Origin of the sequence: Brevibacterium sanguinis (genome assembly GCF_039528855.1) — a bacterium.
Taxonomy (GTDB): domain Bacteria; phylum Actinomycetota; class Actinomycetes; order Actinomycetales; family Brevibacteriaceae; genus Brevibacterium; species Brevibacterium sanguinis.
This window is the reverse complement of record NZ_BAAAMB010000014.1, coordinates 115344-173014: the sequence shown is the minus strand read 5'-3', so window position 1 is coordinate 173014 and position 57671 is coordinate 115344. Positions and strand designations below refer to the sequence as shown.

The 57671-nt window shown below is 68.0% G+C and carries 43 protein-coding genes and 2 tRNA genes (2 of these 45 cut by a window edge); 26 read left to right on the top strand and 19 right to left on the bottom strand.

Annotated elements, in window-relative coordinates; translation table 11 throughout:
• Positions 1-885: the 5' portion of an ATP-binding cassette domain-containing protein gene (locus ABD154_RS15535; RefSeq protein ID WP_344251612.1), read on the bottom strand. 36 nt of this gene lie to the left of the window's left edge; only the first 885 of its 921 coding nucleotides appear in the window; the start codon lies at positions 883-885; the stop codon falls past the left edge of the window.
• A gap of 562 nt (positions 886-1447) precedes the next feature.
• Here ABD154_RS15535 and dnaK point away from each other — a divergent pair.
• The 12 genes from dnaK to ABD154_RS15475 all read left to right on the top strand — a co-directional run bounded on the left by dnaK (position 1448) and on the right by ABD154_RS15475 (position 13962).
• Entirely contained in the window at positions 1448-3328 is a 1881-nt protein-coding gene (gene dnaK / locus ABD154_RS15530; RefSeq protein ID WP_344251611.1) for a molecular chaperone DnaK, read from the top strand.
• A complete protein-coding gene (locus ABD154_RS15525) occupies positions 3328-3990 on the top strand; it encodes a nucleotide exchange factor GrpE (protein ID WP_137824516.1) in 663 nt (220 codons plus the stop codon). The genes dnaK and ABD154_RS15525 overlap by 1 nt, the downstream gene beginning before the upstream one ends.
• Before the next feature lie 212 nt (positions 3991-4202).
• Positions 4203-5261 carry a DnaJ C-terminal domain-containing protein gene (locus ABD154_RS15520; protein WP_344251610.1) on the top strand — a complete coding sequence of 353 codons (1059 nt, stop codon included), beginning with the start codon at positions 4203-4205 and terminating at the stop codon, positions 5259-5261.
• Positions 5262-5275: 14 nt separating this feature from the next.
• Positions 5276-5743 (top strand): heat shock protein transcriptional repressor HspR, encoded by a 468-nt coding sequence (locus ABD154_RS15515; protein ID WP_137824518.1) that lies wholly within the window; start codon positions 5276-5278, stop codon positions 5741-5743.
• A 615-nt stretch (positions 5744-6358) separates the two neighbouring features.
• Positions 6359-8032, top strand: a complete 1674-nt coding sequence (locus ABD154_RS15510) for a purine-cytosine permease family protein (RefSeq protein ID WP_344251614.1) — start codon at positions 6359-6361, stop codon at positions 8030-8032.
• Positions 8032-8334, top strand: a complete 303-nt coding sequence (locus ABD154_RS15505) for an urease subunit gamma (RefSeq protein WP_137824520.1) — start codon at positions 8032-8034, stop codon at positions 8332-8334. Before ABD154_RS15510 ends, ABD154_RS15505 begins: the two co-directional genes overlap by 1 nt.
• A gap of 12 nt (positions 8335-8346) precedes the next feature.
• The gene (gene ureB / locus ABD154_RS15500) at positions 8347-8682 is read left to right on the top strand and encodes an urease subunit beta (RefSeq protein WP_211978697.1); all 336 of its coding nucleotides are present in this window, start codon (positions 8347-8349) and stop codon (positions 8680-8682) included.
• Positions 8675-10378, top strand: a complete 1704-nt coding sequence (locus ABD154_RS15495; RefSeq protein ID WP_198499764.1) for an urease subunit alpha — start codon at positions 8675-8677, stop codon at positions 10376-10378. The genes ureB and ABD154_RS15495 overlap by 8 nt, the downstream gene beginning before the upstream one ends.
• Positions 10378-11118: an urease accessory UreF family protein gene (locus ABD154_RS15490; protein WP_198499763.1), complete on the top strand. Its 741-nt coding sequence runs from the start codon at positions 10378-10380 to the stop codon at positions 11116-11118. The genes ABD154_RS15495 and ABD154_RS15490 overlap by 1 nt, the downstream gene beginning before the upstream one ends.
• Positions 11111-11965 carry an urease accessory protein UreG gene (ureG, locus tag ABD154_RS15485; protein WP_232623724.1) on the top strand — a complete coding sequence of 285 codons (855 nt, stop codon included), beginning with the start codon at positions 11111-11113 and terminating at the stop codon, positions 11963-11965. The genes ABD154_RS15490 and ureG overlap by 8 nt, the downstream gene beginning before the upstream one ends.
• Positions 11962-12699 (top strand): urease accessory protein UreD, encoded by a 738-nt coding sequence (locus ABD154_RS15480; RefSeq protein ID WP_198499762.1) that lies wholly within the window; start codon positions 11962-11964, stop codon positions 12697-12699. Before ureG ends, ABD154_RS15480 begins: the two co-directional genes overlap by 4 nt.
• 144 nt (positions 12700-12843) lie before the next feature.
• Positions 12844-13962, top strand: a complete 1119-nt coding sequence (locus tag ABD154_RS15475; RefSeq protein ID WP_198499761.1) for a HoxN/HupN/NixA family nickel/cobalt transporter — start codon at positions 12844-12846, stop codon at positions 13960-13962.
• A gap of 520 nt (positions 13963-14482) precedes the next feature.
• Here the strand turns inward: ABD154_RS15475 and ABD154_RS15470 are convergent.
• Positions 14483-15301 (bottom strand): NAD(P)H-dependent oxidoreductase, encoded by an 819-nt coding sequence (locus ABD154_RS15470; protein WP_198499760.1) that lies wholly within the window; start codon positions 15299-15301, stop codon positions 14483-14485.
• A gap of 146 nt (positions 15302-15447) precedes the next feature.
• Between ABD154_RS15470 and ABD154_RS15465 the strand changes: the two genes are divergently transcribed.
• Complete coding sequence (locus ABD154_RS15465; RefSeq protein WP_232623723.1) at positions 15448-15792, top strand: winged helix-turn-helix transcriptional regulator; 345 nt, start codon at positions 15448-15450, stop codon at positions 15790-15792.
• Positions 15793-16029: 237 nt separating this feature from the next.
• Here the strand turns inward: ABD154_RS15465 and ABD154_RS15460 are convergent, their stop codons facing one another.
• Positions 16030-17343, bottom strand: a complete 1314-nt coding sequence (locus ABD154_RS15460; RefSeq protein WP_198499759.1) for an LPXTG cell wall anchor domain-containing protein — start codon at positions 17341-17343, stop codon at positions 16030-16032.
• A gap of 329 nt (positions 17344-17672) precedes the next feature.
• On the opposite strand from ABD154_RS15460, the gene ABD154_RS15455 reads away from it, so the two are divergent.
• Both ABD154_RS15455 and ABD154_RS15450 read left to right on the top strand, forming a co-directional pair.
• Positions 17673-18545, top strand: coding sequence for a DUF1206 domain-containing protein (locus tag ABD154_RS15455; protein WP_198499758.1), 873 nt, complete (start codon positions 17673-17675; stop codon positions 18543-18545).
• 141 nt (positions 18546-18686) lie between these two features.
• Complete coding sequence (locus ABD154_RS15450; RefSeq protein ID WP_198499757.1) at positions 18687-19619, top strand: diacylglycerol/lipid kinase family protein; 933 nt, start codon at positions 18687-18689, stop codon at positions 19617-19619.
• A gap of 94 nt (positions 19620-19713) precedes the next feature.
• Here the strand turns inward: ABD154_RS15450 and ABD154_RS15445 are convergent, their stop codons facing one another.
• The 3 genes from ABD154_RS15445 to ABD154_RS15435 all read right to left on the bottom strand — a co-directional run bounded on the left by ABD154_RS15445 (position 19714) and on the right by ABD154_RS15435 (position 24895).
• A complete protein-coding gene (locus tag ABD154_RS15445; protein WP_198499756.1) occupies positions 19714-21126 on the bottom strand; it encodes an MYST family histone acetyltransferase in 1413 nt (470 codons plus the stop codon).
• A 252-nt stretch (positions 21127-21378) separates the two neighbouring features.
• Complete coding sequence (locus ABD154_RS15440; protein ID WP_344251609.1) at positions 21379-23541, bottom strand: hypothetical protein; 2163 nt, start codon at positions 23539-23541, stop codon at positions 21379-21381.
• A gap of 232 nt (positions 23542-23773) precedes the next feature.
• Entirely contained in the window at positions 23774-24895 is a 1122-nt protein-coding gene (locus tag ABD154_RS15435) for a diacylglycerol/lipid kinase family protein (protein ID WP_344251608.1), read from the bottom strand.
• Between the two features lie 83 nt (positions 24896-24978).
• On the opposite strand from ABD154_RS15435, the gene serS reads away from it, so the two are divergent.
• Both serS and ABD154_RS15425 read left to right on the top strand, forming a co-directional pair.
• Positions 24979-26259, top strand: coding sequence for a serine--tRNA ligase (serS, locus tag ABD154_RS15430; RefSeq protein ID WP_198499754.1), 1281 nt, complete (start codon positions 24979-24981; stop codon positions 26257-26259).
• A gap of 29 nt (positions 26260-26288) precedes the next feature.
• Positions 26289-27137 (top strand): HAD family hydrolase, encoded by an 849-nt coding sequence (locus ABD154_RS15425; RefSeq protein ID WP_344251607.1) that lies wholly within the window; start codon positions 26289-26291, stop codon positions 27135-27137.
• Positions 27138-27222: 85 nt separating this feature from the next.
• Here ABD154_RS15425 and ABD154_RS15420 read toward each other — a convergent pair whose 3' ends face one another.
• From ABD154_RS15420 to ABD154_RS15400, 5 genes are all read right to left on the bottom strand, one after another.
• Positions 27223-28056, bottom strand: coding sequence for a Cof-type HAD-IIB family hydrolase (locus ABD154_RS15420; RefSeq protein ID WP_344251606.1), 834 nt, complete (start codon positions 28054-28056; stop codon positions 27223-27225).
• Positions 28053-28628 (bottom strand): hypothetical protein, encoded by a 576-nt coding sequence (locus ABD154_RS15415; RefSeq protein ID WP_344251605.1) that lies wholly within the window; start codon positions 28626-28628, stop codon positions 28053-28055. The genes ABD154_RS15420 and ABD154_RS15415 overlap by 4 nt, the downstream gene beginning before the upstream one ends.
• Entirely contained in the window at positions 28625-29383 is a 759-nt protein-coding gene (locus ABD154_RS15410) for a proteasome activator (RefSeq protein WP_344251604.1), read from the bottom strand. Before ABD154_RS15410 ends, ABD154_RS15415 begins: the two co-directional genes overlap by 4 nt.
• A complete protein-coding gene (locus tag ABD154_RS15405; RefSeq protein ID WP_344251603.1) occupies positions 29380-30423 on the bottom strand; it encodes an NAD(P)H-quinone oxidoreductase in 1044 nt (347 codons plus the stop codon). Before ABD154_RS15405 ends, ABD154_RS15410 begins: the two co-directional genes overlap by 4 nt.
• A gap of 75 nt (positions 30424-30498) precedes the next feature.
• Complete coding sequence (locus ABD154_RS15400; protein ID WP_344251602.1) at positions 30499-31056, bottom strand: CGNR zinc finger domain-containing protein; 558 nt, start codon at positions 31054-31056, stop codon at positions 30499-30501.
• 184 nt (positions 31057-31240) lie between these two features.
• On the opposite strand from ABD154_RS15400, the gene ABD154_RS15395 reads away from it, so the two are divergent.
• The gene (locus ABD154_RS15395) at positions 31241-32416 is read left to right on the top strand and encodes an epoxide hydrolase family protein (RefSeq protein ID WP_344251601.1); all 1176 of its coding nucleotides are present in this window, start codon (positions 31241-31243) and stop codon (positions 32414-32416) included.
• Between the two features lie 71 nt (positions 32417-32487).
• Here ABD154_RS15395 and ilvA read toward each other — a convergent pair whose 3' ends face one another.
• The gene (gene ilvA, locus ABD154_RS15390) at positions 32488-33774 is read right to left on the bottom strand and encodes a threonine ammonia-lyase IlvA (protein ID WP_232623721.1); all 1287 of its coding nucleotides are present in this window, start codon (positions 33772-33774) and stop codon (positions 32488-32490) included.
• Between the two features lie 193 nt (positions 33775-33967).
• On the opposite strand from ilvA, the gene ABD154_RS15385 reads away from it, so the two are divergent.
• Together ABD154_RS15385 and ABD154_RS15380 are read left to right on the top strand one after the other, a co-directional pair.
• Positions 33968-37354 carry a maltokinase N-terminal cap-like domain-containing protein gene (locus ABD154_RS15385; protein WP_211978710.1) on the top strand — a complete coding sequence of 1129 codons (3387 nt, stop codon included), beginning with the start codon at positions 33968-33970 and terminating at the stop codon, positions 37352-37354.
• A 137-nt stretch (positions 37355-37491) separates the two neighbouring features.
• A tRNA-Ser gene (locus ABD154_RS15380) sits at positions 37492-37579 on the top strand.
• 99 nt (positions 37580-37678) lie between these two features.
• On the opposite strand, the gene ABD154_RS15375 is transcribed toward ABD154_RS15380, so the two are convergent.
• Entirely contained in the window at positions 37679-38845 is a 1167-nt protein-coding gene (locus ABD154_RS15375) for an IS1249 family transposase (protein WP_344251600.1), read from the bottom strand.
• Between the two features lie 420 nt (positions 38846-39265).
• Positions 39266-40711, bottom strand: a complete 1446-nt coding sequence (locus tag ABD154_RS15370; RefSeq protein WP_249120996.1) for an APC family permease — start codon at positions 40709-40711, stop codon at positions 39266-39268.
• A 317-nt stretch (positions 40712-41028) separates the two neighbouring features.
• Here ABD154_RS15370 and ABD154_RS15365 point away from each other — a divergent pair, with 317 nt between their 5' ends.
• Together ABD154_RS15365 and ABD154_RS15360 are read left to right on the top strand one after the other, a co-directional pair.
• Entirely contained in the window at positions 41029-42114 is a 1086-nt protein-coding gene (locus ABD154_RS15365) for an MBL fold metallo-hydrolase (RefSeq protein WP_211978712.1), read from the top strand.
• Positions 42115-42283: 169 nt separating this feature from the next.
• The gene (locus ABD154_RS15360) at positions 42284-43528 is read left to right on the top strand and encodes a C45 family autoproteolytic acyltransferase/hydrolase (RefSeq protein ID WP_344251599.1); all 1245 of its coding nucleotides are present in this window, start codon (positions 42284-42286) and stop codon (positions 43526-43528) included.
• Between the two features lie 153 nt (positions 43529-43681).
• On the opposite strand, the gene ABD154_RS15355 is transcribed toward ABD154_RS15360, so the two are convergent.
• Positions 43682-44653: a hypothetical protein gene (locus tag ABD154_RS15355; protein WP_198499743.1), complete on the bottom strand. Its 972-nt coding sequence runs from the start codon at positions 44651-44653 to the stop codon at positions 43682-43684.
• 24 nt (positions 44654-44677) lie between these two features.
• Positions 44678-45337 carry a TetR/AcrR family transcriptional regulator gene (locus ABD154_RS15350; RefSeq protein WP_344251598.1) on the bottom strand — a complete coding sequence of 220 codons (660 nt, stop codon included), beginning with the start codon at positions 45335-45337 and terminating at the stop codon, positions 44678-44680.
• Positions 45338-45518: 181 nt separating this feature from the next.
• Between ABD154_RS15350 and ABD154_RS15345 the strand changes: the two genes are divergently transcribed.
• Both ABD154_RS15345 and ABD154_RS15340 read left to right on the top strand, forming a co-directional pair.
• Positions 45519-48386, top strand: coding sequence for an MMPL family transporter (locus ABD154_RS15345; RefSeq protein WP_198499741.1), 2868 nt, complete (start codon positions 45519-45521; stop codon positions 48384-48386).
• A complete protein-coding gene (locus ABD154_RS15340) occupies positions 48383-50869 on the top strand; it encodes a YhgE/Pip family protein (RefSeq protein WP_344251597.1) in 2487 nt (828 codons plus the stop codon). The genes ABD154_RS15345 and ABD154_RS15340 overlap by 4 nt, the downstream gene beginning before the upstream one ends.
• Positions 50870-51109: 240 nt before the next feature.
• Here ABD154_RS15340 and ABD154_RS15335 read toward each other — a convergent pair whose 3' ends face one another.
• Positions 51110-53275: an FAD/NAD(P)-binding protein gene (locus tag ABD154_RS15335; RefSeq protein ID WP_344251596.1), complete on the bottom strand. Its 2166-nt coding sequence runs from the start codon at positions 53273-53275 to the stop codon at positions 51110-51112.
• Complete coding sequence (locus ABD154_RS15330) at positions 53272-55251, bottom strand: LCP family glycopolymer transferase (RefSeq protein ID WP_344251595.1); 1980 nt, start codon at positions 55249-55251, stop codon at positions 53272-53274. Before ABD154_RS15330 ends, ABD154_RS15335 begins: the two co-directional genes overlap by 4 nt.
• A gap of 790 nt (positions 55252-56041) precedes the next feature.
• On the opposite strand from ABD154_RS15330, the gene ABD154_RS15325 reads away from it, so the two are divergent.
• Together ABD154_RS15325 and ABD154_RS15320 are read left to right on the top strand one after the other, a co-directional pair.
• Positions 56042-56130, top strand: a tRNA-Ser gene (locus ABD154_RS15325).
• 319 nt (positions 56131-56449) lie between these two features.
• The gene (locus ABD154_RS15320) at positions 56450-57043 is read left to right on the top strand and encodes a short chain dehydrogenase (protein WP_344251594.1); all 594 of its coding nucleotides are present in this window, start codon (positions 56450-56452) and stop codon (positions 57041-57043) included.
• Between the two features lie 37 nt (positions 57044-57080).
• Here ABD154_RS15320 and ABD154_RS15315 read toward each other — a convergent pair whose 3' ends face one another.
• Positions 57081-57671, bottom strand: the 3' end of a protein-coding gene (locus tag ABD154_RS15315) for a PucR family transcriptional regulator (protein ID WP_344251593.1). It continues 1137 nt past the right edge of the window; 591 of the gene's 1728 nt are visible here — the last part of the coding sequence; the start codon falls outside the window, past its right edge — the gene reads right to left on this strand; the stop codon is at positions 57081-57083.

The following is a 57671-nucleotide window of genomic DNA, read 5'->3' as shown; positions in this document are numbered from 1 at the left end:
AGGGGCGCCTTGCGTGATCTGCATGAAGGCTTCCTCCAACGAAGCCCGATGTGTCTCGAGCCCGTACAAAACTATACGTGCCCCCGCGGCGATGCTGCCGATCTCGCGCGCAGCGAGACCTCGCACATCGAGAGATTCGGAATCGGTCGATGACACACTCACGCCCGGCCCCTGCAGAGCTCTGGCCAACGCCCCGGCTTCGGGCGTGATCACGCGGACAGTCTCCGGCGAAACCGAAGAAACGACCGCTTCAACCGATCCGACGGCCAGCAACTCTCCACCGCCGATGACTACGAGGTCTTCGGCGATCAGGGCGAGTTCGCTCATGAGATGCGAGGACAAGAACACCGTCCGCCCCTCCGTCGCTATCCGGCTGAGCAGCGTGCGCAACCACAAGATGCCGTCCGGATCGAGACCATTCGTCGGCTCGTCGAGCACCAGAATCTCCGGGTCTCCGAGCAGCGCAGTCGCGATCCCGAGACGCTGCCCCATCCCTAAGGAAAAACCACCAGCTCGCCGGAAGACAACCGACCGGAGACCGACCATTTCCACGACATGCTCGACGCGCCGCCTCGGTATCCCGTTGGAATACGCCACGGCCAACAAGTGGTCGTAACCGCTGCGGCCCGGGTGCACACCCCGAGCATCGAGCATCGCACCCAAGTGCCGAAGCGGATCGTTGAACTCACGGTAGTCCTTCCCATCGATGCTGATTCGTCCCGCCGTCGGCCGATCAAGCCCAACAAGCATCCTCATCGTCGTAGATTTCCCGGCACCGTTCCTCCCAAGGAACCCAGTGACAGCCCCAGGACGAACAGTGAAAGAGAGATCATTGACGGCTGTCGTCGCGCCATATCTCTTGGTCAAGTTCTCAGCTGTAATCATGACTTCCACGATATGAACACCAGAACGCAACGAAATCCGCCCGAGGTACACACTTCAGCGCTCCCGGCAGTACCGCAGGCCTGCGCCCAGCGTACTACTCGAACAAACCAGACCCTTGCCGGCGACCCTGACCCATTCAGCTCTTGCCGGTTAGAGCCCTAACCGACTTTCATGCGGTACGTGGCCGCCCGTGGTCGCAGACCAGACCTGGGTAATGACGCTGACGTGCACAGGATCTGGGTGATCGGTCTGGTAGACCCTTCGAGGGTCGGGGCTTGCCCGCAACCCTCCGCGGACCCAGCCGCCTGCCCAGTGCTGGCGCGCCCGAATGCGCCTCAGCCACCTCGGCGAAGAAATTCTGCGAAAAATTCTCCACATGTGGAATAACTCGGCGCTCCACAAAGTTGAGTCTAGTGTACGCAACTTTGATGAGGCGGGGATTGACGATCTCAGCCGGGAAGAGAATACTTGAGTCCATCAGACTCAATGTGCGCGATCGGGCCCTCCGGTTCGGCCGCTCGCATTCAGCCCGAGACGACTCTGAGAGTTAAGGAGAAACGATATGGCACGTGCAGTTGGAATCGACCTCGGAACCACGAACTCCGTCGTCGCCGTCCTCGAGGGCGGTGACCCCAAGGTCATCGCGAACATGGAGGGCGGTCGCACGACCCCGTCCGTCGTCGCAGTCAACAAGAACGGGGACTCCCTGGTCGGCGAGATCGCCAAGCGCCAGGCCGTCACCAACGTGAAGAACACCGTGGCGTCCGTCAAGCGCCACATGGGCACCGACTGGGACACCGAGATCGGCGGCAAGAAGCTCACCGCTCCCGAGGTCTCCGCCCGCATCCTGCAGAAGCTCAAGCACGACGCTGAGGAATACCTGCAGGAGAAGGTCACCGACGCGGTCATCACCGTTCCGGCCTACTTCAACGATGCTGAGCGTCAGGCCACGAAGGACGCCGGTGAGATCGCCGGCCTCAACGTCCTGCGCATCATCAACGAGCCCACCGCTGCCGCTCTGGCCTACGGCCTCGAGCGCGGCAAGGAAGACGAGCTCATCCTCGTCTTCGACCTCGGTGGCGGTACGTTCGACGTCTCGCTGCTCGAAGTCGGCAAGGACGACGACGACTTCTCGACCATTCAGGTCCGTGCGACCTCCGGCGACAACCGCCTCGGCGGTGACGACTGGGATCAGCGGATCGTCGATTGGCTGGTCGAGCAGGTCAAGAACAACTACGGCGTCGACCTGACCAAGGACTCGACGGCCATGCAGCGTCTCAAGGAGGCCGCTGAGCAGGCGAAGAAGGAGCTCTCGTCCGCGACGAGCACCAACATCTCCCTGCAGTACCTCTCGATGAGCGAGAACGGTCCGATCCACCTCGACGAGACCCTCACCCGGGCGAAGTTCGAGGACCTGACCAAGGACCTCCTCGAGCGCACGAAGGCCCCGTTCCACGCGGTGATGAAGGATGCCGGCGTGTCCGTCAAGGACATCGACCACGTCGTCCTCGTCGGCGGTTCGACCCGTATGCCCGGCGTCACCCAGGTCGTCACCGAGCTCACCGGAGGCAAGGAGCCCAACAAGGGCGTCAACCCCGATGAGGTCGTCGCGATCGGCGCTGCCGTCCAGGCCGGTGTGCTCATGGGCGAACGCAAGGACGTCCTGCTCATCGACGTCACCCCGCTCTCGCTCGGACTCGAGACCAAGGGCGGCGTGATGACGAAGCTCATCGAGCGCAACACCCCGATCCCGACGAAGCGCTCGGAGACGTTCACCACGGCTGAGGACAACCAGCCGTCGGTGTCGATCCAGGTCTTCCAGGGTGAGCGCGAGTTCACGCGCGACAACAAGAACCTCGGCACCTTCGAGCTGACCGGCATCGCGCCGGCTCCGCGCGGCGTGCCGCAGATCGAGGTCGCGTTCGACATCGACGCCAACGGCATCGTCCATGTCTCGGCCACCGACAAGGGAACCGGCAAGGAGCAGTCGATGACGATCACCGGCGGCTCGGCCCTCCCCAAGGAGGACATCGAGCGCATGGTGCGTGAGGCCGAGGAGCACGCGGAAGAGGACAAGAAGCGCCGTGAGGCCGCTGACGTCCGCAACAACGCGGAGAACCTCGCCTACCAGACGCAGAAGCTGCTCGACGACAACGCCGACAAGCTGCCCGAGGACATCAAGACCGAGCTCCAGGGCGACGTCGATGCTGTCAAGGAAGCTCTCAACGGCGAAGACGACGACGCCGTGAAGAAGGCGTTCGACACGCTCACCGAGAAGCAGCAGAAGATCGGTGAGGCCATCTACCAGCAGCAGGAGTCCGGCGCGGCCGGTGGCGCTGCCGGTGGTGCCGACCAGGGCAGCAGCGACGCAGGCACCGGTGCCGACGACGATGTCGTCGACGCCGAGGTCGTGGATGATGATGAGGACGAGGGGAAGAAGTAATGACGACCGAGGGCAACGATCCGTCGTCCGAGGAGCCAGGCTTCACCTTCCATGACAAGCGTCGGGTCGATCCCGAGACCGGTGAGCTCCGTCCCGAAGCCGACCCGCAGTCGGCTTCGGGGGAGTCCGGTGAGGGAGCCGACACCGAGGAGGTGCTGGCCGACGCCAGCGACCTCGGTGTCGAGATCCCGGCCGACGCCTCATCGCTCAACGACACCGAGGCGGCCGGCAGCGAACCCGCTCCCGGCTCCGAGGCCGCGGCCCACCTCGCCGACCTCAAGCGCATCAACGCCGAGTACGCGGCCTACCGGATGCGCGCCGATCGCGAACGCGAGCGGGCGTCCGTGGGCGGAACCGTCAAGGTCGTCGAGGCCTTGGTTCCCGTCCTCGACGAGGTGCGTCTGGCGCAGGAGAACGGCGACGTCTCCGGGCCCTTCGAGGCCCACGTGAACAAGCTCATCGACGCGCTGGCCAAGGTCGGCGTCGAGCAGTACGGCGCAGTCGGCGACGAGTTCGATCCGCACCTGCATGAGGCTCTCATGCAGCAGCCGTCGGACGAAGTCGAGGTGCCGACGGTGTTCATGGTCATGCAGCCGGGCTACCGCATGGGTGATCGCATCATCCGCGCGGCCCGCGTCGGCGTGCAGCAGCCAGAGGACTGACCGTTCCACCTTCGCCGAGGTGACCCGCCACCCCAGCGTCCGGCCACGGACGCTGGGAGCGGGGACCGCCTCGGCGACGGTCCGGAATCACCGGGAGGGAAGCCTTCGCGGGGATTGCGGATTGTGAGCAGACAGATGAACGGACGAATGACAGAGCCGGGGCGGACACGCACCGGCAGGCACAACAGGACTGAGAAGAAGGGAGGTGCCAGATGAGTACCGGACCGCAGAACGACTGGTTCGAGAAGGACTTCTACAAGACCCTCGGCGTCTCCAAGGACGCGTCGGACTCCGAGATCAAGAAGGCCTACCGCAAGCTCGCGCGGAAGTACCATCCGGACGCGAATCCGGGGGACGCCGAGGCGGAGGCCAAGTTCAAGGAGATCGGACAGGCCCACCAGGTGCTGTCGAACAAGGAATCGCGCGAACAGTACGACCAGGTCCGCGCCATGGGCAGCGGTGCCAGGTTCAGCGCCGGCGCCGGTGGTGCCGGGGGAGCCGGCGGCGGCTTCGACGACGTGTTCTCCGACCTCTTCGGAGGCGGCGGGCGCACCCGGACCCGGACGACCTACAGCGGCGGCGGGTTCGGCGGCGGCAGCGGCTACGGCGACGTGCCCCCGGATCTCGCCGATCTCCTCAACGGGTTCGGCGGCGGGTCGTACGGCGGCTACGGCGGCGGTTACGACACGGGCTTCGGCGGCGGATATTCGCCACCGGTCAAGGGCGGGGACATCAAGTCCTCGACGAACCTCAGCTTCACCGAGGCGGCCAACGGCGCATCCGTGAAGCTGCAGATGCCCGGCGGCAAGCCGCTGACCGTGCGCACCCCGATCGGCGTCAAGGACGGACAGAAGATCCGACTGGCCGGCAAGGGCAAGCAGAGCCCGAACGGCGGCGATCCCGGTGACGTCATCCTCACCGTCCACGTCAAGCCCCACCCGGTGTTCACCCGCGACGGGGACAACCTGCGGATGGACCTGCCGGTGAGCTTCGACGAGGCGGCGCTCGGCGCCGAGGTCAAGGTGCCCACGCTCGGCGGTCAGCCGGTGAAGGTGAAGATCCCCGCGGGCACGCCCTCGGGTCGGACCCTGCGGGTGCGCGGCAAGGGCGTGAAGACGAAGAAGGGCACGGGCGATCTGCTCGTCACCGTCGAGATCGTCGCGCCGAAGAACCTCTCGAAGGAAGCGAAGGAAGCCGTCGAAGCCTACAAGGCGGCGACGGAATCCGACGACCCGCGTGCCGGCCTGCTCGATCGGGCCAAGGCAAGCTGAGGCAGTGAGGCAGGATGCAGTTCTCTCAGAGCGCAGCGCTCTACGTCATCTCGGTGGCGGCGGAATTGGCGGGGATGCACCCGCAGACCCTGCGGCAGTATGACCGGATGGGTCTCGTCACCCCGCAGCGCACGGCCGGCAAGGGCCGACGCTACTCGGGGCGGGACATCGCCAAGCTGCGCCTGATCCAGCATCTCTCGAAGGACGAGGGGGTCAACCTCGTCGGGATCAAGAAGATCATGGAGATGCAGAACCAGATCGACGCCCTGCGCAGCCGGAACCGGGAACTCGAGGAGGAGGTCCTCGCCGAGGCGGCGGCACGCGAACGCGATTCGCGTGTCTTCGCTGCCGGTTCCGGCGGCGATGTCGTCTCGATCGCGCGCGGCCGGCGACCCAAGGTCACCGCCGAATCGGAGGCCGGTGCCGTCGTGCTCTACGACGATTTCACCACCCGAAGAGTGCGCGGCCCGGCGAAGGCGTGAGGGAAATTTGAGCGGCACCGAGCGGCTGTGACGGCAGCCTGAGCGGCAACGGGTGGCTGTGACCAGGGGCGGAGCATCATTTCCAGGGGCGGAGCGATCCGCCCCTTTCTCATGCCCGGATCGGGTTGTGGCCAGTTCGCTCTGAGATGGCCAAGGCTGCCTTGGCCATCTCAGTCTCAACTGGCGCAAACCGGGCCCCGACCCGGATTCCACCGGCGTTGCGCGTGGGGAGGTCGCTTGTCCGGCACACGCCCGTTTCGCCGACATCGCTCGACCTGTGTAACCCCGCCGAACCACCCGAACGTCGCTTTGGCTCATCCTGTTTTGGGCGGCTCACGTTTTGAACAGAGCCGCTCGAACCAGGATGAGCCGCAACGTGAGGCTGCGAGGGTGGGAGCCTCAGAGGGCGCGAGTCATGGGTTGCGAGAACTCACGACAGGCAACCGTCCGGCGGCCAGAGTCGTGTGAGCGCACTGCGCCTACCAGGGCACCTGGTGCGCGGCACTGTCCGCTGTCGAAACACAGGCGAAACGTTGCTCGCCACGGGACGAAACAATCGACTGTCAGGATGGGCGCTGTTGAGATCGACGAGCGACCGAGGAGACCACCATGACGATGTCTGCAGACAAGTCGACGGCGCCACCGGGGACGAGCCGCGAGGCGAAGGCCGCAGCGCGCGAGAGTCTCGAGGACTACACTCTGAGATTCGCGCCGCGCTCCTACCGCACGTGGGCACCGGCCGTGGTGGCGACGAGTGCACTGGGCGGCATCGCGTATCTCGCTGACTTCTCGATCGGCGCGAGCATCGGCCTGGCTCACGGCACAGCCAACGGCATCCTCGGCATCCTCACGGCGGCCATCATCATCTTCCTCACCGGCTGGCCCCTGGCCTTCTACGCCGCGCGCTACAACCTCGACCTCGATCTCATCACCCGCGGCGCAGGGTTCGGGTACTACGGCTCTGTGATCACGAACATCATCTTCGCCACCTTCACGTTCATCTTCTTCGCCCTCGAGGGATCGATCATGGCCCAAGGGCTCTATTTGGGACTCGGCATCCCGCGCCCGCTCGGCTACCTCCTCTCCACCGTCATCATCTTCCCGCTCGTCATCTTCGGCATGAAGGCGCTGGCCCGACTGCAGGTCTCGACGACACCGCTCTGGCTCGTCCTCATGGTCGTCCCCGTCGGCTACCTCATCGCCTTCCAACCGGAATCCGTGAGCACCTTCTTCGCGTACCAGGGCGAGAGCGGCGAGAGCGCGAACTTCGCCTCGGCCATGCTCGCCGCCGGAGTCTGCCTCTCGCTCATTGCCCAGATCGCCGAGCAGATCGACTACCTGCGATTCATGCCCCCGCGCACTCCGGCCAACCGTCGCAGCTGGTGGACGGCGGTGATCCTCGCCGGTCCGGGCTGGGTGATCTTCGGTGCGATCAAGCAGATCATCGGCATGTTCCTCGCCGTCTACCTCATCGCCAACGTGCCCGGGGCCACCGGATTCGCGACCGAGCCGGTCCAGCAGCTGCTCGCCACCTACGAGCAGATGATGCCGCAATGGCTCGCCCTGCTGCTCGCCGTCGTCCTCGTCGTCATCTCCCAGGTGAAGATCAACGTGACGAACGCCTACTCCGGGTCACTGGCGTGGACGAACGCATACACCCGGATCACCAAGCGCTACCCCGGGCGGATCACCTTCCTCGTCGTCAACCTGCTCTTCGCTCTGGCGCTCATGGAGCTCAACATGTTCGACTTCCTCAACGCGATCCTCAGCTTCTACGCCAACCTCGCGATGTCGTGGATCTGCGTCGTCGCCGCGGACATCGCCATCAACAAGTACGTGCTGGGACTCTCACCGAAGACCCCGGAGTTCAGGCGCGGCATGCTCTACGACTGGAACCCGGTCGGCGTCGTCTCCCTCGTGCTCTCCGGTGGGGTGTCCATCGCCATCTACTTCGGTGCCTTCGGGGCCGCGGTCCAGCCGTTCTCCCCGCTCTTCGCCGTCGGCATCGCCATCGTCGCCACACCGCTCATGGCGATCATCACCCGGGGGCGCTTCTACCTGCGTCGACAGGACGACGGCATCGACGTGCCGATGTATGACGACCACGGCAACCCCACGGATGCGACCCTGTGGTGCCACGTCACGGAGATGGAGTTCGAGCGTCCCGACATGATCGCCTCGGCGAAGACCGGACCGAACGGGGAGACGCTCTATCTCAGCTCGCTGGCACTGTCGACCGACCGCCTCGGCGAACATGTCCTGCCGGCCGACCCTGTCCGGGAGCGCTGATGCATTTCACACCGGGGGACACGGAGAAGCTGCTGCTCTCCGTCGCCGGCATGGTCGCCCGCGATCGCCTGTCGCGGGGGGTTCCGCTCAACTATCCCGAATCCGTTGCGCTGCTGAGCACGTGGGTGATCGAGCGGGCGCGTGAGGGGGCCGCGGTCGAGGAGCTCATGGTCACCGGGCGGGAGGTCCTCAGTCGCGACGATGTCATGGACGATGTGGCGCCGATGCTCCACGACGTCCAGGTCGAGGCCACGTTCCCCGACGGGCGCAAGCTCGTCACCATCCACAATCCCATCGACTGACAGGACCGCGTCATGGCAGGCACGAGAGACCACGGGCCGGGAGCCGTGCGGGTGCGCGAGGGCACCCGCCTCCTCAACGCACGCGCCGCCGAGGCGGACACCGGCAGCATCACCATCGAGAACACGGGAGATCGTCCGGTGCAGATCGGATCGCACTTCCACCTGCCCGATGTCAACGCCGCATTGGCGTTCGACCGGGCTCGGGCCGAGGGCTGCCGGCTCGACATTCCGGCCGGGACCTCGATCCGGTTCGAACCGGGGGCGTCGCGGACCGTGCCGATCGTCCGCCTCGGCGGTCGTGCCCGGGTGCCCGGACTGCAGATTCCCACGGGCGGTTCTGATGGCTGAGATCTCCGCTCAGCGCTACGCCTCTCTCTACGGACCGACGACCGGGGACCACGTCCGCCTCGGGGACACCGACCTGTGGATCGAGATCGAGGACGATCGGACATTCGGCGGTGACGAAGCGGTCTTCGGCGGGGGCAAGTCGATTCGCGAATCGATGCTCCAGGGCACGACGACGCGCGTCGAGGGGGCACCGGACACCGTGATCACGAATGTCATCGTCCTCGACTGGTGGGGGATCATCCGCACCGACGTCGGCATCCGCGACGGCGTGATCACGGCTCTGGGCCGGGCGGGCAACCCCGACATCGCCGACGGGGTCGATCCGGGTCTGCAGATCGGCCCGTCGACCGACGTCATCTCCGGCGAGGGCCGGATCCTCACCGCCGGTGGGATCGACTCGCACGTCCACCTGCTGTCGCCGTCGCAGATCCATGAGGCGCTCGCCACCGGAATCACCACCGTGGTCGGCGGCGGAACGGGGCCGTCGGAGGGGAGCAAGGCGACGACGGTGACGCCCGGAGCGTGGCATCTGGGGATGATGCTGCGCGCACTCGACGCACTGCCGGTCAACGTCCTCCTCCTCGGCAAAGGCAACACTGTCTCCGCCGCGGGTCTGGCCGAACAGGCCCTCGGCGGGGCGGCAGGGTACAAGATCCATGAGGACTGGGGCGCGACACCGGCCGCGATCGACGCCGCGCTGCGCGCCGCCGACGATCACGGCCTGCAGGTCGCACTCCACTCGGACTCGCTCAACGAGTCGGGCTTCGTCGAGTCGACGATCGCCGCGATCGCCGGGCGCAGCATCCACGCCTTCCACGTCGAAGGCGCCGGCGGCGGCCATGCCCCCGACATCCTCTCGATCGCCGCGCTGGAGAACATCATCCCCGGTTCGACCAATCCGACTCTTCCGCACACGGTCAACACCGTCGCCGAGCACCTCGACATGCTCATGGTCTGCCACCACCTCAACCCCAGCGTGCCCGAGGACCTCGCCTTCGCCGAATCGCGCATCCGGGCGACGACGATCGCCGCCGAGGACATCCTCCACGACCTCGGCGCCCTGTCGATCACCTCCTCGGACGCTCAGGCGATGGGCCGCATCGGCGAGGTCATCACCCGCACCTGGCAGGTCGCCCACGCGATGAAGCTGCGGCGGGGGCGCCTCGGCGAGACGATGCCGGCCGACAATGAGCGGGCACGCCGGTACGTGGCGAAGTACACGATCAATCCGGCGATCGCCCATGGGGTCGATGCGCACCTCGGTTCCGTCGAAGTCGGGAAGATGGCCGATCTCGTGCTGTGGGATCCGCGCTTCTTCGGCGTCCGCCCCGACCTCGTCATCAAGGGCGGGGCGATCGCCTGGGCCGGTCTCGGCGATCCGAACGCGTCGATTCCGACCCCGCAGCCGGTGCTCATGCGGCCGGCTTTCGGGGATGCCCTCGGGGCGACGACCTCGGTGTCGTTCGTCGCTCCGGCCGCCCTCGACAGCGGGCTGCGGGAGCGCTTGGGCCTGCGCCGGGAGCTGCGTGCCGTCGCGCCGACGCGGGGGATCGGGAAGGCGGACATGCGCAACAACGACGTCCGTCCCACCATCGACATCGACCCGGACACGTTCCAGATCGCCATCGACGGCGACCTCGTCACCGCGGCACCCGCACATGCGCTGCCGCTCGCCCAGCTCTACCAGATGTTCTGATGGACACGGTGACGCTCGACGCGCTGGGGCCCGGGGCCGCCTCGGCGATCATCATGCTCCTCGCCGACGCCCGCCTGCCCGCGGGAGCGCACGTGACCTCGAACGGCGTCGAAGCCGGACTGCGCCATGGGCTCGCGCCGAGGGAGGTCGCAGCCTACATGCGCGCGCGGATGCGCACCGTCGTCCGCGTGGAGGCCGGCACCGCCGTCGTCACCCGCCATGCCCTGATCGGCGCTCGCGTCGTCGGAGCTGAGATCGACCGCGGCGGCGGGCGCGACCGGGAGTCCGGTGCGATCCTCGCCGACATCAGCGACGAATGGGCGGCGCGCACTCCCAGCCCGGCACTGCGGGAGATCGCCGAGGTGCTCGGTGCGGGACTGCGTCGCGTGGCGGTCACGCTGTGGCCCGAGGTGGACCCGGTGCTGCCGCGACGCGGACTTCCGCGTCCTGTGGTGCTCGGCGCCATCGCCGCAGCCGCCGGGATCCCGGCAGCCGACCTCGTTCGCCTCGTCGCCTACGACGATGCGCAGACGGTCGCCGCTGCGATGCTCAAACTCGAACCGATGGATCCGCTTGCGGCCACCGGTTGGGTGCTCGAGGCGTGCACCGCCTTCGAGCCCTGTGTCGCCGATCTGGCGACGCTCACCGACCCCGCAGCGATTCCCGCTGCCGGGGCACCGCTCATCGAGGACTGGGCAGAGGCCCAGTCCGCACTGCCGAGGAGGCTGTTCCGTGCCTGAGTTCCCCACCCCGCATCGTTCCCTGCGACTCGGAGTCGCCGGCCCCGTGGGCACCGGCAAGAGTTCGCTCATCGCGATGATCTGCCGCACCCTGGCCGAGGAGATCCGCATCGGGGTGATCACCAACGACATCTACACCGACGAGGATGCCCGGCTGCTCAGGGCCGCCGGGGTGCTCGATCCCGACCGGATCCGCGCCATCGAGACCGGTGCCTGCCCTCACACGGCGATCCGCGACGACGTCACGGCCAACCTCGCGGGAGTCGAGGAGCTCGAAGCCGATTTCGATCCGCTCGACCTCGTGCTCGTCGAATCCGGCGGTGACAACCTCACTGCGACGTTCTCGCCGGCGCTCATCGACGCCCAGATCTTCGTCCTCGACGTCGCCGGCGGTGGCGATGTGGCGCGCAAGGGCGGCCCCGGCATCGGGCGCGCCGATCTCCTCGTCGTCAACAAGACCGACCTCGCGCCGTACGTGGGCGTCGACGTCGAGCAGATGATCTCCGACGCCGAGGCGGCACGTGAGCAGGGCCCGGTGCTCGGGCTCTCGCGCACCGATGAGGAGTCCGTCGCGCGCCTGCGGTCATGGCTGCTCGCGCTGCTCGAGACGCATCGGTCCGGGGCGCACGAACCGCAGGATCCGGGTCCGATGGCACCGCATTTCCATGCCGATGAGGACGGGGGATACATGCACTCGCACGCCGAAAGCGAGGGCCACGGGCACGCGGACGATCCTGACCGCGACGGTGCCGGCCAAGACGGTGCCGGCGGCCCCGACCCTCTCGAGCACGCAGACGGCGGCGTTCGGACCCCAGCGGATCGGGTGCCTGCAGATGGCCGGGGATGACGCACATCGCCGTCGACCTGGTCGCCGGGCGCGAGCTTCCGCAGGTGCGTCTGGCTCCCGGTCTCATGCAGCCGCGGCTGATCTCCCGCGCGGCCGGAGGGCGCGCGCATGTGGCGATCGTCGCCGGAGGTGCGGCGCTCCTCGGCGAGGATGCGGTGACGATCGGCATCCGGGTCGGGCAAGGATGCCGCCTCGTCATCGAAGACGTCGGGGGCACGGTCGCCTACCCGACCGATGGGGCGGAGTCACGGTGGGACGTCGACATCGAGGTGGGCGCGGCCGGCGGTCTCATCTGGGAGACGTTCCCGTTCGTCGTCGCGTCGGGGGCGCGGGTGCGCAGGTCGACGCGGGTGCGCATCGGCGCCGAGGCGACGGTGCGTCTGCGGGAGACGATCGTGCTCGGGCGCTCGGGCGAGGTCGGCGGGTCTCTGCGGAGCAGCACCGATGTGCGCGACTGCACGGGGAGGCCGTATTTCGTCGAGGACCTCGATGTCGACGGAACCGATCCACTGCCGGGCGTCCTCGGATCCGCCTCGGTGCTCGATACGGCGATGCTCTTCGGCAGGAGAGACGCCGCCACCGGTCCGACTGCGGGTGACGAAGTGGGCGGCGGGACGACAGTGCGAATGCTCGAGCTCGCACGGCCCGGGACGATCGCGAGAGCGATCGGTGCCGCCGCTCACGAATCGCATGTCGACTCCGTGTGGCAGCGGTGGACCCGACCGGCCGAGTGAGCATACGGCAGCTGCCCACGGTGAGCTGCGGGGGCGTGGCACACGACCCCCGGACCCCGGGGTGTCACACCTGACCGGGAAGGTGAACGCGGGAGGGACGCAATGAATACAGGCACACCGAAGATTGAGACGAGGAGACCGACAATGGATACGACGACAGCGGGACGGCCGGGAACGGGGCAGGTGGACGGCACTCGATTCGATGCGGACTGGTGGCGGATGCGGACGCCGCTGATCGTCATCGCTGGGCTCGCGATCGCAGGGTTCAGCCTGGTCCTCGCCTCGACGAACGAGATCGGCCACGCCGCGGCCTGGGGTCTGGCGGCAACAGCCGTGCTCCTCGGCGCTCGCCATGCCTTCGACGCCGACCACGTCGCCGTCATCGACAACGTCACCCGGCGACTCGCGACCGCTGACCAGTCCCGGCTTCGCGGCGGTGCCGTCGGATTCTGGTTCGCGCTCGGGCACTCGAGCGTCGTCATCATCACCGCCGCCCTCGTCACCGCCGGTGCCGCCGCGGCTCGCAGCCTCGTCGTGAGCGAGGACTCCGATCTGCGTGCCGGACTCGGGATGTGGGGACTGCTGTTCGCGACCTGCGTCGTGGGGGTCTTCGGAATCGTCAATCTCGTCGCGTTCATCCGCCTGCTGCGCGATCGTCGCACCGAGGGTGCACCCGCGACGGCGCCGAACGGTGACAGCGGAGCCGGTGCCGCACCCCGAGGACCTCTCACGACAGTCTTCTCCCGGCTCATCGGCACCGTCGATCGACCGGCGCGGATGTATCCCATCGGGCTGCTCTTCGGGCTCGGGTTCGACACCGCGGCGACGATCGGATTGATGATCGCGGCCGGTGCAACGGCCGCGAGCACGTCGCCGCTGCTCGCTCTGTCGCTTCCGCTGCTCTTCGCCGCAGGTATGGCGGCGTGCGACACAGGGGACAGCGTGATGATGGCGAGGCTCTATCGCTGGGCCGCCGGTGACGGCGAGCGGTTCCGCCGCTACAACCTCATCGTCACCGGGCTCTCAGTGCTCATCGCGGCCATCGTCGTCATCGCCGGTGTCGCCGAGGCGGGGGCGGAGACCGCGACGTTCACCCTTCCCGCCCCGGATACGGAGTACGCCGGGTTCGTCGCCACCGGCTTGTTCGTGGTCATCGCTGTCGCGGCTCTTCTCACAGCGCGCCGCCGGGCGGCAGGCAATGACCGCAAGGACGAGGGGCAAGATCCGGGCGCCGAGGTGGCAGAGGGGTCCCGCGGCGAGTGACGGGCGCCGCGCGGCGGCGCTGGTCGCCTCGATGTTCTGGTCGGCGCCACCTTCGGAAAATGGGAGCACGCCGTCAGACCGGTCTCGCTGTCGCGGCCGGACCGGGTTGTGGCCAGTTCAGGTTTGGGCCAGTTTGCTCTGAGATGGCCAAGGCTGCCTTGGCCATCTCAGTCTCAACTGGCGCAAGCCGGGTGCCGACCCGGATTCCACGGGCAACCAGGCGCGAGGAGGTCGATTGTCCGGCACGCGCCGCCGGCCCGCTCGTCCTGAGTACCCCGGCCACCCTCTCGAACGGCGCTTCGGCTCACCCTGTTTTGGGCGGCTCACGTTTTGAACAGAGCCGCTCGAACCAGGATGAGCCGCAACGGCGATCGGACCTCTGATCGCTGCGGGCCGCGAGGTCCGATTCTTCGGGAAGGCGGGAAATTCACCAGAACGCGGCGCCTCGACCAAGGGCGATCGACACAAGTGGGTGCTGCCTCGAAGAATGCTCGCGGCCACACTGAACAAAGCCTCGGTATCACAGCCAATGGGCGGCGAAGCCGTGAGCATCGGGCGCGACATCACTGCGGAGAACCCAGTCGTCGGTGTAGTCGCCGGTGAATTGCGGTCGTGCTCTCAGTGGTTCGTCAGTGAACAGCCGGGACAGCCGATCGTCCAGTTGCGCCTCGATGCCCGCGGAATCAGCTCCGGCGAGGAAGTCCGCCGAGGGCACGACGAAAGGCGCAAGCGGATCGAAGCCGGTGTAGGCCAGAGTCCCGTGGAGAAGCCCGAACATGAGGTCGACCGGCTCGCCGCTGATGCCGCGCGGCCCGAGAGCCCCAGCGCGATCTCCGGCGGTGACGATGACCAGTGCGCGGCGGCCGCGGAACGGTCCGTTCTCGAACCGGAGCCTCCTCCCGGTCTCGGGCTCCTTGCCGAACGCGAAACCGCTCGTGAACACCCGATCGAACCATCCCTTGAGCATGGCCGGCATGCCGTACCACCACAGCGGAAACTGAACGATGAGCGCATCCGCGCGCCGAAGCCGTTCTTGCTCCTGGGCGACGTCTGCAGGCAACTGATCAGTCAAGAACGCTCGGCGAACATCGCCGGTGGCATCGAATCGCGCGCCGCAGGCATTGTCCCGACCGGAGTGCTTCTCGCAGGCGCCCGGTTCCGGCCCGAGGAACTGCTCACGCCGGAGTACGGGGTCCCAATCCATGGCATAGAGGTCGGACAGCTCGACGGAGTGGCCCCGTTGTTCGAGGGCTTCGATGCCGAACCGGCGAAGCGAGCCATTGAGAGACAGCGGTTCCGGGTGGGCGCTCACCCACAGGACCGACGCGGAATCATCCATGCCTCTATCGTGGAGGCAGGGGACGGCTCGCAACAGCACGGACACTCGTGTCCCTGGCCGGCCGCGGCGATGTCGAGGGCGCAGCCGATATCGAGGCTGGGGACGCGTCGTGGTCCTCAGCGCAACAAGAGAGATGAGTGGTGGCGATGCGTGAGAAAGTGGCGGTGGCGCTGCAGACCTGCCCCGCCGAGGTTGTCGTGGCAGTCCTCGGCGGCACGTGGAAGATCACTGTGGTCAAGGCGATGTTCGACGGTCCGATCCGCTTCGGCGACCTGCAGCGGCAGGTGCCGGAGGTCAATCGGAAGACCTTGACGAGGCAGCTCACGGAGCTGGAAGCCGACGGCATCGTCATCCGCACCGATCACGGTGAGCTGCCGCTTCGAGTCGATTATCGGTTGACCGAATTGGGCGCGGCCCTTCACCCCGTCATCGTCGCGATGGAGGGCTGGGGAAGTGACTACGCCGCCGAAATCACTGTGGGTTCAGGCTGAACGCTCGACCTCAGCCGCAGGAAATCGGTTGCGGCTCAGCCTGGTTCGGGCGGCTCTCCTCAAGAACAGAGCCGCTCGAACTGACCTGAGCCGCAGCGGGTGCTGACCGTCGTTTCCTCGCCCATGCTCAGTCGCACGCGTTCTGGAACTGACTGAGGCGCCTGGTCCGACAATGTCGAACCAGGCGCCTCAGGGCTGCCGGGGACTCAGCTCAGCGAGGTGAGCCGGCCGGTCGGATCAGATGTCCGAGGGCGAAGGGACACCCTTCTTGCGGCGCTTCGTCAGGAAGATCGCCGTGCCGCCGACGAGGAGGAGGCCGGCACCGGCTGCGAGGCCGGTGAGCTCCATACCGGTGCGGGGCAGGTCGCCTCCACCGTTTCCGCCGCCGTTGCCGCCATCGGAGCCACCGTCGTCATTGCCGTCGCTGCCGCCGGCGTTCGGGTCCTCTTCCACCGAGAACTTGCCGGTGAGCTCGTCGTCACCGCAGGTCACGGTCACGTCGTAGTCGCCGATGTACGCGCTCGGGTTCGACGCCGAGGTGCCGTAGACCGTGACGGAGGCGTTGCCCTCATCGTCGGCCTTCTCCGTTTCATCGAACGCCGTCACCGAGGAGTTGCCCTTCGGGTTGACCACGAAGCGCACGTCTTCGCCGGGCTCGCAGTTCTCGACGACGAGCTTGACGCCCTTGTCCTTCTGGACGAAGTCCTTCGGGGTGACGGACTCGGGAGAGACGGTCAGCTTCGCCTCGGCGGCCGGAGTGGTCGGCGTCTCGGTGGCATCCTCGACGACGGTGAACTCCTGCGGCTCGGTCTTCTCACCCGACTCGTCGTCGATGAACGTGACCGTGTACTTGCCGGGCTTGACGCTGTCCTTCGGAGCCACGACCGTGCCGGTGACCTTGCCGTTCTCGTCCGCCTTGAGCTGCTCTTCAGCCTGCTTGGCGACCTGCGCCGGGAGCGCCTGGCCCTCGACGCTCACGGAGCCATTGGGGGTGAAGCCTTCGCCCGAGAACTTCAGGCCTTCGCCTTCGAACTCCGAGACGGTGATCTCGTCAGAGACGAGGCTCGCCTTCGGGTCGACGGCCGGAGCGGTGGGCTCTTCGGTCTCGTCTGCGGTGACGGTGAACTTCTCGTCGAAAGTCTGAGACTGTTCGCCGCGTTCCACAGTGACGGTGAACTCGATCGGGCCCTCAGGAATGGCCTTCGGGTCGCCGGTGATGTTGTAGATCTCGTATGAGACCGTGTCGCCTTCGGCAGTGACTGTCTCGCCGGTGGCGTCGTCGGTGACGGTGTCCCCGGCTTCGAGGTTCGTCACGGTGAGGGTGACGCCCTTCTCGACGAGATCCGTCTGCGAGATCGTCTCGGGCGAAACCGACACCGAAGCGTCGAGCTCAGTGTCGTCGGTTTCGGTCGCGTCGGGCTGGCCGGCGCTCTTCGGGGCCTGGACGTTCGTCTGGCCGAAAGCGTCGGTGCTCGGGGCGGCGATGACCGGGGATGCTGCCAGGCCGGTGATGGCGAGGGCCACCACGGGGGCGAGGGCGAGTTTCTTCATTTCTGTCCTTCGAAAGGCTGAGGGAGGAGAGCTTCCGAAAGTAACAGTAATGACACATTCACGACGCACATAGTTTAGAACGTTTTGGTCACGTGAATTCTTCGGAACAGCACTGGGGAGAGCAGTGCTGGGGCGATCACGCCAGCGTGAGATGCCGACCTGCAGGGGCGTCAGAGACCCTCACCGTCGCCTGGTCGTTGCGAAACTTTGGCCATCCCGTGATCTCCGTTCCGGCAGCGTGCCCGCCACTCCACCCCCGCTCACACCGGCTCTGAAAAGTGCCTTTGGAGCCAATGACACTTGGGCGAAACAGTGCCACAATATGTCCTGTGACTGGAGACTCAACGATGAAGAAGGCGGCCAGCAAGGCCGACGATGCGGCAGTCAACGCCGCTGACAGCAAGTGGTTCGAACGGGTCGCCCGAGTCGGCTTCGTGGCCAACGGACTCGTCCACATCATCCTCGGCGCCACCGCCGCCGGCCTCGCGCTCGGCAAGAGCGGCGAAGCCGAACAGTCCGGCGCGATGCAGCAGATGGCCTCCCAGCCCTTCGGCATGGTGCTGCTGTGGCTGTGCATGCTCGGCTGCGCACTGCTCGCGCTGTGGAACCTCGCCAACGCGTTCTTCGGCACGGCCACCCTGCGCGGACACGGCTCGAACGATCCGCGCGACGAGCACGGTCGAGACCGCTGGAAGGACTTCATCCTCGCGATCGCGCAGGGCATCACCTACGCGGCAGTGGCTGTGCTCTTCGGCAAGTTCGTCTTCGGCCAGGGCTCGGATTCGGGTCAGTCATCGCAGCAGGCCTCGTCGACTCTCGCGCAGGCCCCCGGCGGAATCCTCCTCCTCGTCGTCATCGGCGGGGTCGTGACGATCATCGGCATCGTGTTCTGCGTCAACGGCATCCGGCGCAACTGGAAGGACGATGTGCGCACCCCGCGCTCGAGCGCCGTGGCGAAGCTGATGACGATCACCGGCGTCCTCGGCTACCTCGGCAAGGGCGCCACGCTCATCGCCGTCGGCATCCTCGTCATCGTCTCCGGCGTCACCGGCGACCCGGAGAAGTCGACCGGCGTCGACGGCGCCCTCAAGGCCATGCGCGAACAGCCCTTCGGCACCTACCTCCTCCTCGGCGTCGGGGTCGGACTCGTCCTCTACGGCGTGTTCCTCTTCCTCCGCGCTCGATACGACAAGATGGATTGATCCCGTCGTGCCGCGGTCGTCCGGCGTGCGCGCTTCACGAAGGCCTTCAGAGGACTGCGTTAGTGTGAGGTCTGGGGTCGCCCGCTGCGGCCGATGAACGAGCAGCACCACCAAGCAGTACCGTCTGCGAAAGGACCTGAAATGAGAGCCAATCACGTCGGCATCGTGTGGAATCCGTCGAAGACCGAGAAGGAGGACCTCGAGGCAGCGCTCCCGGAGAACCCTGACTTCACCATCACCTGGCATGAGACCGCGGAGGACGATCCCGGCAAGTCCGCGACCCAGGCCGCTCTCGACGCCGGCGCCGAGGTGGTCATCGCCGCAGGCGGAGACGGCACCGTCCGTGCCGTCGCCGGTCACCTCGCGGAGATCGACTCCGAGGCCGAGCTCGGCATCGTGCCGCTGGGAACGGGCAATCTCCTGGCCCGCAACCTCGACGTTCCGCTCAACAACCTCGGCGAGGCGATGGATCGCGCACTCAACGGCACGGCCCGCGACATCGACATGGGCTGGGTCGAGGTCACCCTTGAGCAGGGCACGAACCGTGAGCCCTTCGTCGTCATGGCCGGCTTCGGGATCGATGCGCACATGATCACCGAGACCAACGACGATCTCAAGGACAAGGCGGGATGGCTGGCCTACGTCGAATCGCTCGGTCGCGCGGTCTCGGCCAGCGATGTCATGGAGATCAACCTGTCGCGCGAGGGGGAGCGGATCGGCCACGAGGCGGCGCACACCCTCATCGTCGGCAACTGCGGCACCCTGCAGGGCGGGATCACCCTGCTGCCCGACGCCGATCCCTCCGACGGTGAGCTCGACGTCCTCATCCTCAAGGCCGAGGGCGTCACCGGCTGGCTCGACACGATGAAGAACATGGTTTGGGACAACGGTCTGCGCCGGATGATGTCGAAGGACGACTCGGCGCAGAGCAGCGAGAGCGCGATCCATCAGCGGGTCTCGTCGCTGACGATCGAACTCGAGCAGCCGCGCGTCGTCGAGGTCGACGGCGACGAGGTCGGCGAGACCGAGAAGATCGACGTGACGATCGAACCCGCGGCGCTGCGCGTGCGGTGACCCCGCCGAGGCGGTCGCACGCGTGCGATGACCGAGAACGCCTGTGGCCCCGACCGAAGTCGGGGCCACAGGCGTTCTCGCGTTCAGCGTCGCATCAGAGCGAGTCGGCTGACTTCCGGCGACGCACCGTCAGGGCGACGACGGCGCCGCCGACGAGGAGCAGCGCGGCTCCGCCGGCCAGGGCGCTGAGCTCGGCGCCGGTGCGCGGCAGCTGGCCGCCCTTGCTGCCGGATCCGCTGTCGCTGCCGCCCGAGCCGCCGGCCGCGGCACCCGAGGTGACCTCGAACGATCCCTTGAGGACGTCATCGTCGCAGGTCGCCGACACCGAGTAGTCGCCGACGTAGGCAGACGCGTTCGACGACGTGCCGTACACGTTCACCGAGGCGGTGCCGGTCTCGTCCACGGTCACCGTGCTGTCGAACGCGGTGACGTTCGAGTTGCCCTTGGGGTTGACGACGAAGCGGACGTCGCTGCCAGGGGTGCAGTCGGTGACCGTGAGCACCACGCCCTTGTCCTTCTTCACGAAGTCAGCGGCTTCGATCGACTTCGGGGAGACCGTCAGCGAGGCGGCCTGTGCGGCGTCGTCGGTCAGGGTGAACTCGGCGGTGGCACCGAATTCCTCCCCGCCGGCGTAGACGATGTAGTCACCGGGCTTGACCTCGTCGGTCTCCGTCGGGCGGATGACCCCGGAGGCCACGCCCTCATCGGAGACCTCCACGTTCTCGTCGAGGTAGATGATCTCGTCGGTCTCGAACTTCGCGGCCACGGCGAATGCCTGCTCGCCGGGGAGGAAGCCCTCACCGGTGAAGGGGATGCCCTTCTTCATGAACTCGGACACGCTCATCGAATCGGTGCCGAGAGTGAGGGAGCCTTCCTCGATCTCCTCATCCTCGGTGATCTCGAAGCTCCCCGGGAAATCCCTGGGATCCTGATCCTTGCGCTCGACGGTGACCGTGAAATCGACGGTCTGCGGGCCTTCGATCGTGCCCTCCTCGTCGTAGTACTCGAACTCGACCGAGCTGCCCTTGGCCTTCTTCGCGTCATCGGTGAGCGAGTTCGTCACGATGTCGCCCGGCTCGAGGCCGGAGACCGTGATGACGACGCCGTCGAAGTAGAACTCCGATTCCGTCATCGTCCCCGGCTCGACGTCGACCGTGGCCGCGATGGGCGCCGAGGCGGCTTCAGTGGGTTCCGCATCCTCGGTGACCTCGTCGTCGAGTTCATCCGATCCCGTCGCAGACTCGTCCGGAGCCGGGGTCTCGGGGGTCTCCGGTGCCGGGGTGTCGGTGTCGTCCGCGCCGTCGGTCTCGGGAACCTCGGGTGCCGGTGCGGCCGGGGTCGTGTCCGCGGACGAGGGGGTCTCGTCGGCTGCGGCGTCGGGGGTCGTCGCCGCAGCAGGGACGGAGAGCGAGGTGTCGACGTCGGCGGGTGCCGCGACTGCCGGGGCCGCGCCGAGGCCGGCGATGGCCAGAGCAAGCGCGGGAATGAGCGCAAGTTTCTTGGGCATGGGGCTATGAGGTCCTCTCGAGGGGTGGATCGCCGGAATTCGGCAACTACAGAAGCATATAGTCGCCGATGCCCCGATTTGATCACGGCCCGATCACAGTTTCTGCGCACGCGTGGTCGTCTGGTCCTGCGCACGCGTGGACGTCCGGGCACGCGAAATGGGCCGGGAGAGATTCCCGACCCATTTCACTCAGCTCAGGCTGGCTGCCCTGTCCCGCCTCGGCGAGGCAGAGGGCGACTCAGCGCAGTCGTGTCAGACGTACGACGGTGAGAAGTCGCCCTTGCGGCGGCGCATCGTGATCGTCACTGCGGCTCCACCGACGAGCAGGAGCAGGGCGCCTGCGGCGAGGCCGTCGAGTTCGGCACCGGTGCGGGGCAGTTCGCTGCCGCTGCCGCCGCTGGCGTTGTCACCGCCGCCGTTGCCGTGGTCACCGCCACCGCCGGCGTTCGCTCCGGCGGTGACCTTGAAGGAGTCCTTCATCGTGTCGTCGCCGCAGGTCGCCGTCACGGAGTATCCGCCGACGTACGCCGAGGCGTCCGACGAGGTGCCGAAGACGCTCACCGAGGCCTTGCCGTCCTTGTCCGCCTGGACGGTGCGGTCGTAGGCGGTGATGCGCGAGTTGCCGTCCGCCATGACCATGAAGCGCACGTCCGAACCGGGCTTGCAGTCCTTGACGGAGAGCGTCACACCCTTCTTCTCGTTGATGAAGTCGTCGGCTTCGATCGACTTCGGTGAGACGGTGAGCGAGGCCTCGGCCGGGGCTTCCGTTTCGTCGCCGATGATCGTGATCTCGCCGTCGAGGGTTTCATCATTGGCGTTCTCGCGCTGGACGGTCACGGTGAAGGGGAGTTTGCCCAGCTCGAGGTCGTCTGGATCTCCCTTGTAGTACACGGTGAAGGTGAAGTCACCGTCGGCACCCACCGTCTTCTCCATGCCGGTCAGCGAGTCCGTGACGACGTCGTTCTCTTCGAGATTGGTCAGCGTGACGGCCACGCCCTTGTCCGCATCTGCCAGATCCTCAGCGGTGATCTCCTTGGGATCGACCTTGAGGGTGGTTTCGATCGGGTTGAGCGGCTCATCTTCGACGACGGTGATGTCGCCGTTGAGCGTGACCGAGTCGGTGCCCTCGCGGTCGATGTCCACCGTGAACGGAATCTTGCCGGGCTGGAGATCCTCCGGATCGCCCTTGTAGTAGATCTGGAAGGTGAATTCACCGTCGCTGGGAACGGTCCTCTCCCGGCCGGTGAGGGAGTCGGTGACCTTGTCGCCTTCCTTGAGGTTGGTGACTGTGACCATGACGCCCCGGGTGGAGTCGGAGAGATCCTCAGGGGTGATCTCCTTCGGATCGACCGTGAGTTCGGACTCGATCGGTTCGACCTCGCCGTCGTCGGCTGCGGCCACATTGACCGAGGCTTCGAGTGTGTCGAGCCCGCTCGCCCCTTGGAGATCGATCGAGAACGGAAGCGGACCGTCCTTGAGATCTGCGGGGTCTCCGTCGTAGTAGAGCTTCATCGTCGCCGAGGTGCCGGTCGCTGTGACGGGATCTCCCGTGAGACCGTTCAGCGGAGTGAGCAGGTCGCCTTCCTCGAGGCCGGTGACCGTGACCGTCACACCTTTGGCCGGGTCAGCGAGATCCTCGGCGGGAATGTCGCCCGAGGGAACCACGATCGACGCGTTGGATGCCTTCTCGTTCGCCGCCTGCACGTCGACCGACTCCTGGAGCGTGGCGCTCGAGACTCCTGCGCGCTGCACCTTGACGGAGAACGACTTCGCCCCGGACTTGAGGTCCTCGGCATCGCCGGCGTAGTAGACGCGGAGCGACTTCGAGCTGCCCGTTGCGGTCGCCGCCTGAGCCGTGAGGCCGGAGACGCTGAGCTTGTCACCCTTCTCCAGGCCGGTGACGGTGACCGTCACGCCCTTCGAGGGATTCGCGAGGTCCTCGGCCGACACTTCGCCGGCGGAGACGCTGAGATCGGCGTTGATCTCCTCGGGCTTCTCCTCATCCTTCGGCTGCTCAGCGCCCTTGTCGCTGGGGGAGGGGCTGGGTGTCGACTTCGCGTCCTTGGCTGCTTCGTCCTTCGCGGCCTTGTCTTCAGCCGCCTTCTTGTCGGCGGCTTTCTTCTCCGCAGCCTTCTTGTCCGCAGCCTTCTTCTCCGCAGCCTTCTTGTCCGCGGCTTTCTTCTCAGCTGCCTTCTTCTCCGCGGCTTTCTTCTCAGCCGCTTTCTTCTCGGCGGCCTTCTTCTCCGCAGCCTTCTTCTCAGCCGCTTCCTTTTCGGCCTTCTCCTTCTCCGCCTGTTCCTTCTCGGCCTTCGTCGGAGCCGACTGGGTGGAGGGGGTTTCGGCCGCGGCGACAGGGGCGGCGACGAGTCCGGTGAACGCGAGGGCCACAGCCGGCGCGAGGATGAGCTTCTTCATTGGAGTGCCTTCTATCTGTGTGAGGGGGTGCACATCTGGAAGTCATCCTGGGTACAGGCAATTCTCAGAACTATTTTTGTACGTTTTGGTCGAGCGGAATTACGGTAACGCTTTGGTGAACACAAGGGTGCTTTCGCGACCTGTTCGTGACCTTGCCCCATCGAAGCGACGTTGTTCCTGGTCATAGGCCCCACCTCGGCGCCGGAATCCGGCCGTGCTCAGCGTCCCGGTCTCACACGGGCCACGCCTCGGCGCGGATCTCCCGGCGCTGTTCGGTCGTCGGCACGCGCACGGTGATCGCACCGGGGTCCACCGCCATCGCGAGGTACCCGGTCGTGCCGAGGGGATCGCCGTCGAGCTGGACCTCGAGCGGATCCTTGGACTCGATGACGACGTTGCGGCACTTGCGGATGTCGGTGTGCAGGCCCTTCGTCGTCCGGCGTCCGATGATCGAGGCGACGACACCGACCCACTGGCCGAGGTTCTTCGGGCTGACGACGAGGACGTCGAGGAGCCCGTCGTCGATGATCGCCTCGGGCAGCAGCTGGATCCCGCCCTGGAGCTTGCCGCAGTTGCCGCCGATGACCGAGCGCACGCGCGCCGTCACCCGGTAGTCGTCGTCGTACGTGATCTTCACGTGGCTGGGACGGCCGACGAGCGTGCGGGACCCGGCCTCGAGGTACGCCAGCCAGCCGAGCCGGCTCTTCGCGTTCGCCGTCGTCTTCGCCATCACCTCGGCGTCGAAGCCGAGCCCCGTCATCACCATGAAGACGAGCGTCGGCCCGCCCCGGCTGATCTGCGCGGTGCCGACGTCGACGGCGCGGTTGCGCCCCCACAGGGCGATCCGCAGCGCCCACTCGGGCTTGTCGAGGACGAGGTCGAGGTTGCGGGCGAGCAGGTTGCCCGTGCCCAGCGGGACGATCCCCATCGGCGTCGACGTGCCGGCCAGCGCCGAGGCGACCGCGCGGATGGTGCCGTCCCCACCGGCGGCGATGACGACGTCGACCCCTTCGTCGAGGGCGAGTCGCGCCAGTCCCTCCCCGGCGTCCTCGGGGGTGGTCTCGAGGATGAGCGGAGGGTTCCAGCCCTCGAAACGGCAGATCGCCTCGGCGGTCGACGCGATCCGCCCGGCGCTCGCCTTCGTCGGATTGACGATGAGGGCGGCACGGTAGCGGTTGGGGGCGTACTCCTCGACACCGTCGTCGTCGAGTTCGGGGCGCCGGGAGTAGCGGCGCAGCCGTTTGAGGATGCGGCGCGAGCCGATGCGATTGCCGAGGAGGAACGCACCGCAGACGATGACGACGAGACCGACGATGACGAGCCACATCATGGCGGGATCGAGGTCGAAGGTCATGGCACAAATCTACTCTGAGCCACCTGAGCGCGTGCCCAGCGGTCGAATATCGCAAACCCAGGTCGCCCCGTTAAGCTGAGGAGGTGATCGATCTAGCGCAGTTGAGAGACAACCCGGACCTGTTCAGAGCATCGCAGCGGGCTCGCGGAGCCTCCGTCGAACTCGTCGACGAGGTGCTCGCAGCCGACACCGCGAGGCGGGCGGCCATCACCGCGTTCGAAGACGCCCGCGCCGACCAGAAGTCCTTCTCCTCCCAGATCGCCAAGGCTCCCAAGGACGAGAAGCCCGCCCTCATCGCGGAGGGCAAGGAGAAGTCCGCCAAGGTCAAAGCCCTGCAGGCGGAGTCCGACGAGGCCGCATTCGCGTTCGACAGCCTCGCCTCGAAGTTGCCCAACCTCATCATCGACGGCATCCCCGCCGGTGGCGAGGAGAACTTCGTGACGCTCAAGACCGTCGGCCAGCCCCGTGACTTCGCCGCCGAGGGCTTCACCCCGCGCGACCACCTCGAGATCGGTGAGACGCTGGGCGCCATCGACACGACGCGCGGCACGAAGGTCTCGGGAGCGCGCTTCCACTACCTCACCGGGTTCGGCGCGAAGCTCGAGATGGCGCTGCTCAACCTCGCCCGCGACGTCGCCGAGGAGGCCGGTTTCAGTCCGACGATCACCCCGACCCTCGTCAAGCCCGAGGTGATGCGGGGCACGGGCTTCCTCGGCGAGCACGCCGACGAGGTCTACCGCCTCGAAGCCGACGACCTCTTCCTCGTCGGCACCTCCGAGGTGCCGCTGGCCGGCTACCACATGGACGAGATCATCGACCTCAGCGACGGACCGCTGCGCTACGCGGGCATCTCCTCGTGCTACCGCCGCGAGGCCGGGTCGTACGGCAAGGACACCCGCGGCATCATCCGCGTCCACCAGTTCCAGAAGGTCGAGATGTTCTCCTACGTCGCGATCGAGGACGCCGAGGCCGAGCACGCCCGCATGCTCGAACTCCAGGAGAAGATGCTCCAGCTGTGCGAGCTGCCCTACCGGGTCATCGACGTTGCGGCCGGCGACCTCGGGGACTCCGCGGCGCGGAAGTTCGACAACGAGGCCTGGGTCCCCACGCAGGAGACCTACCGCGAGCTGACCTCGACCTCGAACTGCACGACGTTCCAGGCCAGGCGCCTGCAGATCCGCGAACGCCATGACGGCGCGACCCGTCCGGTGGCGACGCTCAACGGCACGATGGCGAACACGCGCTGGCTCGTCGCCATCCTCGAGAACCATCAGCAGGCCGACGGCTCCGTCACGGTGCCCGTCGCCCTGCGCCCCTACCTCGGCGGCATGGTGGCCCAGGGACCGGAGGGTCCGCGATTCTGAGCAGCCCCACCGCCGGCCAAGGAGAAGCAGTGCCCGCACACCTCATCGCCCTCGACATCGACGGCACGATCATCGACTATGACGGGACGCTGTCGGAGGCGGTGAGGCAGGTGCTCATCGACCTCGCCGAGGCGGGGCACCACATCGTCATCTCGACCGGGCGTGCGCTGCCGGGAGCCCTCGAGATCGTCCGGGCGCTCGGACTCACCGAGGGCTTCGTCGTGTGCTCGAACGGCTCCGTCGTCGTCAAGCTCGATCCCGCGCTTCCGCTGGGCTGGGAGATGCACCACGTCGTCTCCTTCGACCCGCGGCCCGCGCTCGAGCGCATGCGCGCTGTGCTGCCGACGGCCCTCTTCCTCGTCGAGGACCCGGACCTGCACCGGTGGGCGTCCGGTGCGTTCCCGCCCGGGGAGCTCTCCGAATCCGACACCCTCGACATCGTCGGCTTCGACGAGCTGCTGACGAAGCAGGCCACCCGTATCGTCATGCGCGACGTCAACGGCACGGCGGAGGAGTTCGCCGAGGCGGTCGACCGGCTCGGGCTCCACGAAGTCAGCTATTCCGTGGGATGGAGCAACTGGCTCGACATCGCCCCCGACGGGGTGTCGAAGGCCAGTGGGCTCGCACTCGTCGAGTCAGAGCTCGGCATCGACCACGAGCGGACCGTCGCCGCCGGTGACGGCCTCAACGACCTCGAGATGATCGAATGGGCCGACCACTCGATCGTCATGGGTCAGGCGAAGGACGAGCTCAAGGTCCTCGGCAACGTCGTCACCGACCCCGTCGAGGACGACGGACTCGCCGTCGCCCTCGTCGACCATTTCGACCTCGACCCCGCGGTGCTCGACGTCGCAGGCTCCCGGCCCACCAGCCCGTAGCGCTCAGCACTCAGTAGTCTTCGGGTCGCGGAGACGGCGACACCGGGAGTGCTGAGCGTCGTCGCGCTCAGTGTGGTCGTCGCGGTCAGCGAGAGGGGACGGCGTCGAGGGCAGCGTTGAGGAAGTGCGCCACCCCGTCGTCGTCGACCGGGTCCGTGACGGCGTCGGCGGTGTCCTTGACGACATCGAGCGCATTGCCCATCGCGACCCCCAGCCCCGCCCACGTGAGCATCTCGAGATCGTTGGGCATGTCACCGAACGCCATCACCCGGTCCCGACCGACGCCGAGGTGGTCGCACACCGACTCGAGCGTCTTCGCCTTCGTGATCCCGGCGGGGGCGAGTTCGACGAGGCCGTTGTCCGGGTCGGAGAACGAGGCGTGGCACGAGCGGGTGACGATCGGCCCGAGCAGGTCGTGGAGGGCCTCGGAGTCGGTCGTGCCGAGGCTGACGAGGATCTTCACGACGTCGGTGTCGGCGAGCTCCCCGAGGTCGCCGATGACGGTGGCCTCGTGCGGGGAGCGTGAGGCGAAACCGTCCTGGACGTAGAGCCCGGTGAGCGTTTCGAACGCGAAGCGCGCCTCGGGGTGGGCGGCGCCGATGGCCGCGACGATCTCCTCGACCCCGGCCTGCTCGAGCGGGTGCGCATCGACGACGGTGTCCGTGGCGATGTCGTAGACGACGGCGCCGTTGAGGCAGACGACGCGACCGAGGTCGGGGATCTGCTCGGCGATCGCGGCCAGCCACCGGATCGGGCGCCCGGTGACGAGGACGAACGGGATCCCCATCCGCTGGCAGCGGTGGATCGCATCGATCGTCACCTGGGAGATCGGCTGCCAGTCGAGGAGCAGGGTGCCGTCGATGTCGCTGGCGACGAGCCCGAGGTCGAAATCCGGCGGCGGTGAGGTGAGCGCGTTCATCGGGCGTCCGCCTCGGCGAGGATGCGCCTGACCTGGGCGAGCAGCTCGGCGGCATCGGTGATGTAGCGGTCGGTGGCGGTGGCCGTCGAGGTCAGCGTCGCGGTTCCCGCGCGCGCCATCGAGGCCGCGAGGACCGCCTCGGCGACCTTCGACGATGCCCGCGTGAGCAGTTCGGGGGTGTCCCCGACGACCTGGCGGGCGGGGCCGGGGACGACCTGGCCGTCGACGGGGCAGTGCGTGTGCAGCCACGCGGTGATCTCGTCGATCTGCGTCGCCAGGTCGTTGAGGCGGTGGGTGCCGGCCATGATCGCATCCCGCGCCGAGGCGGCTGCCGGCTCGGGTGCTGTCGCGCCGGGCTCGTGCGTGGGCTGGCTGGCGGCTGCCGGCTCGGTCGGGGCCGAGCCCTCACCTGCGGCGTCAGTCGGGGCGGCGGTGTGGATCGCGAGGGCCGTCGTGTAGTAGCGGTCGACGGCGCGGAGGAACCGGTCGTGGTTGTGGCGCCACAGTCCCGTGCCGAACTGTTCGTCGGGGCCGTCAGCGCGCCGCCTGCGGAACGAGAAGAGCTTCTTCACAGATAGTTGCCGGTCCTGCGTTTGTCATCGGTGCCCTCGGCCGCGGACCCAGCCTGCGCGCCCGGGGGCACGAGCCCGCCGGGTGGGGGAGTCTCCTGCTTCGCCATCGCCTGCTGGGCCATGATCGCCGTCTGGATGCCGTGGAAGAGGCCTTCGAGCCAGCCGACGAGCTGCGATTGGGCGATGCGCAGCTCGGAGGTCGACGGGGGTTCGGCGGTGGAGTCGAACGGGAGGTCGAGGCGGCCGAGCTCGGCGACGAGTTCGGCGGAGAGGCCGTCCTCGAGTTCGGCGATCGCCCGGCGATGGATCTCCGCGAGCCGTTGCCGGCCCTTCTCGTCGAGGTCGGCGCTGCGGACTTCCTCGAGCAGCTGCTTGACCATCGTGCCGATGCGCATCACCTTGCCCGGCGAGGCGATGTCGCCTTCCTCGGCGGCCTCGGCCTCGGGGTCGGCGTCGGACTCAGTCCCGGACGCAGATGCCGCGTCGGGCGTGCGCGTGTCACCGGTGCCCGCCGCGGTCGCGGGGTCCGGATGCGAGGCGGCATCGGTGAGCGTCTCGCCGCGGGCGAGGCCGGCCTGGTCCGTTTCGGAGTCGGCCGTCACCGGCACCCCGGCGCGGTCTGCGGAACTGCCGGTCGCCTCGGTGCCGGTGTCCTGCTTTGCACCCTGCTCATCGGACTGGACATTCTGCGGGCCGTCCTGGGCTCTCTGCGGATCAGCGGCACCGGGCGCGGTGGGCGTGGCGTCTGCGGTCATGAGCGCGCTCCTTCGTCGTGTGCTGAGTCGTCGTGTGCTGAGTCATCGTCGTCGACGCGGAGGAGCACCTTGCCGATGGTCTTTCCGTCCTCGAGGAGGCGGTGGGCCTTCGCGGCGTCCGCGAGCGGCACCGTCGTGTCGATGATCGGGCGGATGTCCCCGGAGATCACGGCCGGCCACAGCTGTTCGCCGACGTCGGAGATGATCTCCGCCTTCTGCGACGGCGGTCGGGCGCGCAGGGTCGTCGCGGTGATCGTCTTGCGTCCCTGCATGAGCGTGCTGAGGTCGAGTTCGGCGGTCGTGCCGCCCTGCATGCCGATGACGACGAGGCGGCCGTCGGTGGCGAGTGCGGCGATATTGCGCTCGAGGTATTTGGCTCCGATGATGTCGAGGATGACATCGGCGCCGGTCGCCCCGTCCGGGTGGGTGCAGATCTCGTGGACGCGGGCGACGAAGTCCTCTTCGCGGTAGTTGATGACGGCGTCGGCGCCGAGTTCGCGGCAGAACTCCGCCTTCTCCGCGGAGCCGACGGTGACGACGATCTTCACCCCGAGGAGGTTCGCGACCTGGATCGCGGCGGTGCCGATTCCCGATCCGCCGCCGTGGACGAGCAGCCATTCGCCGATGCGGACGCGACCGCGGCCGACGACGTTCGAGTAGACGGTCGCGAGCACCTCGGGCAGGGCAGCGGCAGCGGTGAGGTCGAAGGTGTCGGGCACTGCGAGGAGCTGACCGGCGGGCACGGCGACCTCCTCGGCGTAGCCGCCGCCGGAGAGCAGAGCGGCGACGCGATCGCCGACGCTCCAGTTCTTCACATCGGCGCCGAGCCCCACGATCGTGCCCGAGACCTCGAGGCCGGGGATCTCCGTGGCACCCGGCGGCGGGTTGTAGAAGCCCTGCCGCTGCAGGAGGTCGGCGCGATTCACTCCGGCGGCGTGGACTCTGACGAGGACCTCGTCCGGCCCGATCTCAGGGGTGGGGACGTCGGTGAGCTGCAGTGCCTCGGGATCTCCGGGGGTGGGAATCGTGATAGCGCGCATGTGACCACTGTAGACCGTGGGGCAGTGGCCGGCAGGAGTGCTCGGCGGTGAATCCGATCCGAAACCGGTGAGCGGTCACGACCGATGCTTCGCGTTGAACCGGGCCTTCTTCTCCCGGTTGCCGCACGTGTTCATGTCGCACCAGCGCCGGGAGCGGCTGCGGCTGGTGTCGAAGAACGCCGCGCGGCACGTCGGTGAGGCGCACAGGGCGAGGCGTCCGTCGCGCGTGCCGGCGATGATGTCGATCGCGTCGGCGGCGATGACGCTGAGCGCATCGGCGACAGCGGCGGGGCTGCTCAGCTGCCACCGGCGCTCGCCGTCGCCGGTGAGCACGGGTGCCGCCCACCCCTGCCGGCTGGCCTCGTTGATGATGTCGAGCGCCGAGGCGGGCAGCGGCTCACCGAGTGCTGCTGCGGTGGCCGCGTGGTGGATGGCCTCACGCAGCTGCCGGGCGAGGGCGAGTTCGCTCTCCGTGCACCCGGCGACGTCGAGGCCGACGACCGCCAGCCAGTCGACGAGTCGTGCCGGAGTGGGGATCCGCTCACGGCGTTCGCCCTGCCGTTCGGTGAGCGTCCCCGTGAAACTCGTCGCGAGCACCGTGCCGAACCGGAACTCCGGAAATGCATCACCCATGGACTCACCTTAAACGCCGTCGACCCGTACGCGGGACCCTTGTGCGGGGCCGGTGTCCGATGGTAGAACCGTCATAGCTGGTTCATCAACTGTCGTCGCCGTCCCCTGCCGGCGCGGTCGACGTCCGGTGACAGAGAGTTCGACGTCTCGGAGCACGAGGCGAGCATCCGGTCGAGGAGGACCCATGCCACTGCACGACAGCGCCATCCGCCCGTTCCACAGCTCCGTGCCGGAGGCGGAGCTGCGTGACCTCAGTACCCGGCTGGCCGCGACCCGGTGGCCCGAACCCGAGCCTCTGCCGCCGACCGCGGTCGGAGCCGAGCGTTGGCGGCAGGGGGTTCCGCTCGCCGACCTCGTCGCGCTCGCCGAGGTCTGGGCCGCCGACTACGACTGGCGGGCGTTCGAGACCCGCCTGGACGCGATCGGGCAGTTCCGCACGACGATCGACGGCCTCGGCATCCACTTCCTTCACCGCCGGTCCTCCCGGCCGGATGCCGTGCCGCTCATCATGACCCACGGATGGCCCGGCAGCATCGCCGAGTTCATCGACGTCGTCGATGAGATCGCCGACCCGGCGGATCCCGAGGCTCCCGTATTCCATGTCGTCATCCCCTCCCTGCCCGGCTTCGGCTTCAGCGACCGGCCGGCGGAGACGGGCTGGGGCACGGAGAGGACCGCGGCGGCGTGGGTCGAGCTCATGTCCCGGCTCGGCTACGACCGCTTCCTCGCCCACGGCGGCGACTGGGGCGGTGTGATCACGACGATCCTCGGCGGCCGGTTCCCGGACCATGTCCTCGGCATCCATTCGACGTTCGCCGAGGCGCCTCCCGGGTTGGATCCGGACTCCCTCACCGCCGCAGAGCGGGCATGGGTCGATGACCACCGCGACTTCTGGCAGAACCGCGCCGGGTATGCGAAAGCGCAGGCATGGAGTCCGCAGACGGTCGGGTACGCCCTCGTCGACTCCCCGGTCGGGCAGATGGCGTGGATCCTCGACAAGTTCGCCGAATGGTCGGACACCGACAACGGTCCGTTCGAGACGATGTCGCGGGACCGTGTGCTCGACAACATCACCCTCTACTGGCTGACGGGCACCGGCGCCTCAGCGGCCCGCATCTACGCCGAGAGCCACAACTCCCTCGATCCGGCTCTGCGGATCGACGTGCCGGCGGCGATCACGATGTACCCGGCCGACGTCTCGTCGAAGTGTCCCAGGCCTTGGGCCGAGCAGCGCTACCGGCGGATCGTGCGCTGGCGCGAACCCGTGCGCGGAGGGCACTTCCCGTCGCTCGAGATGCCCGAGCACTTCGTCGACGACCTGCGGGCGGGGCTCGCCGCGGTGCTCGCCGCCAACCGGTGAACGGCTGGCCGCGCGCGCTCGCAGCGCGCACGGCCACGGACGACCACCTCGGCGAGGGGAAGGCCGATGACCTACGCGAAGAGCCGGAACATCGGGGAGTTCTGGTGCACGCGTTCGATCTCGATCTGGGAGGACTCCATGCGCTCGAGGAGGTTGGGCAGGTCCTCCGCGGCGCCGAGCTGGATGCCGACGAACGCCGGCCCGGTCTCGCGGTCGGAGCGCTTGACGTACTCGAACATCGCGATGTCGTCGTCGGGGCCGAGGATCTCGTTGAGGAAGCGGCGCAGGGCGCCGGGCTCCTGCGGGAAGTCGACGATGAAGTAGTGCTTGAGGCCCTCGTGGACGAGGGAGCGCTCGAGGATCTCCGGGTAGCGGGAGATGTCGTTGTTGCCGCCGGAGACGAGGCAGACGACACTCGACCCGGGTTCGACGATGACGGGTTTGCCGCTGCCGGCCGTCCCGATCGCCGCCGAGGCCAGCGCCCCGGAGGGTTCGGCGATGATGCCGTCGACCTGGTACATCGCGAGCATCTCCGTGGCCACCGCCCCCTCGTGGACGGGGCGGACATCGACGCCGAGGTCGGAGATGATCTCGTAGGTGATGTTGCCGGCGCGCTTGACCGCGGTGCCGTCGGCGAACCGGTCGATGTTCTCCAGCGTCACCGGGTGGCCGGCCTTGAGCGCGGCGATCATCGAGGCGGCGCCTGACGGCTCGGCGCCGATGACCCTGGTGTTCGGCATGTGCTCGGCCGCGTAGGCGGCGATGCCGGCGAGGACCCCGCCGCCGCCGACGGGCACGATGATGTAATCGGGGTGCGGGTCGAGCTGCTCGGCGATCTCGACGGCGACGGTGCCCTGCCCGGCGATCGTGCGCGGGTCGTCGAACGCGGAGACGAGGAGGGCCGCGTTCCGGTCGGCGAAGCGGTGCGCGAGCGCCGAGGCGTCGTCGTACGTCGACCCGGAGATCTCGATCGTCACCCGGTCACCGCCGAAGTGGCGGATGCGGTCGACCTTCTGCCGCGGCGTCGTCTTCGGGACGAAGATCGTGCCCTGGATGCCCAGCTGCCGGCACGCGAGTGCGAAGCCCTGCGCATGATTGCCCGCCGAGGCGCAGACGACGCCGCGGGCGCGCTCCTCGTCGTCGAGCTGGAGCATGAAGTTGAAGGCGCCGCGGATCTTGTACGAGCGCACCGGCTGGAGGTCTTCGCGCTTGAGGTAGACGGTGGCACCGGTCGCGGCGGACAGCCGCTCCGAAATCTGGAGCGGTGACGTGATCACGGAGTCGGCAATTCGCGCAGCGGCCGCATCGACCTCGTGCGCGAGTGATTGCTTCTGGGGTGATTCGTCTTGTTTCAACACTCCTCCATTGTGCGCCCTGTGTCTTGCTATTCGGCAAACCGTCCCGCATCGCAAACGCGCTGTCCGCCTGTCGCGCCTCTCTTCGGGGCCCTGGGACCCCGCTGACTTCAGGGTTTTCGGGTGCGCCCTCGGTCGCAGGAGGCCGATATCGTGGTTGGATGGTAGATGCCCGTAATCCCTTCAAGGAGGCGACATGGCCATCAGCAGTGAGCTGGAACAACTGTTAGCCAGCTGGATTCCCCGGCAGTCGTGGTTCCCGAAGCTCGCCGCTGACTTCGGCACCGACCCCGACATCACGCCGATGTCGGTCGCTCGCGCCTTCACCTTCACCGCCGAGGAGCTCGGCGGATTCTCCGGCCTCGTCACCGTGATCTCCGTCGGCGACGGCCCCACCCTGCGCCGCCTCAACATCCCCCTCTCCCTGCGCGGGGCCGAGGACATCCACCTCCGCCACGCCCTCATCGGCACCGTCGACGACCTCGCCCTCGGCCGCGTCTTCGTCTACGACGGCGCCGCCGACCCCGTGTTCGTCAATCTCCTCGCCGACGCGATCACGAAGCGCAAGGTCTTCGACGGCGGCCAGCTGAGCACCGAATCCCTCCGGCACAGCCGCGAGCGGGGGAGCCTGCCGACCGCGGGACGGACCGGGTCGACGTCGGGGTCGGCCGCCTCGGCGAGCGCAGGGGCATCGACGTCGGATTCCAGCGCCGAGGCGGTCCCCCCGAAGCCGGAAACGGCACCCCCGCTCACCGAGGTCAAGGACGAGATCGACGTCGAGATCCGCCCGATCGAGGTCGCCGACTCGGGGGCGAACAAGTCGACCGTCGTCATCCACGACGCCTACGAGCCGATCGAGCTGATCTTCTTCCGCGTGCTCGAGAACGGGATGCCGTCATCGCTGACGATCCCCGTGCTGCTGACGGAAGCGGGATCGCGCAGCGTGCCCGAGGTCATCGGCTGGAGTTCGGGTCGCTGGTACGACATGTTCGAGGTCACGGAGATGGAGGCGCCGATGGCGCTGCTCTCCCGCGCCGATGTCGAGGCCGAGCCCGCGTGGCGCGAAGCCGTCGACATCGTGTGCGCCGTCGATTCGGGATCGATCGGCGGATACAACGCGCAGGCCGCGGAGATGGGCCGGCGGATCGGCGAACTCCATGCGGACATGGCCGCTGAGTTCGGCATCGTCGAGGGCCGGGGTGCGCCGACGAAGGAGTTCGTCGACAAGTGGGTCGAGCGCATCGACTGGGCTCTCGGCCGGGCACCGCTGGCGCTCGATGCGCTCGTGCCCGAGCTCAAGCAGCATAAGGCCAAGCTGCGTTCGCTCGACACGATCGGGCAGCTGCAGAAGATCCACGGTGAGCTCACGCTCGACCACGTCGTCAGCTCGCCGAGCGACGGCTACGCAGTCGTCAAGTTCAGCGATGCGTCGAACTCGGAGCCCAGGCCGGTCGCCCTCGACCTCGTCGCCCTGCTCCGCAGCGTCGACTACGCCGCCGGATTCGCCCGGCTCCAGCGCACGGATGCGCTGAGCGCCGAGGACGGCAGCCTCGTTGTCAACGGCTTCGGCGACAAGCCCGCAGCGCTGCGGGCGATCTACGATTCTCCCGAGTACCTGTGGGCTTCGCAGGTGCAGAACTCGCTTCTCAGCGGGTACTCGCGGGCGCGCGGTGAAAGCATCGGCCTCAGCGATCCGGTGCTGCGCGCGGCCCTCATCGACAGGCTCCTCGTCGAGACCGTCACGGAACTGCGCAACCGCCCGAACTGGCTGTCGGTGCCGCTGGCGACCCTCACGCTCATCCTCAAGGGCAAGCCCGCCCGCGGTGCCGGCGACCCCACCGAGGCGGAGCTCAGTGTGCCCGCGAGCGGCGCGAGTGCCGGTGATGGTGGCGCGGGTGATGCGACGGGCGAAAGCGGCGATGAACGATCGGCCTCGCCCGAATCGGCTACGGCTCGACCTGAGACGACGAATGACGCTGAGGCCGACGACGCTGAGCTGCGTGATGACGTTGCACCGGGTGACAACGTTGCACCGCGCGACGACGCCGAAGTGCGTGATGGTGCGGCCCGCGATGATGATCGACCCTCGGGATCCGGTGCGGCCTTCGTCGCCGGTGCCGCAGGAGTCGTCGGGGCGGCCGGCATCGCCGGCGCAGCGACGGCCTCCTCGGAGGAATCCGCTGATGAGCGCTCCGACGCTGATGCGCCCGACACCGAGCGCACGGAATCACGCGCTGCCGACTCTGCCGACGGCACCAGCTCTGCGGGACAGAATGATCGTGCGAGCGACGTCGACGCTGCGGGACAGACCGGCTCTGTGAGCGACGTCGACGCTGCGACTGGCTTGGGCGGTGCCGATGACTCGGACACGGATGAGGTTGCGACCGCCTCGGCGAGCTCCGAATCCGCGACCGCGACCCCGCGCGATGTCGGTCTTCATGACACCCCGGTCGACGCCGTGTCGGCGGAGGCAGTGTCGACCACAGACGAATCGATCGCCGACATGGTCGCCGACGGCGGCGGCTTCACCGAGCCGAGCGTCGAAGCACCCACCGACGCCCAGGCCGGCACCGAGCGCTCCGGCGGCCGCACCTCCGACCCGTACCCCGCGGTGACGGCGGAGAGTGCGTCTGCAGACGAGGCGGTGACCACCTCGGTGCGCGGAACCACGGTGACGCGGACGCTCTTCATCCAGCACGAATCGACCAAGGGCAGCTCCTCCGGCCCGGACCTCACCACCGAGGGCTCGTACGTCGACGGGGTGACCACCGAGGCGGTCGAACCGGTCGACGAACGCGTGCCCGAGGTCGATCCCATCGTCAGCGAAATGGCGTCGGGGGACTCGGAGGTCAATGGCCTCGTCGAGGCGGACGTCGAAGCGATCGACGAGCCGGCAGATTCGGACGAAACGCGGCCTGTCGCTGAGTCCGAATCGACGACCGACACCGATTCCGAATCGCGGCCTGCCTCTGAGTCCGAATCGAGCGTCGACGCCGATGCCCCGCCGTTGGCCGAAGAGCCGCCGGTCGAGCGGACCGCGCCGATGCCCGATGCCCCGCCGCTGCCGCCCGAACCGCCGGAGTACGCTCCGGACATGCTGCCCGACGCCCCACGCGTGGCCGAAGACGAGACTGCGTCAGCGGTCGCCGCCGCCGACGACGAGCCGATCGCCGACAGCGCAGACTCTGCCGACCATTTCGACGGTGCCGACAGCGTGGATAGCGCCGACAGTGTTCCGGCTTCGGCCCGTGACACCGACACTGCGGACGAGGTCACCGACTCCGTTGACGCGGATGCCTCGTCGGAGGACTCCGGTGTCGCCGAAGCGCCGGTTCGACCTGCTCAGCGCCCCGGCCGTCCCGCGCCGGGCGGTGTGACCACCGACGAGGACGAGTTCGACGACGAGGAAGAGTCCGAGTTCGTCGTCTCCCGTGTTCCTGCGACGTTCGCTGCCCGCGGTGCCACCTCGGCCGATGCGGATTCGACTGGCCGCGCCCCGACCGAGCGGCACAAGCACGATGGGGGACCGGCACGTGAGGTGCCCGGGGAGAATAAGCCGAAGAACGGCAAGAACAAGCACTGATCGGATTCGATTGCAGGACCCGACCGATCGCGGGATGGTGCCGATCAACAGGAAGCCTCGGCGATTGGCAGTTGTTCGCGCGACTGTGAGAAACTGTTCTGGCTCAGCTCCGCGCTGAGCAGGCCGGGTTGATCACTGGAAGCGTGTCCGAGCGGCCGAAGGAGACGGTCTTGAAAACCGTTGTGCGGCAACCCCGTACCGTGGGTTCGAATCCCACCGCTTCCGCTGACGAAATGCGCTGCGACATCGACGGATGTCGCAGCGCATTTCTGGGGTTAATGATCAAAATGTGTGTACAGCAGGGGCGTGTCACACTCACTGAAGTCATCGAGACCGGCCTCCCCATCCCTTCTGGATACCGTTGCCGTCCTCGACACTGAACCCGGTCCCATACAAGCGATTCGTCTCTTCCCTGCCCGTCTCGGGCTTGACGACGACCGCCCGCTGACGATCGAGCACCCAGTCGTCGGCAGTGACGAAGGCCCAGGGATCCTTCGGCGCCTCGGTCCGCAGGTACAGCAGCCAATCGATCCCACGACGGGCATGCTCGATCGCCAGGCCGCGGTGGGCCCGGAGGAAGTCCTTGATCGCCTTATTCGGACCTCCTTCCAACGCGCTCGTTGCCCGCGCCACGACCAACCCTGTCTCAGCCAGCTCCAGCCACGTGAACAGATGCCCGTCAGTGATGAGTTCAGCCAGGAGCTTCCACGCCCGCCGGGTCCGGATATGGGTGTACCACCATTTCTGCCCCGGTCGCACATAGTTCGGTCGGGGTGCCCCGGACGTCGCATAGGTGCGGTGTTTGAGCAACGATTCCCATTCCGCTTCCCATGATGCGAAAGCAGCTGTCCAGGCAGCGGCCTCGCCGAGTGTGCGAATCTTCGGCAGAGCTGTGTACAGATGGAGCAAGGCCCGGTTCGCGGGTAGGCGTGGACGCCTGGTCAGGTGCTTGTTGCCGGCCTGACGAATATGGAAATAGCAGCGTTGGATCCGCGTGTCAGGCCAGTGCTTCTTCACTGTCGCGATGAGGGGCGCGTTGCCATCGATGATCGCGACTGTCGGGGCCGGGATCCGTTCGAGCAGTGCCGTCCAGGACGCGGTTTTCTCCCGGTCGCACCATTGCCAGTCGATGACGTGGGTACCGGTGTGGGCGATGAGGACGCACCATCCGTTGAAGTAGGTGCCATCGAGCATGATCTGGTCATAGACCACGCCGGTTGCAACGATGGTCGGTGCCACGTTCCAGCACCATTGGGTGCGGCGACGAAACGTCGCGATCGACTGGTCCTGGTCAGCGAGGCTGCTCGTGCCGAGTAGCCAGGTAAGGAACTTGTCGAAGACTGATTTCCTGGTGATGTCGTCCCGGGCCCGAGTGGTGGAGGCCCCGCAGTGTTTGCATCGCCACCGGGTGCGTCCGGCACTGGTTGTGCCGTTCTTGACGAGCTTGGTGGCACATACACCACAGACGGGATGATTTCTGGGATTGGACACTGAACATGCTTCCAGAGCATGTTCGACCCCGTCTTGGTCTACTGGTTACTGGGCAAGGGGCCTATCCTGTACACACATTTTGACCATTAACCCCATTTCTGCGTTCCGGACCGGTCCGACACGGGACCGGACGGTGCCCTGTCACGGCCGGCCGCCTCGGCGACATAATGTGACGTGAAACCGGACCGAATTCATACTTTTGTGTGAGGCGGCCGGTCGAGAACGTTGGTACCTTACGAAGGTCTGGTCGCTGCGCCCCCGCGCAGAGGCTGTGCAGCACCCCCGCGTCGACCCGGCGCAATCCCCACCGCGAGGCGGCGCAACGACGCTCCGAGCCTGCGCGATCGCCCCGCGTCCGCGGTCCGACGCCCCTGCGTCCGTGGACCGATGGACCAGCGTGTCCGCGGTCCGACGCCCCGGTCAGTCGACCGGCTTCCCCGGTTGAGCAGATCCCGAACCGGGCCCTGCGCCAGGTCCCGCCTCCGCTGCCGCACTGTCCTCCGGAACCTCGGGCTCCGACATGTCGGCGTCGGCCTCGGGATCGTCGAAGCTGCGGACCGTGCGCTTGAAGCCGCGCGTGAGGACCGCGAGGTAGACGACGCCGACGGCCAACCACACGAGCCCGCCGATGAGCGCCGTCTCATGCAGGCTCACCCAGAGCACTCCCGTGAGGATCGCCCCGATGGCGGGCATGACGACGTAGCTGAACGCCGACTTGGCGTCGACGACCTGACGGGTGCGGAACGCGTAGTGGGCGATGACCGTGAGATTGACGAAGGTGAACGCGATGAGCGCCCCGAAGTTGATGAGCGCGGAGATGAACTCGAGGCTGAACGACATCGCGAAGAGGCACACGAGGCCGACGAGGACGATGTTGAACACCGGCGTGTGCGTCTTCGGGTTGATGTAGCCGAACGCCTTGCGCGGCAGCACCCCGTTGCGTCCCATGACGAGCAGCATGCGCGAGACCGAGGCGTGCGACGCGAGCCCCGAGGCCACGGTCGCCGCGAACGCGGCGGCGACGAAGAAGAGCTGGAACAGCGGCCCGCCGGTGAGCAGCCCGATCTCCGGCAGCGGATCGTCGACGATCGTGAACTGCGAGTTGTCCGGGTAGAGCAGCTGCGTGATGTAGCTCGCGACGAGGAAGATGCCGCCGCCGGCGAGCACGGTGATGAGGATCGCCTTGGGCATGAGATTGACGTGCTTGGCTTCGTTCGTATACATCGTCACCGCATCGAACCCGATGAAGGAGAAGCAGACGACCGTCGCCCCGGTGAGCACCGCGGTGAACTCGACCCCGTCGTGGATGAACGGCTCGGGGCTGAAGACCGTGCCCGCTCCCTCACCGGCATTGAGCTGGGCGATCGCGAGCGCGCAGTAGGTGACCATAAGGACGAGGGAGAAGATGAGGAGGATCGCGTTGATGTTCGCCGTGCCCCGCATCGACGACAGGACGATGCCGGTCATGATGACCGTGTAGGCGACGACCCAGATCCACGGCGGTGCGTCGGGCACCATCGATTCCATGTAGAGGCGGATGATGAGGCAGTTGACCATCGGCAGCAGCAGATAGTCCATGAGCGACGTCCACCCGACGAGGAACCCGAGCCCCGGTGTCATCGTCTCGCGCGTGTACGTGTACGCCGAGCCCGCAGTGGGGAAGACCCGGACCATCTTCCCGTAGCTGAACGCCGTGAACACCATGACGACGAGCGCGGTGAGATAGGCCGCCGGCACCGCCCCGTTCGTCTCGTCCGAGACGATCCCGAACGTGTCGAAGACGACCGTCGGCGTCATGTACCCGAGCCCGAGCCCGACGATGGACCACAGTCCCAGGTTCCGTTTGAGCGATCCTGATGCCGCCATATCAATCCTCCCCGATGAGTCTTGCCGTGAGCGGCGCTGAGCAGCGTCCCCACGCGGGCGCAGATGTGACCTGCGCCATGCCGATGGTAATGCACTTCAACGAAAAGCGAAATCGTGACCACGGATAGAGAAGCTCATATCGCCGAGGCGGCGCTTGAGGGGTGCGAAATCCGTTGCGTCTGATTCGGCTTGAGTGGTCACAAGGTCAGTGGTGCAATCAATTGTCGAACGATCTTTCAGTTTTCCGGGATTGGGAGTAGGTTGGGCGGAGGAACTCACCGCCATCACCGTTGCTCGACGAGGAGAGACCCGCACCGATGCCGATCGAAACGCTCAGCCCCCAGCAGTCCCGCGCGTGGCAGGACAGGGTCCTCCCACCGGTCGAGCAGACCGCCGACGGAGTGTGGGCGATCCCGGTGCCGATTCCGAACAACCCGCTCGTCTACACCTACTGCTACGCGCTCGCCGACGGCGACGGCGTCGTCCTCATCGACCCCGGCTGGGACGGACGGGACCAGTACCTCGCGCTCACCTCGGCGCTGGCCGACCTCGGCTTCGCCGTGCGCGACATCCACGGTGTCGCGATCACCCACTACCACCGCGACCACATCGGACTCGTCCCCGCGCTCATCAAGGAGAACCCGGCGATGTGGGTGGCACTCCACGGCGAGGACCTGCGCGCGGTCAAGCGCTTCGCCTCACGGGCCGTCGACCTCGGCACAGGCACCGATCCGAACCTCAACATCGCCCGCGCCTACGGGGTGCCCGAGGAGCGCTGGCACGAGGTCGAATCGCTGCAGGTCAGCCGGCCGGCGAAGCGCGAGGACGGACCCGGACGCGAGCGCGATCCCTTCGCCCTCCAACTCGCGCAGCTGCCGGACACGCTGCGCATCCTCGAGGACGGGGCGACCCTGCCGCTCGAGACCGGACGCCTCGACGCTCTGTGGACCCCTGGCCACACCTACGGGCACACGGCCTTCGTCCGCGAGGGCGAACTCCTCTTTTCCGGCGACCACGTCCTGCCGACGATCACGCCGAACATCGGCCTCGACAGCGGCTCGATCACGCACAGCCTCGGCGACTATCTCGGATCGCTCGAGAAGATGGGCACGCTCGCTGCCGACATCGCCGTCCTGCCCGCGCACGGCTTCCGGTTCCGCGGTCTCCACGAGCGCCAACGGGAGCTCGTCGAGCATCACCGCGAGCGCCTCGCCGAGATCGACGCGCGGATGAGCGAGACCGACGACCATTCCGTCTACTCGATCGCCCAGGGCCTGCACTGGGCCCGCGGATTCGACCAGCTCCACCACTTCAACCTCTTCGCCGCGCTCGCCGAGACCGCCGCGCACATGCACTACCTCGACCTCGACGTCGGCACGGGCTCCCTCGTCGGGAATCGGTGAGGAAGGACCCGCCGGCATCGTTTTCCCCGGTGACCGTGCGGACCGGCACCGCAGCGCCGCACTGCCCACTGCCTCGGCGTGAGCGCGAACAGACCGCGATGTGGGCACGTGGGTCACCTGCTCCCGCGATGCGCGAAGATGACCGGCAACCCGAACGGAGGAGCCTCCCGTGACGACACAGCGACCCGCCCATGCCGCGCCGTCGGCGACCGAGTCCCACGATGCCCCGGAGCATGCAGGACAGCCCGATGCGAGGATGACGGCGGACTTCGTGTCCGCCGCCGCGGTGCGTCCGGAGGTCTTCGTCTCCCGCGCCGGAGACCACATCCAGCGCGGGCTGCAGCGCGGCCGCGAACTGCGCACCGGGATCGGCGCGGCGATCGCCGGCTACCAGCGGTACTTCGCCCACCTCGGCATCACCGAGGTCGACGCCCGCCATGCCGCCGACGACAGCTATGCGCGCCTGCAGGCGTGGGCACCGGAGGCCGCCGCTGAGATCTCCGCGGTCGCCGAGGGCTCCGGGCGCACCGTCACCGAGATCATGGAGGTCATCGCCCGCACGGAGATCATGACGCTCGCCAAGGCGGCCCCCACCGAGTGCTCGACGGTGACCCGGGTCGTGCCGGGGGCGACGGTCTCGGCGCAGACCTGGGACTGGCTCGCCGACTTCTCGACGCTGTGGCACATCGGCGACGTCGGGGCCGTGCCCGGCCAGCTGCGCCACGTCGGCATCGCCGAGTACGGGATGCTCGGCAAGATCGGCCTCAATGAAGCCGGCGTCGGCGTCCACCTCAACATCCTCAAGCACGCGGACGACCGGGCCGGGGGAGTGCCCGTCCACGCCGTCCTCGACCGGGTGCTCTCGACCGCGCACACCCTCACCGAGGCGGTGGAGATCATCCGCTCCGCCCCGACCTCATCGTCGTCGGTCATCACCGTCGTCACCGCCGAGGCGGCCGTCCAGGTCGAGATCGCCGGGGAGGCCAAGCGCGAACTCCGCCCCGGGGACCCCGCGGGGACCGGCGACGCGAGGCCTGCCGACACCGAGGCGGCGCTCGCCGAGGCCGACGTCCTCCTCCACACGAACCACTTCCTCCACCCCGACCTGCAGACCGGAGCGATGGAGCTGCGCGCGGACTCGAGCTCACGGCCGCGCTACGACTTCCTCGCCGCCCGCACCGCTGCCGCAATCGCCGCGGGGAACCCGCCGGAGACGACGGCCGACCTCGTCGCCCTCCTCACCTCGGGGCCGGGGGATCCGCCGGTGAGCTGCACACCGGAGCCCGGGGCCGCCTACGGGGATCGGCCGGCGACCCTCGTCACGGTGCAGATCGACCCGGGTGCGAAGACGATCGAGCTCGCACCCGGGTCACCGGCCGACGGCCTCCACGGCAACCGCCGCTTCCAGCTCTGACCCGGCGCCGGCCGCTCCGGGGCCTGACGAGTTTGCGCCAGCTGAATCTGAGATGGCCAGTACCGGTCGTGGCCATCTCAGGTTCAACTGGCGCAAATCCGCGTTCAACACGCGCAAACCCGCCCCGGGGCCTGACGAGCGCGGGCCGTCACCTCATTCGGCGGACTTCTCCGCCTCCTCGGTGCGCATCTCGATGATCGTGTCGAGGCCCTTCGCGATCGCCTCGGGGTCGTCCAGGGCGGCCTGGGCGAGCTTCCACGGGACGATGTCGAGGTTCTGGTCGCCGATGACGAAGCGGATGAACGGCTGCTGGCTGCGGGGGTCGTCGGCTTCGAGCTCGGCCCCGTAGCGCCACTGCCCGAGCCCGATGCGCCGGATCGTCTCGCCGATGAAGCGCATCGCCCCGCCGACGAAGGCGATCTCGTCGTCGGCCATCATCTCGTCGCGGGAGTCGTATCGGACGTTCAGCTGCTTGCCGAGCCGGATGAGACTGTCGCGGTCGAGGGCCCACGACTGCGGGTCGGCCTGTTCCTTCGTCCACGAGGCGATGCCCGGCTCGACGGTGCCGAGGAAGCGGGAGAGGAACTCGACCTCCTCCTCGGAGGAGTTCTCGGACGTGAGCATCCCGATCGACAGACCCGTCGAGGTCCGCCGCGGGCTGCCGTCGCCGCCGAGCTCCTGGCGGGCACGGTCGAGCACGGCAGTGAAGATCCCGCCGGTGCGCTGGTCGACGGCGGTGAGGACGACGGCGACGAGGGGGATCGGCTCGCCCTTGGTCGGCCCGTCGGCATTGTCGGGGCGGATGAACGGCATCCCGTTGCCCGTCGTCTCATCGTGGTCCCACGCCCCGCCGATGGCGCGCAGATACGTCTCGCCGAGGTAGCGGATGAGCCCTTCGACGAAGCGGTGGTTGTCGGGGGAGACGACCTCGTCGGGGTTCGCGAACCGGGAGAGCACGAAGTGCTCGATGAGAGGCAGGGACTCCGGGCTCATGTCCTTGCGGAAGGGCGCCTGGGTGCCGTCCTCCTGTTCGACGGACTGAGGGAGGTCCGCGAGCACGAACGCGCCGAGGCGGACGTCCATGTTGTTGATGAAGGCCGTGTATTCACGCTGAAGTTCAGTCACGCCCTCCACCTTAGCCGCTGGAGCTCAGGCCTCAGGGGTCGCGCAGTCGGTGAAATCGAGGAACCGGAGGAGAACCTCGACGATGAGGCCCGGGTCGATGTCGACGGGGTCGCGCAGTTCGCGTCCGGCGGCGGACTGCAGCGAGAGGTGGGTGAAGAGGGAGATGAGGATCGTCAGCAGGCTGTCGAGCGGGATCGTCGGCACCGCGCCGACGTTCTCGATCGCCGTGCGCACGAGCCGGGCGAGCCTCTCCCGGCGACCGGCGTCGAGCTCCTGATAGCGCGCGTAGAGCTCCGGGACCCGCAGGCAGTAGAGCTCGACCTCCTGTTCGGCGATCGCATCGGCGACGGTGTGGAGCTTCTCGGTGAAGATCTCCTCGACGAACTGCGTGAGCAGCGGCCTGATCTCCGCGGCGTCGGTGTCGTCGAGCTGCTCCTTCCACCGCTGGATCGTCGCATCGAGGCGGTCGAGGGTCTCGGCGGCACGGATCTCGAGGGTCGCGAGGACGAGGTCGTCGCGGCTGGAGAAGTTCGAGTAGAACGCGCCGCGGGTCAGGCCGCCGGCTTCGCAGATCTCCTCGATCGACGCTCCTTCGATGCCCTTGACCGCGAACACGGAGACGCCGGCCTCGACGAGGGTGGACCGGGTCCGTCGCCTGCGGTCGCTGAGGTTCTCGGTGTTCATCGCGTGTCAGTCTCGCCCGTCTCTCGTCACCCGGCTGGTCCGCCTCCCGGCCGGGACGGCCCGGCCGAAACTGGGCATCCCATGGGAAATCACACGATTCTCTCATACTGATTTGCGCTCGAGAGGCGTTGTCCACAAGAATACATGACTGTATCCAATACACTTTTATATCGAGGTCTTCGTGTCGACATTTCTCTACGCCCTCGGGCGCCGGGCCTTCCGCCAGCCGGTGCGCTTCATCGCTCTCTGGCTGGTCATCCTCGGCCTCGTCGCCGCCGGCGTCGCCGCCTTCGCCGAGGACTTCGATGACGACTTCACGCTCCCGGGCTCGGAGGCGCAGGTCGCCCTCGACGCGATGAAGGCGACCTTCCCCGAGGCGGCCGGCACCTCGGCGTCGGTCATCGTCGTCGCCCCCGACGGACAGTCCGTCACCGACCCCGACTACCGGGACGGGATCGAGCAGGCCGTCGACGACCTCGGCGAGCTGCCCAACGTCGACGCCGTGACCTCACCGTTCGACGATATGGTCGAGGGCGCGATCAGCGACGACGCGCAGGCGGCGATGATCTCCGTCCAATACGACGGCAGCCTCCAGGAGGTCGGAGGACCCGCGGCCGCCGATGAACTCGTCGCCGCGCTCGATGGAATCCGCGCGGACCTGCCCGACGCCGAGGTCGACGCAGGCGGTGAGCTCTTCCAGATCACCGGCGTCCACGTCTCCTGGGTCGAGGGGATCGGCGTCATCATCGCCTTCGTCGTCCTCCTCCTCACCCTCGGATCGTTCCGCGCCGCCGGCATGCCGCTCATCACGGCGCTCATCGGCGTGGCGATCTCCGTCCTCCTCGTCGTCGGGGCGACGGCGTTCGGGGCGATCAACTCCTCATCGATCATGCTCGCCCTCATGCTCGGCCTCGCCGTCGGCATCGACTACGCGCTCTTCATCGTCTCCCGCGCCAGAGCGCTGCTGGCCGAGGGCCACGAACCCATCGAAGCCGCCGGGCGGGCAGTGGCGACGGCGGGATCGGCCGTCGTCTTCGCCGGCATCACCGTGATGATCGCCCTGCTCGGCCTCTCGCTGGCGGGCATCCCGTTCCTCACCGTCATGGGCATCGGCGCCTCGGGGTCCGTCGCGGTCGCCGTGATGATCTCCCTGACGATGGTGCCCGCCCTGCTCGGGTTCGCGAAGGCGAAGATCACCCCGAAGCCCTCCCGCCGCTACCGTCGGGCCATGGCCCGGGCGGAGGCCGAGGGGCGCGATGCGTCCACGGACAAGACCGTCCTCGCCGAGGCGGGCGAACCCTATCCGCAGACGTTCATGGACCGCTTCTACTCCGGCTGGCTGACCGCGGTGACGAAGCTCCCGATCCTCACGATCGTCGTCATCGTCGGCGGTCTGAGCCTCTTCGCGATCCCCGCCACCCAGCTGCAGCTGTCCCTGCCCACGGCCGGTCAGCAGGAGGAGGGGACACCGGCCCGGACGACGTACGACCTCATCGACGAGCACTTCGGTCCCGGGTACAACGGTCCGCTCGTCATGACGAGCGAGATCGTCACCTCCGATGATCCGCTCGGCGACGTCGACGACATCGAGGCCCGCATCGCCGACGTCCCCGGCGTCGAACAGGTCGTGCTCGCGACCCCGAACCGGGACGCGACGACCGCGCTCTTCCAGATCATCCCGACGACGAGCTCGGATGACCCCGCCACCCTCGACACCGTCAACCGGCTGCGCGAGCTGAGCACGCAGATCGAGGACGACTACGGCTTCGACACCGCCGTCACCGGTGCCACGGCCATCCAGATCGACGTCTCCGATCAGCTCGGCAAGGCGCTCGTGCCCTTCGGGATCTTCGTCGTCGGCCTCTCGATCATCCTCCTCACGATCGTCTTCCGCTCGATCGCCGTGCCGCTCAAGGCCACCGGCGGCTTCCTCCTGTCCGTCTTCGCGTCGTTCGGCTCCGTCGTCCTCGTCTTCCACGACGGACTCTTCGCCCAACCCCTCGGCATCGACCAGACCGGACCGGTCATCAGCTTCCTCCCGATCATCCTCATGGGCATCCTCTTCGGGCTCGCGATGGACTACGAGGTCTTCCTCGTCTCCGGGATGCGGGAGGCCTACGTCCACGGGGCAAGCGCCCGGCAGGCGATCCGCTCCGGGTTCCTCTCCTCCGCCCGCGTCGTCTCCGCGGCCGCGGTCATCATGTTCTCCGTGTTCGCGGCGTTCGTGCCCGCCGGGGAACCGATCATCAAATCGATCGCGCTGGCGCTGGCCGCCGGCATCTTCGTCGACGCGTTCCTCGTGCGGATGTCGCTCGTGCCGGCGATCATGCAGCTCCTCGGCGACAAGGCGTGGTGGCTGCCGAAATGGCTCGATGCGATCCTGCCCCGCCTCGACGTCGAAGGCGAGGGACTCGCCCATGAGGTGGCCCTGCGCGACTGGCCCGAGCCGAACTCGCCCTACCGCGTCTTCGGCCGCGGCGTCGGGGTGAGCGCCCACGGGCGCGGCTTCTCCCACGTCGACGTCTCCCTCCTGCCGGGCCAGACGCTCGTCGTCAGCGGCACCGACCGCACCGCGCTCCTGCTCGCGATGACCGGTCGCGTCCCGCTCACGGCCGGGGAGATGAAGATCGGCGAAATGGTCCTGCCCGAGCACGCGGGCAAGGTCAGGCGCACGGTCCCGTTCTACGACCTCGGCGAGGGAGGGACCCCGCCCCCGGGAGGGCCGGAGATCGCCCGCCTCCGCCGGGATGCCCCCGCCCTGCTAGTCATCGACGGCGCCGAGGCGCTGACCCGCAGCGAGGGCCGGTACCTCGCCGATGCGCTGCCCGAGCTCACCGCCGAGGGCACGGCCGTCGTCCTCGCCCTGCCGAGCGGGGATGTGCGCGGGATCCTCCCGCCCCACGCCGACTACCTCCACCTCGACCTCGACCAGGCGACGATCGACCCCGCCGCGGGAAGTCCCGCCGCGGGAGAACCCGAGGGCACCGACAGCATCGGCGCGCGCACCGGCGCCGCCGCGACGAACCACACGGAAGGCGTACAGTCGTGAGACTCGAGCGAGCGAACTCCAAGAAGCCCGTGACCTGGGTGTCCTTCGCAGGTCTCGTCCTCATCCCCATCATCGTGGCCGCCGGCTTCATCCTCGCCACCTGGAAGAGCGGGGACCGGCTCGACACGATCGAGGCCGCCATCGTCAACAACGATGAGGGCGCCGAGGTGGACGGTCAGACCGTGCCCATCGGACGGGAGCTCACCAGTGGGCTCGTCGGGGAGAAGGACAACAACGTCGACTGGGTCATCACCGACGAGGAGGACGCGGAGAAGGGGCTGGCCGACGGGACGTACGCGGCGCGGCTGACGATCCCCGCCGGCTTCTCGCGGGCGGTCACCTCGGTCTCCGACGCCGACACCGCGACGCAGACGCAGCTCGACATCGACGTCTCCGGCGTCGCACCGGCCTCGGACCAGCTCCTCTCCCGCTCCGTCGCCGAGGTGGCGCGCACGACGTTCAACACGGAGATGACGGAGACCTACCTCGACAACATCTACGTCGGGTTCAACGACATGGGCACGCAGATGCGCAAGCTCGGCGACGCCGCCGGCGAACTCGACGACGGCGCCCAGCAGCTCTCCGAGGGCACCCGGCAGTCCGCCGACGGTGCCGGTGAGCTCGCCGGCGGCATGCAAGAGCTCGACAGCGCCGGCGGGGAGCTGAGCACGGGAGCCGGCGACCTCGCCTCGGGCGCGGGTGAGCTCGCCACCGGGGCCGGGGAGCTCTCGACCGGGCTCGGCACGATGCGCGACGAGACGGCGAGCCTGCCCGATGACACGCAGCAGCTCGCCGACGGCGCGGGCGACCTCTCCACCGGGGCGAGCGACCTCTCCGACGGTGCCGGCCAGCTGTCCGGGGGCGTCGACGAGTACACGACGTCGATCGACGAGATCATCCGGGGCCTGTCAGGGGACTCGGGCAGCGGTTCCGGTCAGGGCGGACTCGACGACCTCATCTCCGGTGGGCAGGAGCTCGACAAGGGAGCGCAGGGCGTCGCCGAAGGGGCCAACGGTCTGTCCGACGGCCTCGGCGAGTATCGGGACGGCCTGCAGTCCGGCGCCGACGACGCGGACCAACTCGCCCAGAGCGGCACGGTCACCGGTCTCGACTCGCTGGTCAGCGCCGGTCTGCTCACGAGCGGTCAGGCCGACCAGATCCGGGCCCAGCTCTGCCCTGCCGGCACCCCGGAGCCTGCGTGCCAGGGCGCGGAGCAGGCGTATGCCCAGGGTCTGCTCGCCGGCACCTCGGGTGGGCTGAACTCGGCCGTCGAGGGACTCGGCTCGACCGATGATGAGCAGTCCCTCCTCGGCGGGGCAGCGACGCTGGCGACGGGAGCTGATGATCTCAGTTCCGGGATGAGCGAGTTCGTCAAGGGACTCGAAGACGGTCTCGGTGACCTCGCCGACGGCATGCAGGACATCGCCGACAACGCCCCGCAGCTGCTCGAAGCCTCGCAGGGTCTGCGCGACGGCGCCTCGGAACTCGCCGATGGCAGCTCACAGCTGTCCGACGGCGCCTCCCAGGTCGCTGACGGCAGCCAGCAGCTCGCCGATGGCATGCCGGCGCTCACCGACGGCATCGCGCAGTCCGCCGACGGCGCCAGCCAGCTCTCCGACGGCGCGAGTCAGCTCTCCGACGGCGCAGGCCAGCTGTCGACCGGCCTCGACCAGTACACGACGGGGGTCTCACAGGCGGCGACGGGCTCGACCGACCTCGCCGACGGGCTCGGCCAGCTCGCCGACGGCTCCGAGGAGTACACCGACGGCGTCGGACAGTTCGCCGACGGCGTGCAGGACGGCGCGGACGAGGTGCCGTCGTACTCGGCACCGGACCGGGACAAGCTCTCCCGGGTCGCCTCGGCGAACATCGAGGCCCCGAACACGGATTCGGTCGCGAACCTCCTCACCGGATCGACGATCGCCCTGCTCATCATGCTCGCGCTCTGGGTCGGGGGACTCGTCACGTACACGGTGCTCAAGCCGATCCCCTCCTCGACCCTGCTCTCGACCCGGTCGTCGGTGTCGGTGTGGCTGCGCGGTCTCGTCCCGGGGCTCGCCGTCGGACTCGTCCAGGCGCTCGTCCTCGCGATCCTCGCCGTCACCGTCATGGACATCGACGCGATCCAGGGCTTCGACATCGCCGTGCTCACGTTCGTCTCCGCGCTCGTGTTCATGGTGCTCAACTTCGCGCTCGTGGCGTGGTTCGGCGGGGTCGGCCGATTCCTCTCGGTCATCGCCGTCGTCCTCGCCGTCGCCGGGCGCACGATCGGGGCTGTGCCCGAGTTCTTCCAGTTCGTCGCCCCGCTGCTGCCGCTGACCCCGGCGATGAACGGGTTCTCAGCCATCGCGGCGGGCACGAGCGGCCTCGGCGCCGCCTACGGCGGACTGCTCGCGTGGGCGGTCATCGGACTCGTCATGTCGCTGCTCGCGATCGTCCGGGCCCGGACGACGAAGCCGGAGGAAGCCCTGGCGATGGCGTAGCGCGGCGTCGGTCGCTGGTCGCCTCGATCAAGTCGGTCCTCGATCAAGGGGTAGCCCGGATAGCGGGGACGCGAGAGTCGCGCCAGGCCTCGATCAAGGGGCAGCACGGATAGCGGGGCGTGCACGCGACCGCATCCGCACTGCCGCTTGATCGAGAGCGGACCGGGCGCGCGGCAACGGGCGCACAAGCCCAGCGCAGCTCTGCCGGCGGCGTGTGCCTGCCGTGCGCGCGGCCCAGTCTCAGATGAGGTCGAGGATCGCCTCGGCGGCGGCGTGCGAGTCGCACAGGGTCGCGGCGTCCGTGTCCGGGTTCGCGGCGATCGCCAGCCCCCACTGCACCGCGGAGAGCTGGATCGACAGGGCGAAGCGGCGCGGATGGACCGTGCCGAACGCGTCGATCGTGCGGTAGGGGCGCGGCGTCACCGCGAGCCCGCTCAACCGCTTCTCACGACCGTCGTCCAAGGTCAGACGCGCCGAGGTGAGCTGACCTCGGTCGACCATGCCGTGGATGAGGACGTCGGAGGCCAGGGCCACGGAGTTCGTCGGTGAGGCCGCATCGATGACGACGCTGCCGGTGAGAGCGCCCGTCACCCGCGCCGAGGTGACGGTGAAGATCTGCGGCAGCGGATCGGTGACCGCGGGGTCCGGTCCGGCCGGGGCCCCGGCGTCGGCAGCCTCGGCGGTCGGATCGTTCTCCGCGATGTGCATGTCGGGGCCGATGAAGCGGACGATGCCGGCATCGGCGAGCGCGATGAGTTCGGCGATCCGCCTCGGCGGGGGACCGTCGCAGATCCCGGAGACGAAGTTCTCGAACCAGCCGCGGATCTCCATGTCCGTGCTCACCGGGTCGATGTGGCCTTCGGCGATGAGCTCCTTGAGGAGGAGCCGCGCCTGCCAGAGCACCATGAAGAGCGATTTGACGGGGCTGCCGTGGGGACCGGCGAGGGAATCGCGGAGGTCGGTGCGGAGGAAGTCGAGCATCCAGTCGTGGAGCGAGGAATCGGCGCCCGGTTCGCGACCGGCGAACTCCTTGTCCTCGAGGGGGTCGAGGAGGTCGTGGAGGGACAGCCGGTGCGCCGGGTCGGGGACGAGCTCCTCTTCGATCTCGGCCCACGCGAAGGCCTCGCGGGTGACGCGTCCGGAGCGGGAGGACTCGGCGGAGTCGTCGGCATCGGGGTGGGTCTCCTGCCAGGTGCGGCGCGTGAGGTGGCGGGAGACCGCCTCGGCGATCGCTTCGCGCAGACGTCCGGGGTCATCGGCGAAGGCGTCGGGAGCGGTGCGCGCCAGCGTCCGGTAGTACGCGAAGCGGAGGTCGGCGAGGATGAGCGGCCACAGCTGATCGTTGAAGCGCGCGGCGGCCCTGGCCTCGCCCTCGAGGTCGTCGAGGCCGGCGAGCTGGGCGACGTTGTCCCGTGTGAAGTAGCGCAGCGGCCACGTGGTGCGCGGGTGGTCGGGGCTGATCGGCTTGCTGCGGTAGGGGATGCCGCGGCGGGAGCCGAGGAAGAGCAGCGGCTCCTCGCCGCTCGGGGTGTAGCTGAGCGCGCCGGCACCGTCCTCGTCGGCGGTGAACCGTCCGCCCCGCTCGATCGTCAGCAGGGTCTGGACGTCGAAGTAGTTGAGTCCCATGCCGCGGACGATGACGCGGGCGCCGGCGGGCACCTCGGTCAGCGGCGCCTCGGCGGGCAGGCTCTGGGGGATGTAGAGTCCCCCGTTGCGCTGGGCGTAGGCGGCGAGGCGGGCGCGTTCGTCGGCTTGGGCGCTCGGGATGTGGCCGACGGCGAGGACGACCGCCGAGGCGATGATCGTCGTCCCGTCCTCGCAGCGCACGAGCTGCGGGGGAGCGGCCGCTGCCGAGTCGTCGCCGGGGAGGTCGACGGCGGGCAGGTCGATGACGGACTCGACCGTGGTGCGGTGCTCGACGATCTCGATGAAATCGGGGGCAGCGGCGCGGATCCGCTCGTAGGCGTCGCGCAGGTACTCGCCGTAGAGGGTGCGGCTCGGGAAGGTCGAGTCGACGGGCTCGGTGCCCCCGCGGGCCCGGTACCACTGCGCCATCGTCGGGCCGATGGGGAAGGATTCGGCAGCGTCGCCCGTCGCGGACGAGGCCCCCACCTCGGCGGGATCGGGGGCGCTGCCCGCGGACCCGGCCGCTGCCTCGGCGAGGAAGGAGCAGCTGGCATCGGGGAAGATCGTCTGCTCACCGATCGTCGTGTTCATCAGCAGACTCGTCGGCTGGTCGGTGCGCCACACGATGCCCGCGCCGGGCGGGTACGGGTCGATGAGGTGGACGGCGATGGGGTCGCGGGAGTCGGGCCAGCGGGCTGCGGCGAGGGCGACGATCCGCTCGAGGACGCTCAGCCCGCGGGGGCCGACTCCGATGATCGCGACCGTGCTGTCGGCGGTCACTCCTGCGTGCCGGCGCCGGGGCCGGGGTAGCCGGGCCACGGATCGCCCGGCTGGTAGTCCTGCGGGTAGCACATGCCGGCCGCGTTCGGTTCGCCCGGAACGGTCTCCGGGGTGGGCTCAGCGGTCGCGTCGTCGCCGGCGGGCGCCTCGGTGCCGGTCTCCGTGTCCTGGGAGTCGTCGGTGGTCCCGGAATCAGTGGTGTCCTCGCCGGCGTCGGAGCCGTTGTTCTGGGAGGGATCGTTCGTCGGCTGCGGGGTCTCGGCGCCGTCGGAGGCACCCTGGATCTCGCCCTGGATCCACTGGTGGAGGACGTCGAAGTCCGGGTCGTAGGTGGGGGTGACGTCGTTGTTGATCTGGACGGTGGTGACGTCGCCCTTCTGCATCGCGACGGCGAGTTCGATGAACGCGGGGATCTCGTTCTGCGGGATCGACGTCGCGATGTTCTTCGTCGCCGACCCGGCGAGCTTCGGGTAGGCGGCGGCGAGTTCCTGCGGGTCGATCTGCTCGAGGGTCGTCTTGAGCATCCGCTGCTGACGGCACATGCGGTCGTAGTTATCGCTGCCTTCGCGGGAGCGGACGTACCAGAGGGCCTTCTTGCCCTTGAGGTTCTGCGGGCCCGGATCGATCCAGCCGAAGACCTTGTTCGGCACGCCCGACATCGATTTGCCGCCGCCCATCGGGATGGGGCGTTCGACGTCGATGTTGACTCCGCCGATCGCGTCGACGACGTCTTCGAAGCCGGCCATGTCGACCGAGGCCCAGTAGTCGAGGTTGAGTCCCAGCGAGCCTTCGACGGCGGCCATCGTCGCTGTCATGCCGGGTTCGAGGCCGTTCGTCTCGCCGACGGCGTCGGGGTTCTCCTCGCCCCACTGCCAGACGGCGTTGATGAGGTCGACGGAGGAGTCGCCGGTGGGGCGGAACCCGTCGGGCCAGGCCTGGGCTTCGGGGCTGTCTGCCGGGAAGATCGGGAACGCGAGGTTGCGGGGCACGGAGATGAGCGCGGCGTTGCCGGTCTTCGTGTCGATCGAGGCGACGAGCATCGTGTCCGGGCGGGTGCCGGTGCGGTCGTCGCCGTTGTCGCGGCCGATGAGGAAGACGTTGATGAACGGCTTGTCCTTCCACAGCTCCTGCGCGTCGAGGGTCCTGCCGGTGCTCGCGCCGAAGAGGCTGGCGATCGTGTCGGCCTGGACGCGGGCGTAGACGGAGCCGATGCCGAAGGGAATGCCGATGATGAGGACGAGGGAGACGACGAGGAGGCCGGACATCCGGTTCTGCCACGGCGCATACCGATGGCCCTTGCGCAGGCCGAGATGGGAGATGACGATGACGACGATCCAGATGAGACCGACGAGGACCGCGCCGATCGCAAGGACGTTGAGCAGCGTCGGGGTGGCGATGATCGTGGCGACCGCGTGGACGGGTCCCTTGATGAGGAGGTAGCCGATCGCGATGAGGATCGTGAGGACGAATCCGCCGAAGACGATGAGGCCGAGCGGCCGGAACTTCGTCCGCAGCAGGCCGACACCGGGCAGGAGCGTGCTCAGCGAGGTCCATCCGACGAGTGAGGGGAATCCCTCGCCGAGGCGGGAGGAATGACGGCGGGCCCGTGCCGGTCCGCGGGTGGCCGGGGACTCGTCCCCTGACTGGGCGTCGTCGGCTGCGGCGTTCGTGTTCGGTGCCGACGCCGAGGCGGTGGCGGCGTGTGAGCGAGCACTGCCGGCTGATCCGGCAGTTGCGGCTGCTGCGGCTGCGCCAGCGCCGGTGCGGCGGCGGTCGTTGTCGGTGCGGCGTCTGTCATCGTTGCCGGCGGCGCGGTGCGCCTGATCCTGCGCGGAAGAGTGCTGCTGACCGGCAGGCGGCTGGTGTGCTGCGGGGGACTGCTGAGAGGTGGGGGACTGCTGGCCGGTCGGAGTCTGCTGGGCGGCTGCGGCGACACCGGCGGCGCTGGCGCCGCTTGCCGCGGCGGCGCGCAGCATCCGTGCTTCACGCCGTGTGCGAGGGGCGACGGGGCGCGGGGTCGGCGCCTTCGAGTCGCCGCGATGGTCGGAGTCCCGCGGGGATTCTGAACTGCGGCGGTCGGTCCCGCGATTGTTGCCGCGTGTCTCGGAGCTGCGGCCGCGGAAGTCGTCGGCGCGGCCGGAGGAGGAGGGGACATCTGTGGGGGAGTTGCTGCGTCGCGACTGATTGAGCGAGAGGTTCGGGGTGTCCTTGTGCGCAGCGGACGGAGGCTGCGGGGGAGAGGCAGGGGTGTTCGGCGACGGAGCGGAACCGGAGTTCTCGGTCGAGCTGGCGGCGGCTTCGCCGCGGAAGCGTGGGCGGGATGAGGCACGGAGACGGCGACCGGCGGAGGAGGAATCAGGGTCGCTCCCCTGAGGTCCTCTCTTGTCAGGGGGAAACTCTGGCAAGTTCTCTACTCCTTGTTGCTCTTCTCGTACGTCGCATCTCGGGCCCTTGACGCCTGGTCAGCGGCGCAGACGTACCCAGCGATGTGCGAACGAATGGGGCGTGTCGAAGCGCAGGTCACGGGTCACATCACTATGATTTTACGCCGGTACATTGATGAATGCTGGTATTCGGATCAGCGATGACCTGGGAAACTGCCTCAACGTGCGGCATCTCGGGCGATCTGAGGTCAGCTCGTATGATCAAGGCCACTCCGTGCGCGCGAACTTTGCTCTCGGAGCTTCCTTTCGCATAGGCTGGTGCTCGCAGTCTGAACTGTGGTGCCGGGGTTCGCGGAATGTGCGAGATCTCGGGCCGAAATCTGGAGTCGTGGCTGAGCGGCCGAAAGCGTCACCCTGCTAAGGTGAAGTCCCTTGAACTGGGGACCGTGGGTTCAAATCCCACCGGCTCCGCGTGTGATGTGTCGCGACATCGTTCACTCGATGTCGCGGCACATTTCTCTTTTCTCACCCGGGTCTGGCCCACGACATCGTTCCGGTTTTTCACCGGATGTCCCACGTCATCGTTCACCGCTTCGCCTGGTAGTCCTTCGTGGCATCGATGACGTGTTCGGCGATGATCTCTCCTGCCTCGACCTGCTGCTTGCCGGGATCGTCGCGTCAGTGCCGGGATCTAGTCTGGAGCGATCAGCCATCGGGAGTCGGTTGGCGCCCCAGTGAGGCGACGGTCCCGGCGACCGAGGGAAGCGCGTGAATTGAGAGAGAGTCAATCGTGAAGATCATCGTCATCGGAGCCGGAGGTCACGTCGGCGGGGTCGCCGCGGCCGGACTCGCAGCCCGTGGGCATGAGGTCATTGCCGCGTCCCGCTCCACTGATCCCGGAGTCGATACTGCCGATCCGGAATCGATCCGTTCGTTCCTCGCCGAGGTGGGACCGGTCGATGCCATCGTCGTGGCAGCCGGATCCGTGCCCTTCAAGCCGGTCACCGAACTCACGCGAGACGACTACGCCAGCGCCTTCAGCTCGAAGGTCCTCGGTCAGCTCGAATTCGTCACCCAAGGCGTCGACACGGTGCGCGACGGGGGATCGATCACCCTGACGACCGGAGTCCTGTCCCGCGAGTCCGTCCCGACTGCCGCTGCGGCGGCGATGGCCAACGGGGCAGTCGAGTCCTTCGTCATGGCAGCGGCCCCCGAGCTGCCGCGCGGCATCCGAATCAACGCGGTGAGCCCCAATGTCCTGGCCAACTCGCCGCACTTCCACGATGCGTTCGCCGGGATGACGCCGGTGTCCGACGAGGAGGTCGCGACCGCGTTCGTGAGGTCCGTCGAAGGAAACATCACCGGACGCGTCCTCACGGTCTGAGTTTCGCTGAGATGAGCCGTGAACGAGCGTCCGCGCTTCACCGCACGTGCATTCGCCACCACAGCAGGGCGACGTGGAGTGCGGTCCGTGACTCGGCATCGTCGAGAGAGACGCCGAGGCGCTCCTCGAGCTTCGCCAACCGCGCGTAGAGGGCGGGGCGGGAGAGGAACCCTGCCCGCGCGAGCGCCGACTTGTTCCCTCCGTGGGTGAGGACGAGGTCGAGGAAGTCGAGCATCTCGTCATCCCCGTCGAGCAGCGGCCCGAGCTCGCCCTCGGCGAAGGCCCGCAGGCGCGAGTCCTCACCGAGCACGGCGAGCAGACCGCGCAGCCGCACATCGGCAGAACGGTAGAAGAGCTGCTCGCGGACCTCGAGCGTCGAGGCCACCTCGGCGACCTGCGCGGCGGTGGGGAGTCTGCCGATGGCCGCGATGAGCGACACGTCACTTCGTCCGACGCCCACGGTCCACGTGACATCGAGGTCGGGCATCGCGGAGAACACGCGGTCGAGGACCTTCGTCTCGTCGCGACGGCCGGGCAGCGCGAGGATGAGGCCGAACGAACCGGACTGCAGCTGGGCGGAGACGGCGGCAATGTCGGCCTGAGCGGTCGCCTCGGTGACCTCCGCGAT

What these genes read in the sequence shown, in the direction of transcription:
- dnaK (WP_344251611.1), top strand. Translation starts at nt 1,448, where the DNA reads ATGGCACGTGCAGTTGGAATCGACCTCGGAACCACGAACTCCGTCGTC.
- ABD154_RS15525 (WP_137824516.1), top strand. Translation starts at nt 3,328, where the DNA reads ATGACGACCGAGGGCAACGATCCGTCGTCCGAGGAGCCAGGCTTCACC.
- ABD154_RS15520 (WP_344251610.1), top strand. Translation starts at nt 4,203, where the DNA reads ATGAGTACCGGACCGCAGAACGACTGGTTCGAGAAGGACTTCTACAAG.
- ABD154_RS15515 (WP_137824518.1), top strand. Translation starts at nt 5,276, where the DNA reads ATGCAGTTCTCTCAGAGCGCAGCGCTCTACGTCATCTCGGTGGCGGCG.
- ABD154_RS15510 (WP_344251614.1), top strand. Translation starts at nt 6,359, where the DNA reads ATGTCTGCAGACAAGTCGACGGCGCCACCGGGGACGAGCCGCGAGGCG.
- ABD154_RS15505 (WP_137824520.1), top strand. Translation starts at nt 8,032, where the DNA reads ATGCATTTCACACCGGGGGACACGGAGAAGCTGCTGCTCTCCGTCGCC.
- ureB (WP_211978697.1), top strand. Translation starts at nt 8,347, where the DNA reads ATGGCAGGCACGAGAGACCACGGGCCGGGAGCCGTGCGGGTGCGCGAG.
- ABD154_RS15495 (WP_198499764.1), top strand. Translation starts at nt 8,675, where the DNA reads ATGGCTGAGATCTCCGCTCAGCGCTACGCCTCTCTCTACGGACCGACG.
- ABD154_RS15490 (WP_198499763.1), top strand. Translation starts at nt 10,378, where the DNA reads ATGGACACGGTGACGCTCGACGCGCTGGGGCCCGGGGCCGCCTCGGCG.
- ABD154_RS15480 (WP_198499762.1), top strand. Translation starts at nt 11,962, where the DNA reads ATGACGCACATCGCCGTCGACCTGGTCGCCGGGCGCGAGCTTCCGCAG.
- ABD154_RS15475 (WP_198499761.1), top strand. Translation starts at nt 12,844, where the DNA reads ATGGATACGACGACAGCGGGACGGCCGGGAACGGGGCAGGTGGACGGC.
- ABD154_RS15470 (WP_198499760.1), bottom strand. Translation starts at nt 15,301, where the DNA reads ATGGATGATTCCGCGTCGGTCCTGTGGGTGAGCGCCCACCCGGAACCG.
- ABD154_RS15465 (WP_232623723.1), top strand. Translation starts at nt 15,448, where the DNA reads ATGCGTGAGAAAGTGGCGGTGGCGCTGCAGACCTGCCCCGCCGAGGTT.
- ABD154_RS15460 (WP_198499759.1), bottom strand. Translation starts at nt 17,343, where the DNA reads ATGAAGAAACTCGCCCTCGCCCCCGTGGTGGCCCTCGCCATCACCGGC.
- ABD154_RS15450 (WP_198499757.1), top strand. Translation starts at nt 18,687, where the DNA reads ATGAGAGCCAATCACGTCGGCATCGTGTGGAATCCGTCGAAGACCGAG.
- ABD154_RS15445 (WP_198499756.1), bottom strand. Translation starts at nt 21,126, where the DNA reads ATGCCCAAGAAACTTGCGCTCATTCCCGCGCTTGCTCTGGCCATCGCC.
- ABD154_RS15440 (WP_344251609.1), bottom strand. Translation starts at nt 23,541, where the DNA reads ATGAAGAAGCTCATCCTCGCGCCGGCTGTGGCCCTCGCGTTCACCGGA.
- ABD154_RS15435 (WP_344251608.1), bottom strand. Translation starts at nt 24,895, where the DNA reads ATGACCTTCGACCTCGATCCCGCCATGATGTGGCTCGTCATCGTCGGT.
- ABD154_RS15420 (WP_344251606.1), bottom strand. Translation starts at nt 28,056, where the DNA reads ATGAACGCGCTCACCTCACCGCCGCCGGATTTCGACCTCGGGCTCGTC.
- ABD154_RS15410 (WP_344251604.1), bottom strand. Translation starts at nt 29,383, where the DNA reads ATGACCGCAGACGCCACGCCCACCGCGCCCGGTGCCGCTGATCCGCAG.
- ABD154_RS15405 (WP_344251603.1), bottom strand. Translation starts at nt 30,423, where the DNA reads ATGCGCGCTATCACGATTCCCACCCCCGGAGATCCCGAGGCACTGCAG.
- ABD154_RS15400 (WP_344251602.1), bottom strand. Translation starts at nt 31,056, where the DNA reads ATGGGTGATGCATTTCCGGAGTTCCGGTTCGGCACGGTGCTCGCGACG.
- ABD154_RS15395 (WP_344251601.1), top strand. Translation starts at nt 31,241, where the DNA reads ATGCCACTGCACGACAGCGCCATCCGCCCGTTCCACAGCTCCGTGCCG.
- ABD154_RS15385 (WP_211978710.1), top strand. Translation starts at nt 33,968, where the DNA reads ATGGCCATCAGCAGTGAGCTGGAACAACTGTTAGCCAGCTGGATTCCC.
- ABD154_RS15370 (WP_249120996.1), bottom strand. Translation starts at nt 40,711, where the DNA reads ATGGCGGCATCAGGATCGCTCAAACGGAACCTGGGACTGTGGTCCATC.
- ABD154_RS15365 (WP_211978712.1), top strand. Translation starts at nt 41,029, where the DNA reads ATGCCGATCGAAACGCTCAGCCCCCAGCAGTCCCGCGCGTGGCAGGAC.
- ABD154_RS15350 (WP_344251598.1), bottom strand. Translation starts at nt 45,337, where the DNA reads ATGAACACCGAGAACCTCAGCGACCGCAGGCGACGGACCCGGTCCACC.
- ABD154_RS15330 (WP_344251595.1), bottom strand. Translation starts at nt 55,251, where the DNA reads ATGCTGCGCGCCGCCGCGGCAAGCGGCGCCAGCGCCGCCGGTGTCGCC.